Genomic DNA, 57,517 nt, shown 5'->3' with positions numbered 1-57,517 from the left:
TCCCGGCCCCGTTCGGTCCGATCAGGCCGTGGATCGCCCGTGGCTCCACGGTCAGGGAGACGTCGTTGACCGCGACCAGGCCGCCAAAGCGGCAGGTCAGGCCGGAAACCTGGAGCAGGCTCATGCCGCTCGCCGCCTGCGAAGGCGCCTGATGGCGCCGGTGATGCCGTCAGGCATGGTCAGCATCGAAACCACCAGGATCATCCCGAAAATCAGCATCTGATACTTCCCGGTCGCTCGGAATAATTCCGGAACGATCGTCAGGACGACGGCGCCCACGACGGGACCGGCCAAGGTGGAAAAGCCGCCGACCACGATGAAGATCAGGATGCTGACGGAATACTGGAAGTCGAAGATCAGCGGACTGATGTAGCCGACGTAGTTGGCATAGAAGCTGCCGGCAAGACCGGCGACGAAGGCCGAGATGATGAAGGCGACCAGCTTGTAGCCCGTGACATTGATGCCGACCGACGAAGCCAGCAGCTCGCTTTCCCGAATGCTCCACAGCACTTCGCCGAACCAGGACCGGCTGATGCGCCAGATCACCCAGCAGGTCAGCACCACCAATACCAGGCCCAGGTAATAGAACGGCACCTTGTCCAGCGGCGTGAACAGCCAGCGCGGCGATGGGGGCGGGATGTCGCGGATGCCGTACCAGCCGCCGAACGGTGTCTGGAAGTATGCGAAGATTCCGCGCACGACCTCCCCGAACGCAAGCGTCACCAGGAAGAAATAGACGCCGCGCACGCGCAGGCTGAGCCGTCCGACCGGGGCCGCGATCGCCGCAGGCAGCACGCCCGCGATCGGCAGCGCGATCCAGAAGGACACACCCAGGTCCTTGGTCAGCAGCGCCGAGGTCATCGCGCCGATGAACATGAAACCTGCCTGGCCGAAGGAGATCAGGTGCGTGATCCCCAGCAGCCACATGCTGGTGGCCAGCATGATGTTCAGGAAGATCAGGATCATCACATGCAGCAGGTAGCTGTCATGCACACCCAGCGGCACGAGGGCCAGGGCCACCAGCAGCGCCGCGATGCCCCAACGATCAGACGTCATAGCCGAACAGTCCACGCGGCCGGACGATCAGGAAGATCATCAGGATGGCGAAGTCGAAGATGAACGCCAGCTCTCCGCCGAAGACGGTGCCGGTCACGCTGTCGGACAGCCCGATCGCCAGGCCGGCGATCACCGTGCCCAGGATGCTGCCCATGCCGCCGATCTGCACGATGATGAAGGACTTCAGCAGCGGGTCGGCCCCCATTTCCGGATCGGCGCCGAACAGGGTCCCCAGCATCGCGCCGCCGACCGCCGCCAGCATCGCGCTGATGACGAAGACGGTGACATAGACGCTTTCCGGATTGATCCCCATCAGCAGCGCCGCCTCCCGATCCTGCTCCACCGCCCGCATCGCTCGGCCGGGCCGGGTGTAGCGCAGGAAGACGGCCAGCGCGATCGCCAGAACGCTGCACAGCACGGCGGCGAAGACGCGCTGCTTGGCGACATAGACGCCGTTCCAGACGAAAACACCAGGGAAGGTCGGCGGGATCGCCACAGGCTCCGGCCCCACCACGGCCCAAGTGGCGGAGCGGATGGCGAAGGACGCGCCGACACCCAGGATGAAGCAGGTCAGGATGTCATAGTTCAAAGGCTTGAACAGCAGCTTCTGGCACAGCACCGCGACGATCGCGCTGAACAGGATCGCCGCGGCCACGCCCACCAGGAACGGCATGCCCCACAGCACCGACACGTAATAAACCGCGAAGGCCGAGAGCATGCACAGTTCCCCGTGCACGAAGTTCACCACGCGCATGATGCCGAACAACAGCGTCACGCCCAGGGCGATCAGCATGTAGATCGATCCCGTCACCAATCCGGTGACGATGATCTGCAAAGCGAAGGTCATGGGCTTGCCGACAGGCCGGGATCACGCACCCAGGTCACACACCCACCGGCCAGTTCACCACATCCAGCGGTGCCGGCTTGCCGTTCTTGATCACCGACATCGGAATGTCGCGCGTCAGGGAGCAGTCCAAGCCGTAGACCGATTTCATACCGAAACGCTCCAGCCCGAACAGGCCATGGTACTGGACCTTCCGCAGCGAATCCGCGACCTTCGTGGTGTCGATGGAACCCGCGTCCTGGATCGCCTGGGCCAGCATGAACGGCCAGTCCCACATCAGATAGGCGAACGACGGCATCGGCGGTCCGTATTTCGCGATCCACCAGTCGTGCAGCTGCTTTTCCGAGTCGTTCTGGGGTTCCGCCAGCGTATCGAACAGGATCGTGCCCTCGGCGGCCTCGGGCGTGGCGATCTGCACGAAGGACTGCGCGTCGGAATAGCCGAGGAGGATCTTGCCTTTGTAGCCAAGCTCCCGCAGCGCCTTGACCGCCAGCCCCTGGTCGCGGCCGATGGTGCCGCCGAAATCGATCAGGTCGGGCTTGTCCTCGGCCAGGCGGGTCGCGACCGGATAGAAGTCCAGCGCGCCGCGCTTGAAGAACTCGTTGGCGCCGCTAGTGAAGCCGTACTTCTTCGCCAGCATGCGGCGGTCGGCCGTTTCGGTGAAACCGGCCTCATCGCTGGGACCGATATTGGCGATCCGCTTGACCTCGGGATACGTGGTCTTGATCCAGGGGTAAACGGCGTACGCGGTTTCGTTGCAAGGCTGCACCCGGAAGCTGAACGGGTATTTCGGATTGGTCAGATGGTCCTTGCCCGACGCGGCCGAAAGCTGGACGCATTTCAGTTCGGTGGTCTTCTCCACCACCGGCACGGAATTGCCGGAGCCCGAGGAAAACAGGTAGCGCACGCCGTCGGACAGCATCTTCTCGACGACGGTGACCGCCTCGGCGGGGACATATTTGTTGTCGTAGTGCTGCACGACCATCGTGTATTTCGTGCCGCCGATCATGATCCCCTTTTCGTTGATCACCTCCAGCGCGTGATTGATCGTCCGCTGCGTGGTGATGCCGGTCGGCGCCGCGGGGCCGGATAGCGGCAGGCTGCTGCCCAGGACGATCGTGTTGTCGGCGGCCCGAGCGGAACGGATGATGAAGGGGGCGGCGCTGACGGCGCCGGCGGCGGCAAGGAAGCCGCGACGCCGCATCGGACGGACGCGCACGTCTGCAGAAGGCGCCTCGGCGCCGATCATGTCTGGCATTGTTTCCGTTTCCCTAACCGTTAGCTTTATTTGATCGTGTTGCAGCGGAGCGTCTGTCACTCACGATCAGGAGTCAAGCGGGCGCCGCCGGCCGTTTTCGCACGGAGTCGGACGCTTCGCGTCCCGTCGGGGAAGACACGGAAACGACGGAGTCGTTGTTTTTCCGTCGCGGGCCACGAACGCCTGTTCGGGCTGGCGACCGATTGCTTTCATGCGCTTCGCGCTTGGTCAATGCACCCCCGTGCCCCTTGGAAACGAGGGTCCCTCAGGTCATGTCCTCAGGCCGACCGGCATTGACCACGACCTGTGATCGAATCCCCGCCATGGCCCAGCTTGGGTACAAACCGGGCCATGGCGGGAGAGAAGATCGGGATCAACGACTCCGTGGTTTCCTTGTTCCGGGTCAGGGGGCAGTCCACGCAAAGCGCTCAACGTCGGCATGAGACCCGGCGAGAGGCAGCCGCTCGAGACCCTGGAAAGATCAGGATGCGGCCGGAACGGCCGTCATCCTTCCTCCCGAGGCAGTCCCAGCAGCGTATGGAACACATACTCGTTGTGCGCCCCGACCGCCGGCCCGGTCCAGCGGACCACGTCCTCCGGCTTCTCTCCGTCCAACCGGATCGTCGGACCGGGATGCAGCGTCGGGCCGATCAGCGGGTCGTCGATCCGCTGCACCGCCTTGCGTGCCAGGAAATGCGGATCGGCCGCGCAATCGGCGATGTCGAACAGGCGGGAGCACGGGACTTCCGCCGCCTCCAGGATCGCTTCGGCGTCCTTCGCCGGCAGCGTCTTCGTCCAGGCGGCAATGACCGCGTCCAGCGCGTCGCGGTTCTGGCAGCGCAGCCCGTTGGTCGCGTAGCGCGGGTCGTCGGCCAGCGCCGGCTGGCCGATCGCCTTCATCATCCGGCCGAAGATCAGGTCCGAGTTCCCGGCGATGCACAGCCAGCGCCCATCGGCGCAGGCATAGGTATTGGTGGGCGAGGCCGTCGCGATGGCCGCACCGGCCGGCTGCCGCACCCGTCCATCCATCGCATATTCCGGCAGCATCCCCTCCATCAGGCTGAACACGCTGTCCACCAGGTTGACGTCGATGACCCGCCCCTTGCCGGTGCCCATGGCGTCCCGCTGCCAGACCGCCGACAGCAGTCCGATCGCCGCGTACAGCCCCGCGAGGTCGTCGCTGATCGAGATGCCGCAGCGCGGCGGCGGCAGTTCGGTCGCGCCGCCCGGATGCGCGGTCAGATGCCGCAAGCCGCCGATCGCCTCGCCGATCGCGCCGAACGCCGGCTTGTCGCGATACGGGCCATCCTGGCCGTAACCGGAAATACGGGCGATCACCAGCCTCGGGTTCACCTCATGCAGGACCTCGGGGCCGATCTTCAGGCGCTCCAACTGCCCGGCCCGCAGGTTCTCGACCAGGACGTCCGCGCGCTCCATCAGCTTCAGCAGCGTTGCGCGGTCCTTTTTCAGGTCCAACTCGACGCTGAGCTTGTTGCGTCCGTGGATGCTGAACCAGACGGAATGACCGTCCTTGGCCGCCCCCCAGCCGCGGAACGGATCGCCGCCGGGGGGTTCGATCTTGATCACCTCGGCGCCGAGATCGGCGAGGATGCGGGTGCAGAACGGCGCAGCGATGTAGTGGCCGATTTCCAGGACCTTCAACCCCTGAAGAGGCGACATCGGCATAAACTACCTCCAGTTGAAAAATATTCTGGCGACACACGAAAAAATCGGCACGAGCACGGCGTTGTTAACCTTTCATAAAGGTTTTTGCGTTACATACGTCTTCGGCGCCCCTGATTTGGGACGCTCTGTTTCCTCCCCCGATTGCCGCGCCAGATGCGCGGCCAACTCAGGCGGTACGACCACACATCCCCCCTTTCGGTCGTACCGCCTTTTTTTCTCCCCCGACAGTCCCTTTTCGGATCGGCAATCCCGCCGCAATATCGCGCCGCACAACAGAGCGGAGCGCATCGCATGGACCCGGTCGTGGTTGCCCTCGCCAAGGCGGCGGGGCTGGAGAAGGCACTCGCCGAGTTTCCCGATGACGTGGCGGTGGCCGCCGCGCAAGCCATGAACAATGCCGGCGTCGTGCACATGCCCTCCGATCCGGCAGCCGAACCCTGGCCGCCGATGCGGGCGGGGCTGGGGCTATGACCGAACCGCACTGGCTGACGGCGGGTGAGATCGCCCAGGCCTTCGCCGCCCGGACGCTCTCGCCGGTCGAGCTGACGAACGCCCTGCTGGCGCGCATCGAAGCGATCGATCCCAAGCTGAATGCTTTCATCCGCATCGACCCCGAAGGCGCCATGGCCGCCGCCATGGCCGCCGAGGCCGAAATGGCCGCCGGGCGCGTGCGCGGGCCGCTGCATGGCGTGCCGGTCGGCGTGAAGGACATCATCGATGTCAGCGGACTGCCGACCACGGCGCATTCCAAGGTGCTGGTCGACAACATCGCCAAATCCGACGCGGTGGTGACCCAGAAGCTGCGCCAGGCCGGCGCGGTGATCCTGGGCAAGCTGTCCACGCATGAGTTCGCGATTGGGGGACCAAGCTTCGACCTGCCGTTCCCGCCGGCGCGCAATCCGTGGAATCCGGACCATCATCCGGGCGGCTCGTCGTCGGGATCGGGCGCCGGCGTCGCCGCCGGGCTGTTCCCGCTGGCGCTGGGCACCGACACCGGCGGATCGGTGCGCAACCCGGCCAGCGCCTGCGGCATCGTCGGACTGAAGGCGACCTATGGCCTGGTGTCCCGCCGCGGCGTATTCCCGCTGTCCTTCACGCTGGACCATGTCGGCCCGCTGACCCGCACCGTCGCCGACAACGCGCTGCTGCTGGAAGCCATCGCCGGCTACGACCCCGAAGACCCCGGCTCCGCCGCCACGCCCGCGCGGCATTTCGGCCGCCTGCTCGACGCCGGCGTGCGGGACCTGCGCATCGGCTTCATCCGCCATTTCCACGAGCGTGACGTGCCCGCCCACCCGGAGGTGGCCGCGGCGCTGGAGGACGTCGCCCGCGTGCTGCAGGCCGAAGGCGCCCAGGTGCATTCCGTCACCCTGCCGACGCTCAATGAGTTCGCCGGGATCAACCGTGTCATCCTTTGCTCCGAGGCCTGGTCGATCCATGCCCCCTGGCTGCGCGAACGGCCTGGCGACTATGGCCAACTCGCCCGGCAGCGCCTGCTGCCTGGCGCGTTCATGACCGCCGGGGACTACGTCGGCGCGCAACGACGCCGCAAGGAGGTGATCGCCGCCGTCGAAGATCTGTTCCAGTCCTATGACGTACTGATGTGCGCGAGCTCCATGGACCCGGCCAGCCGGATCGAGGACGCGGTCGAGACCGGCCGCACCTATTCCCGCCAGGCTCGTACCCCGTTCAACGTCACCGGTCATCCGGCGCTCGCAATGATGTCCGGCCTCGCCAGCACCGGCTTGCCGACCTCGGTCCAGTTCGTCGGCCGGTATTTCGACGAGGCCACGGTGCTGCGCGTCGCCGCCGCCTATGAGCGCGCGACGGGCTGGCACAAGAAAAAGCCCCCGATCGGCTGAGCCATGACGGTCGACCTGCCGGATACCGGACCGACGTCTCGGGTGTTCTTTTCCCAACGGCTGCGGATGCACTACGTCGACTGGGGAAACCCGGAAGCGCCGCCGCTGATCCTGCTGCATGGCGGGCGGGACCACTGTCGCAACTGGGATTGGGTGGCAGCCGATCTGCGGCGGGATTGGCACGTGATCTGCCCCGACCTGCGGGGGCATGGCGATTCCGCCTGGTCGGCATCAGGCCATTACACGATGGCCAACTACATCTATGACCTGGCGCAACTGATCCACCAGCAGGACCTGGCGCCGGTGACGATCGTCGCCCATTCCCTGGGCGGCAACATCGCGCTGCGCTACGCCGGCATCTATCCGGAAAACGTTCGGCGCATCGTCGCCATCGAAGGGTTGGGGCCGGGCCCGCGCCAGAACGCACTGCCGGAAACGCTGACGATGCCGGATCGGATGCGGCGCTGGATCGACCAGACGCGTGCGCTGTCCGGCCGCATGCCGCGACGCTATCCCACGCTGGACGCCGCCTATGCCCGCATGCAGGACGCGAACAAGCATCTCAGCGCGGCGCAGGCACGGCATCTCACCCAGCACGGCGTGAACCAGAACGAGGACGGGACCTATAGCTGGAAGTTCGACCACTATGTCCGCCTCTGGCCGCCTTACGACAGGTCGCGCGAGGCGATCGCGGAACTCTGGGGCGCGATCGCCTGTCCGACGCTGCTGGTCTGGGGCCGCGAAAGCTGGGCGAGCAATCCCGAGACGGACGGACGCGCCGCCTATTTCCGCGACGCGCGGGTACTGGCCGTCGATCGTGCGGGGCACTGGGTGCATCACGACCAGCTTGAACTCTTCCTGCGGGAAACGCGTCGCTTTCTTGGCGTCCGGTAGCGGCCGGAGGGGAAATCTCGTAACGCTTGTATCAATCGACCGAGCGCTTCTGCGGAGGGATGACCCGGCTGCGGAACAGACCTGCAAGCCGATGCAAGATCCGACAAAGCCGTTGCCAACCCAACGGCGGCATGCGAAGTCTGCCGGATATTCCGCCAAGGCAGGCTTCATCGGCCAGTGAACGACACCGCCTCTGAACCAAGCGAGTCGAGTCGGCTGCACTCCTACAAGGGCAACGTACGCCAGCAGGCGGTTCAGATCACCCGGCAAATCATCGGAACAGCGATTTTCCTCGCCGCCTGCATGTGGGGGATCATCGCGTGGTCCCTGTGCTCGGAATACGACCGAGCGCGTGAGCAGGCGCGTACCGAGGAGTCCAACCTGGTCGCAGCGCTGGCAGGGGAATTGCGGCAGACCTTCGATTCGGCTCATCGCGCCTTCGTGGTCCTGCAGCAGGAAATCAATACGGTTCCGGCGCAATCCCCTATGTCCGACGCCCTGCGCACGTTCGGGGAGATGGAGCACAAGATCTTCGGCGCCGATCGTACCGTGGCCATCGCCGACGCCGACGGTCACATCGTCTACAACAGCGCGTCCGACGACCTGCTGGGCAACAATGTCGGCGACACCGCCCATTTCCTGAAGCACAGGACGGACCAGGGTCTCGGACTGCTGGTCAACGCGCTGGAGGCCCATGCCCACATCCTGGTCAGTGGCGCGCTGCATGGTCCGGACGGACAGTTCGTCGGGGAAGTGATGCAGGTCTTGCCGGTCACCAGCCTGCTGTCCCCACACCGGGAATTCGACCTCGGGGCACGTGGCGTCGTGGCGATCACCAATACGAAAGGCGTGATCCTGGCCGGCTTCGAGCATGGCGACAGCGACGGGACGACGGGACTGGGCGCGGACCTGAGCGGCGATAAGTTCCCGGACAACCTTCAGCCCGACGTCACGTCGTTCTACACGCGTGACGGCAAGGTCGATCAGGTGGAGCGGATGGTCGCGATCCGCCGGATCGATCAGTACGACCTGGACGTCCTCGTCGCCCTGGCGGTGGATGATGTGCTTCGGTCCACATACAGGCATATCTGGCTGATTTGTTTCCTGGGCGTCGGCGCCAGCGCCTTGATCGGCGGACTGACCACCCTGCTGGTGCGGGAGGTCTGGCACAGCACCCGCAAGGAGATCGAGCTCGCCGCCGACCGGGAACGTCTTCAGCAGGCGCAGGCACAGATCGAGATCGAGCGCAGCCGGCTGGCGGACATGAACCATGAACTGATCGCCAGCAAGGAGCGGGTGGAAGTCGCGAACCGCACCAAATCCCAGTTCCTCGCTCACATGAGCCATGAGCTGCGCACGCCGTTGCATGCCATCATCGGCTTCTCGGAACTGGTCCGCGACCAGGCGCCGAACGGTCCGCGCGACCCGCCGCTGGGCGAGTACGCCAGCGACATCCTGACCTCCGGCCGGCACCTGCTGGACCTGATCAACACGATCCTCGACATCACCAAGATCGAGTCCGGGACGGCGGTGCTGACCGAGAGCACGTTCCCGCTCGCCGACCTGGTCCGCAACGCCCTGGTAACGATACGCGCGCAGGCCGATCTGCGGCATATCTCGATCGACGTGCGCCTGCCGGAAACGCCGATCCGGCTGCACGCCGATCGCACCCGGATGCTGCAGGTGCTGATCAACCTGCTGTCGAACGCGGTGAAGTTCACGCAGGAGGACGGGCAGATCGTGGTGTCGGCGATCATGAACCCGGGCGGCGACGTGGTCCTGTCGGTGATCGACAGCGGCATCGGCATGACCGAGACCGAGATCCAGATCGCGCTGGAGCCGTTCGGCCAGGTCGACAGCGCGTTGTCGCGCTCCTATCAGGGCACCGGCCTGGGCCTGCCGCTGGCTGTGCGGCTGATGGAGCTGCATGGCGGGCGGTTGGAGATCACCAGCATCAAGGGCAAGGGGACGGCGGTGCGCGTCACGGTTCCGGCCAAGCGCGTGGCATTGCGGTCCGGATTGGCGGCATGATCACGGTTTTCGGTTCGATCAATCTCGACCTGATCTTCAATGTCCCGGCCATTCCCCGGCCCGGAGAAACGGTGCTGGGGCCCGCGACCCGCATCGAACCTGGAGGAAAGGGCGCCAACCAGGCCGTCGCCGCCGCGCGGGACGGCGCGAGCGTGGCGATGGCCGGGGCGATCGGACGGGACACGCTGGGCGAGCAGGCGGTCGGCCTGATGCGGGCCGGCGGCGTCGATCTGTCCCGCGTCGTCCGGACCGACGCCAGTACCGGCTGCGCGTCCATCGTCGTCGATGCATCCGGCGCCAATGCCATCGCCGTCGGTTCCGGCGCGAACCTGCTCGCTCGGGCTGGCCAGGTCGAAGATGCGCTGCTGTCGGGCACCCTGGTCCTGCAGATGGAAGTGCCGGCCCAGGAGACCGCATCGCTGATCCGCCGTGCCAGGGTGGTCCAGAGGGAGGCCGTCCAGAGAGGGGAGGCCAAAGGGCGCGTGGTGCTGAACTTGGCGCCGGCGGCGCCGCTGCCGGAAGATGCGCTGCGGGCCGTTGATATTTTGGTTGTCAACGAAACCGAAGGTGCGTGGCTTGCCGCGCATCTCGGCTGCGCCGCGGGTGCGGCGGGTTTGCGGGACCGTCTGGACGGCGTGGCGGTGGTGCTGACGCTGGGCGAGGCCGGCGCCGAGATCGCAATGCCGGGCGACGCATGGCATCAGCCCGCCGCGTCCGTGACGGCGGTGGACACCACGGCGGCGGGCGACTGTTTCGTGGGCGTGATAGCCAGCCGGTTGGACGCGGGCGCCGACCTGCGGACGGCGGTCGCCGTCGCGACCTTCGCGGCAGCTTTGTGCTGCACCCGGCGCGGCAGTCAAGGCAGCCTGCCGATCCGAACGGAAACCGACGCGTTCGTCGCGGGGGCTGGACCATGACGGAGGCGGCGTTTCCGCCCACTCCGATCCTGCTCTAGCCCTCGGAGAGGGTGGTCACCTGCGGCGTGAAGAAATAGCCGCCGTAGCGGACGGTCTTGATGAAGACCGGATCCTTCAGGTTCGTCTCGATCTTGCGCCGCAGCCGGCTGATCTGCACGTCGATGCTGCGGTCGAACACCGCCGCCGCCCGGCCGTGCAGCAGGTCCAGCAGGTCGTCGCGCGACAGCACTTTCCGCGGGTTCTGGCAGAAGATCGCCAGGATGTTGAACTCCCCGCTGGTCAGCGAACGCGGTTGTCCGGAAGGATCGAACAATTGCCGCCGCGCCATGTCCAGCTTCCAGCCTTCGAACGCCAGCGTCTTGGGAACGGGGGCCTGCGACGGGGCCTCGGCCGCGGCGGCGGTGCGGCGCATCACGGCGCGGACGCGGGCCACCAGCTCACGCGGGTTGAACGGCTTCGGCAGGTAGTCGTCCGCCCCCAGCTCCAGCCCTACGATCCGATCGGTCTCCGTCCCGCGGGCGGTGACCATGATGATGGGCACCGACGACTTGCTGCGCACCCGGCGGCAGATGCTGAGACCATCTTCGCCTGGCAGTCCGACATCAAGGATCACGCAATCGATCTTGCTGGTGGAGAGCACGCGATCGAGGTCACGGCCGTTGCGGGCTGGCGTGACCTCGAAGCCGTGTTCGGTCATGTAGCTGACCATCATGCGGCTGATATCTGGATCGTCTTCAACAACGGCAATACGCGAAACTGTGTCCATGGACCACCTTTCGTCGCAATCCATTGCACTTGGTGGCTTTCCCAAACAAGCGCAACATGTCAACGGACATAATTTGATGTCGTTGTATATAGCAAATGGAAATCTTTTGATGATCAATCCTGGAAAATGTCCAATTTTGGACAAAAAGCATGCTGCGCGGCCTTGGCTGCCTCTCCCGTCGAGCATCCCCCTTCCGGATCGCCCGTTGGGCGAGGGGTAGCCCAACAGCTACCGATCAGTATAATCCGCCTGCCCGCGATTGTCGCGCCATCCCGCGCGGCCGCCGCCGGCGTTGATTCGGAACCGTTTCGGGGGAACGACAGATGAGTTTGAGAGGTGCGGCCTATATCGTCGGCGCGTGGGAACATCCCACCCGAAAGGCGCCGGACAAGTCCATCGCTCAGCTCCACGCTGAGTGCGCCAAGGGCGCGCTGGAGGACGCGGGCCTGACCAAGGATGACGTCGACGGGTATTTCTGCGCCGGCGATGCGCCGGGCACGCTGGGCCCGCTGTCGATGCTGGATTACATGAACCTGAAATGCCGCCGGGTGGACAGCACCGATGTCGGCGGCTCCTCTTATCAGGTCGCGGTCGGCCATGCGATGGAGGCGATCGCCTCGGGGCGCTGCAACGTTGCGCTGATCACCCTGGCCGGCCGCCCGCGCAGCGAGGGCCAAGCCACCGGCACCGCGCCGCGCCCCGGCAACCCGGCGGTGCCGGAGATGCAGTTCGAGTTCCCCTATGGTCCCGCGACGGCCAACCTGTACGCCATGTGCGCCCAGCGCCACATGTACGAGTACGGGACCACGAGCGAGCAGCTTGCCTGGATCAAGGTCGCCGCGTCGCACCACGCGCAGCACAACCCGAACGCGATGCTGCGCGACGTGGTGACGGTCGAAGACGTGGTGAACTCGCCCATGGTCTCCACCCCGTTGCACCGGCTGGACTGCTGCGTCATCTCCGACGGCGGCGGCGCGCTGGTGCTGACGAAGCCGGAGATCGCGCGCAGCCTGAAGCGCCCGAAGGTGAAGGTGATCGGCGTCGGCGAAAGCCCCAAGCACCAGATGGCCGGCGACGTCGACTTGACCTATACCGCCGCGCGCTGGTCCGGCCCGCCGGCGTGGGAGATGGCGGGCATCAAGCCGTCCGACATCAAATACGCCTCGATCTACGACAGCTTCACCATCACCGTGCTGATGCAGTTGGAAGACCTGGGGTTCTGCAAGAAGGGCGAGGGCGGGAAGTTCGTCGCCGACGGCAACCTGATCGCCGGCGTCGGCAAGCTGCCGTTCAACACCGATGGCGGGGGGCTGTGCTCCAACCACCCGGCCAACCGCGGCGGCATCACCAAGATCATCGAGGCGGTGCGCCAGTTGCGCGGAGAGGCGCATCCGGCGCTGCAGGTGAAGAACTGCGACCTGGCGATCGCCCACGGCACCGGCGGCGCGCTGGGCACGCGGCACTGCGGCAGCACCGTCATCCTGGAACGGGAGTAATCGAGATGGCTTATGTGGCAAGGAAGGTCCCGTTCGTCGGCACGCCGGAGACCAATCCGGAGACGAAACCGTTCTTCGAAGGCGCCAGCGCCGGCAAGCTGATGCTGCGCCGCTGCACGTCCTGCAAAAAGGCACATCACTATCCGCGCGCGCTCTGCCCCTTCTGCTTCGGTGAGTGCGAATGGACCGAGGCGTCGGGCAAGGGCACGATCTACACGTTCAGCGTGATGGAGCGCGCCAATCCGCCCTATGCGATCGGCTATGTCGCGCTGGAGGAAGGACCCAAAGTGCTGACCAACTTCGTCGACTGTGACTTAAAGTCGCTGAAGATCGGCCAGCCGGTGAAAGTCACGTTCGTTCCGAGTGAAACAGAAGGCGTCTCGCTGCCGATGTTCACTCCGGCCTGACCGGAACCACGCGTCATGGCCTGGCGCCGTCCGGGTCATGACGCGATAAGGTTTCAATCAAAATGAATCGGCCAAGAAGGGCCGATCGAGGGAGAAACGACCAATGAATGCAACCCGACGTACCATCCTGGGCGCCGGCGCCGCGGGGCTGATCCTGCCCCGCTATGCCCGAGCGCAAAAGCCAACGATCAAGATTGGGGTGATGAACGATCAGTCCGGGCCGTATCGGGATGACGGCGGTCCGGTCGGCGTCGTGTGCGCCAAGCAGGCACTGATCGATTTCGGTATCTCCGGCAAGGACTGGAACGTCGAGGTCATCTCGGCCGACCATCAGAACAAGCCGGATGTCGGCGTCTCCATCGCGCGGCAATGGCTGGACCAGGAGGGCGTCGATGCGATCGTCGACGTGCCGACTTCCTCGGTCGGGCTGGCGGTGAACACGGTGTGCCGGGAGAAGAACAAGGTCTACCTCAATTCCGGTACCGGCTCCTCGGACCTGACCGGCAAGCAGTGCAGCCCGAACACGGTGCACTGGACCTATGACACTTATATGCTGGGCCGGTCCACCGGCGGGGCGACGGTGGCGGCGGGGGGCGATTCCTGGTTCTTCATCACCGCCGACTATGTCTTCGGCCAGACCCTGCAGCGTGATACCGCCGGCATCATCCAGAAGATGGGCGGCAAGGTACTGGGGTCGGTGGCCTATCCGTTCCCGGAAACAACCGATTTCTCCACCCATCTGCTGCGTGCCCAAGCCTCGGGCGCCAAGGTGCTCGGCCTGGCGATGGCCGGCGCGGACACCGAGAACTGCATCAAGCAGGCGCATGAGTTCGGCCTGAACAAGACCATGACGATCTGCGCGCTGCTGATCCAGGTGCGCGGCGTGCGGGCCCTGGGCCTGGATATCGCCCAAGGCCTGCGCTGGAGCGAATCCTATTACTGGGACCTGAACGATCGTACCCGCGCCTGGAACGACCGGGTGAAAGGCAAGACGCCGAACGGGGTGTGGCCGAACATGACCCAGGCCGGCGACTATGCGGTCACGCTGCACTACCTGAAGGCCGTGCAGGATATGGGCGTGGCCGCCGCCAAGGCGGACGGGCGGGCGGTGGTCGATCGCATGAAGGCCATGCCGACCGACGACGATTGTTTCGGTCCGGGCAAGATCCGCGTCGACGGGCGCGCGCTGCATCCGGTCTATCTGCTGGAGGCGAAGAAGCCGTCGGAAAGCAAGCAGTCCTGGGATGTGGGGAAGGTGGTGGCGGTCACCCCGGCGGACCAGGCCTGGCGTCCGCTGGATGAAGGCGGCTGTCCGCTGGTGAAGTCCTGAGCCGACAGGCGGCCGGTGCGTGAACTGCACCGGCCGCCTGCGATCAGTGTGCGAGCAGCCGCTGCCCGCGCTGCTCCGGGCTGAACCGGATGGCGATGACGATGGCGACTGCGACGCAGCCGGCGACAAGGGCCAGCGCGTAGCCATAGTTCCCGCCATGCGCCAGGGCGATCTTCGCCTGGAACGGTCCGTTATAGGACGCGAGGAAGTTGCCCGCCTGGTATACGAAAGCCGGGATCGTTGCGCGCGCGGCCGGAGGCGAGACCTCGTTCAGATGCGCCGGGATGATGCCCCACGCGCCCTGTACCGCGATCTGCATCACGAAGGCGCCGACTGCCAGCAGGACCGGCGTCGAGGCATAGGCCCAGAGCGGCAGCGCCGGCAGGGCGATCAGCGAGGCGATGGTGATGCCGTTCACCCGCCCGATCTTCTCGGACAGGATCCCGAAGCCCAGGCCGCCCACGATCGCGCCGATATTCGCGATGATGGCGATCCAGCTTACGGTGGCGGGGTCGAAGCCGTGCTGCTTCTGCAGGAAGGTCGGATACAGGTCCTGCGTGCCATGGCTGAACAGATTGAAGCACATCATCAGCACGACCATGTACAGCACGAGGCCTTTATGTTCGGCGATGGTCGCCAGCAGGCTGGGCTTGTCGTGGGTTCGGGCTTCCTCGAAGGCCGGGGATTCGGGCACCGCCTTGCGGATGAACAGCACGACGAAGGCAGGAAGGATGCTCAGCAGGAACAATGCGCGCCAGCCGATGGTGACATCGCCGAAACTGCGGCCATAGAGCAGGCCGTAGACGATCGCCGCCAGCAGGAAGCCAGTGGGATAGCCGCATTGCAGGATGCCCGAGACCAGGCCGCGGGATTGCGGCGGGATCGATTCCATCGCCAGCGAGCTGCCCAGGCCCCACTCCCCGCCCATGGCAATGCCGAACAGGGCGCGCAGGACCAGGAAGACCGTCAGGCTGGGGGCGAACGCGGCCAGTGCGCCGATCACCGAATAGCACAGGATGTCCAGCATCAGGGCCGGCTTGCGTCCCCAGCGATCGCCGATGCGGCCGAAGATGAATGCCCCTACAAACCGCATGGCAAGTGTCAGGAACAATGCATAGGCGACGTCCGGCACGTTGACGCCGAAGTCTTTGGCGATATCCCCAAGCACGAAGGTCAAAAGGAAGAAATCGAACGCATCGAGCATCCAACCGAGATACGTCGCGAGCACGATTCTCTTTTGTACGCCTGTCAACTCCATCTATCGCTCCTGCCGTCGGTTCAAGTGACGACACTAGCAGTATTTTCGAGGATGACAGAGGCGGATCGATCTACGCCGACTGCCGGAACGGGCTGAACGGATTGGGTCCGCCCTTCCGCCATGGGCGGCGTGGCCCGGCCGGCCGCACCGATGGGATCGGAGGAACGAAGGGCGTGAAGACCAGCCTGGTTGCCGTGCGGGCGGCAGGCCGAGGCCGCTGGACCGGCGCGCGAGGTGCGGGTTGAACGACCGTCAGGGGAACGCCTTCCCGATCGCGGCGCAGCGTCACCCATTTGCGGCCGATGGCGACAAGATAGTCCGGGTCCATGTCCAACTGATCCGCGATGGCCGCGCGCGCATGGCGCCAATCGCCGCCTCCGATGAAGAACGCTTCGGCGTGCTGGTAGTCGAGGGAGTCGAAAGCCGCGTTCTCCAGGTCATCTTTCGCCTGCAGGACCACGGCGGCCCACAAGGCGCGGGATGGCGATTGCTTTGCGTTCATGAGCGACCTCCGTATCGGCTGAGGGAGTGATAGCAGATACAACCTGGAGGTGCATAACAAAATCCTCATCGACTACCGAAAGATGTAGTGCAGAGCTTAAACTTTCTCGAATCCGCAATATTCATCCTGGGAATATGATAGCGATATCTACATGAATATCAGGATAAGTCGCACGATATAGATACTTTATCGGATCGGTCATCGTCTGTTCCGGCGGATGGTCCCAATCATCCGCGAAAATTCTATCGCTGGCTTATTTTTCTCCGGCGACCCGGGCGTCTCCATCCGCAGGCTTGTCTTGCCCCGACGACCCAGCCGCGCTTCTATGCCCTCAACGGATCAAACAGTGGGGGGTGACGAGATGCTGGCGTGGCTGAAAGATCTGAATCCGACGGAGCGGCGGACCATGGTCGCGTGTTTTGGCGGCTGGTCGCTCGACGCGCTGGACGTGCAGATCTTCAGCTTCGTCATCCCCTCGCTGCTGAGTCTCTGGGGCATCACCACGGCCGAGGCCGGTGTATTGGCGACTGTCACCCTCGTCGTCTCCTCCTTCGGCGGTTGGCTCGCCGGTGCGATCTCCGATCGGCTCGGGCGGGTGCGGGTGTTGCAGATCACAATCCTCTGGTATGCGCTTTTCACCTTCCTGTGCGGGTTCGCCCAGGACTTCAACCAGCTCTTTGTCCTGAAGGCCCTGCAGGGCCTGGGCTTTGGTGGCGAATGGGCCGCCGGCGCGGTGCTGATGGGTGAGGTGATCCGCGACAAGTATCGCGGCCGCGCCGTTGGCTTCGTGCAAACCGGCTGGTCCGTCGGCTGGGGCGCTGCGGCGCTGCTCTATACGCTGCTGTCGGCCAGCCTGCCGGAGGCGTTGACCTGGAAGGTCATGTTCTGGATCGGCCTGGCGCCCGCCGCGCTGGTGTTCTGGATCCGCCGGTTCGTCGACGAGCCAATGGTCAAGCCGCGCGAGGCCGGGGCTGGCGGGGTATCGCACGTGTTCTCGGTACTGCGGAGCCCTTATTGGTCAACGACATGGCGGGTGTCGATGATGGTGATGGGGGCTCAAGGGTCCAGCTACGCGATCACCACGTTCCTGCCGACCTATCTGAAGACGACCCGCCATCTGACATCGGTCGGCACCGGCAGCTATCTGCTGGTGCTGATCCTGGGCGCGTTCTTCGGGTTCCTCTCGGGTGCCTATCTGTCCGACGCGATCGGACGGAAGTCGACGTTCATGATCTCGGCGATCGGTTCGGTGGTGCTGATGCTGGTGTACCTGTTCGCCCCGCTCAGCAACGACTGGATCCTGCCGGTCGGGTTCCTGCTGGGCTACATCAACCTGATGATGTTCTCCCCGATGGGGCCGTTCATGACGGAGCTGTACCCCACGTCCGTGCGCGGCGTGGGGCAGGGCTTCTGCTACAATGCCGGGCGGGGGATCGGCGCGGTGTTCCCGGCGCTGGTCGGGTTCCTGGCGGCACAATGGGGGCTGGCGGCGGCGATCGCGATCTTCAGCTTCGCCGGCCTGTCGCTGATGATCCTGGCCCTGCTGATGCTGCCGGAAACGAAAGGCCGGTCGCTGGAGAGCCTGGAGCAGCGGCCGGGCGCCGGCGTCAGTTCGGCACGCTCCCCTGCAGCATGACGCGATAGAGGTACCGCGTCTGCGCATGGTCGTAGTCGCCGTTTGCCTTGTGTAACAAGCACCGGTTGTCCCACAGCGTCAGGTCGCCCGGCTTCCACTGGTGGCGATACTGGAACCGCGGCTGCGTCGCGTGTTCCAGCAGATCGTCCAGCAGCGGCAGCGCCTCCTTGTGGTCCATCCCCAGGATGCCCTCGATCCGGATCGGGTTGATGTAGATCGCCTTGCGCCCTGTTTCGGGATGGGTGCGCGTGATCGGGTGCAGCACGGCATTCGGCACCCGTTCCTTGTTCGCCTCCGACAACCCCATGAGTTTCCGAGCGGAATGGGTGCTCTGGTAGACGTGGATGGCGATCAGGGGGGCGATGCGTTCCCGGATTCTCTCGGGCAGCGCATCATACGCTGCCTGCATGTTGGCGAACTGCGTGTCGCCGCCACGATCGGGGAGTTGCACGGCGTGCAGGACGGTGGCCTTCGGGGGCCTGGTGTCGTTGGAATGATCGGTGTGCCAGCCCTCGCCGGGGATGTAGCGGCGACCGTCGGGGAAGAAGTCCTGGTTGGAAATGTAATGGATCTGCGGGCACTCCGGCAGCGCGAACTTCGTGTTGTGCTGATGGAACACCGCACCGAAGAGTTCGACGGCCGCCAGCACCTGCGGCGGTGACAGGTGCTGGTCGCGGATCACCAGGACGCTGTGGTCGGAGAATGCCGTGTTCAGCGCGGCCACGGTTTCTTGCGTCGGCGGCTCCCGCAGGTCGAGGCCGGTGACCTCTACCCCCGTGTGACCGGATAGCGTGCGCATCTGCATGGGCGTTCTCCCGTTTCCTTGCCCGCAGGCTATGCCTGACCGGCCTCCGCGTCACGCTTGGAGGTCCGGCCGCTGCGCCAGCCGGGTGCACGGCTCACCGGCTCGTGGTCGATTCAACGAGCGATGCGTCCCCGTAAGGATCAGGCAACGGCAGCGCGATGCCGCCTTCAGGCATGGCAATGGTTACGATATCGGACAGGATATGGCCGGCTCACCGATCCGCTCGGACATGATGGCTTGCGGATGGTTCCGGGACAGCATGACAGAGCGCTGGATGGACGGCGTGTCGCGATATTCGATGCTTCTCCCGACACCTATCCCTCTGCCCGCATCATCGCCAGGTCGCAGCCTTCGTCCGCCTGCAATACCTGTTCCTGCAACAGCCGGTCCCAACCGCGCTTCGCCTTCGCGGGCGGTTTCCAGGCGGCGCGCCGCTTTTCCAGCGCCGCTGCCGGGACCAGCAGGTCCAGCGAGCGGTCCTTCACCGACAGCCGCACCCGGTCGCCGCTTTCGATCAGCCCCAGCGGGCCGCCGGCGGCGGCTTCCGGGGTGATGTGCAGCACGATCGTGCCGAAGGCGGTGCCGGACATGCGGCAGTCGCTCATGCGCACCATGTCTTTCACGCCGGCGCGCGCGAGCTTCGACGGGATCGGCAGGTATCCCGCCTCCGGCATCCCGGCCGGCGTCAGGGAACCGGCGTTCTTCAGCACCAGGATGTCGTCCTCGTTCACGTCCAGGTCAGGCAGGTCGATCCGGTTCGCCAGGTCTTCCAGCCCGTCGAACACGACGACACGGGCTTCCTTCTCGAACAGGGACGCCGTCGCGGCGCTGCGCTTCAGGATCGCGCCGCGTGGCGCCAGGGACCCGAACAGCGCCACGATCCCGCCCACCGGCGACACCGGTTCGCTCCGTGCCCGGACATACCGCCGATCGACAAAGGCGGGTTCCTTCAGGCGCTCGCCCAGCGACACGCCGGTCACGTCGATCGTGTCCAGGTGCAGCAGGTCCCGCAGTTCCCACAGCAAAGCGGGCATGCCGCCGGCGGCATGGAAATCTTCCATATAGCCTTCGCCGGTCGGCTTCAGGTCCACCAGCACGGGGGTTTCGTCGGACAGCGCGTTCAGCCGGTGCAGGTCGATCTTCACGCCGATCCGCCCGGCCACCGCCGTCAGGTGGATCAGCGCGTTGGTCGATCCGCCCAGCGCCAACAGCACGCGCAGCGCGTTCTCCACCGATTTGGCGGTGATGATCTCGGTCGGCCGGATCGGGTTCTGGATCAGCTTCACCGCCAGGGCGCCGGCTTCCTCGGCGGCGCGCAGCCGGTCGGCATGCACCGCCGGGATCGAGCCGTGACCCAGCGGCACCATGCCGAGCGCCTCGGCGAGGCAGGCCATGGTGGAGGCGGTGCCCATCACGCCGCAGGTGCCGGCGGTGGTGGCCAGCCGACCCTCGATCTCATGGATGCGTTCGTCGGACACGCGGCCGGCGCGGTAAGCGGCCCAGTAGCGGCGGCAATCGGTGCAGGCGGATAGGCGCTCGCCCTGGTACGGGGTGGCCAGCATCGGGCCGGTGACAAGCTGCACCGCCGGCACGTCGGCGGACGCCGCGCCCATCAACTGCGCCGGCACCGTCTTGTCGCATCCGCCGACCAGCACCGCGGCATCCATCGGCTGCGCCTTCAGCATCGCCTCGGTGTCCAGCGCGGCGAGGTTGCGGTAGTGCATGGAGGTCGGGAACAGCGACGGCTCGCACAGCGACACGGTGGGGAAGGGCATCGGCAGGCCGCCGGCGCCCAGGACGCCGCGCTTCACCGCCTCGATCAGCTCCGGCACGGTGCGGTGGCAGTTGTTGTACGCGGAACCGGTGTCGACGATGCCGACGACGGGGCGGTCCAGCATGGCCTGGGAATAGCCCATGGACTTGGCGAAGGACCGGCGCAGATACAGCGCGAAGTCCCGGTCCCCGTAATTGGCGGTGTTGCGGGCGAGGCCCCGTTTCGGTGTTTCCTGTGTCATGGCAGGGATGTTAGAGCGCTTGAAAAATCGCGTCGATGGGTGGTTGCCTCCGTGTTTTTGCCACGACGGAACCGCCCCTTTGGAACATCGCAGTCGACGAGTTCCTGACGCTCGATTGGCCCGGCTGAGCGTAGTCCGTGACAAGACCCCGTTGCTTCCGCTACCACACGCCCGCCATGGCGAAATGTGATCCTGCGTTGACCCGTTCCCTTCTGGTCGCGGCGCTGCTTCTGGCGCCGCTCGCGGCCTGCGGCCCGTCCTACTCGCCCAACACCTACAGCACGAATGCCGTGCAGCAGGCGAACAAGGCGGAGCAAGGCGTCATCATCGGCGTTCGCCCGGTGCGCATCAGCGCGTCGGGCACCGTCGGTGCCGTCACCGGCGCCGCGGCCGGCGGGATTGCGGGCGCGCAGAACGGAGCCGGCGTGGTCAGCGCCTTTTCCGCGTTGGGCGGGTCGCTGGTCGGCGGGCTGGCGGGGACGGCGGTCGAGCATGCGACCTCCGACACCGACGCCTATGAATACATCGTTCAGAAGAAGGGCAGCGGCGACCTCGTCAGCGTGACCCAGAAGGACAAGATCCCCCTCGCCCTCGGCGAGAAAGTCCTGGTCATCGCAGGCAACCAGGCTCGGGTCGTCCCCGATTACACCGATACGGCGTTGGAGCAGGCGCCGAAGCCGCCCCCGGCCAAGGCAGCCACCCCGTCCGGGGGACCGGGCGGCGCACAACCCGACAAGGCCGATGGCGCGGCCGCGTTGGCGGCCAGCACCGCGATCACCGCGCAGGAGCAATCCGCCGCCGGCCAGGCAGCCAATCCAACCGCGACCGCCCCGGCCGACGCGACCGCTGTGGGCAAGGCGCTGTCCAGCGGAGCCTCGTCCGCGAACACCCCGTTCAACCCGATCCCGTCTGGCGTCATCCCGTCTGGCGTCATCCCGTCCGGCGTCATCCCGTCCGATGCGGCATCGTCGACCGGCACGGCGGCCGCGGGTACCCCCGCCAGCAACTGAGATCCGTCGGAAGGCGGTCCCGACCGTCGTTGGTCCGGCTCGACCGGGCCATTTCTTCCCTCGAGGCACGGGATGGTCCGGTCGAGCCCGGACCATGACGAAACGGGCTAGGCGATCCGCTCGTCACGGAACCGGTCCTGGCGGTCCCTTCAGTTCGAGCACGTTGCCCTCGGGGTCGGAGACGTAGATCGACGGTCCCTGGCCTTCCGCCCCGTACCGGGACGCCACGGGCGCCGGGTCGAAGCCGAACGTGCGCAGATGCGCGATGATCGAGTCGGCGTCGAACGGTTCCACCTGCAGGCAGAAATGGTCCATGTTCCGCCCCTCCGGCCCCGGCGCCGCGCCGCCCTTCTGTCCCAGTGGCCCGTCGACCGGCACCAGGTCGATCAGCGACCCGCCGGCGCGAAGCTGGTATAAACCCAGGTTTTCCTGGATTTTTTCCACCGGGCAGCCAATCACCTCGGTATAGAAGCGCAGCATCGCCGCCAGGTCGGTCACGCGCAGGACCACATGATCCAATTGCTTGATCGTCAGCATCGCATTGCGCCTTCCCTTCCCCCGGCCCAACCCGCATCATAGGACCATGTCGCGTCGTTCGGTGGAAGTGACCGCGGAACTGGTCTTGCGCGCCTACCGCCACGGGCTGTTCCCGATGGCGGAGGGCCGGATGACCGACAAGCTGTTCTGGCTCGACCCGATCAAGCGCGGCGTCCTGCCGCTGGACAGGTTCCATCTGTCGCGTCGCCTGCTGCGCACGGTGCTGTCGCCGCTCTACCAGGTCCGCGTCGACACCAACTTCGCCGGCACCATCGCCGGCTGCGCCACGCCGCTGCCCGGCCGCACCGACACCTGGATCAACCCGCAGATCGAGCGGCTGTTTACCGAACTGCACCGCATGGGCTACGCCCATTCCGTCGAGACCTGGCACGGCGACCAACTGGTCGGCGGCCTTTATGGCGTGGCGATGGGCGGCGTGTTCTTCGGCGAGAGCATGTTCAGCTTTGCCCGCGACGCATCGAAGGTCGCGCTGGTCCACCTGGTTGCCCGCCTGCGTCTCGGCGGCTTCACCCTGCTGGACACGCAGTTCGTCACCGACCACCTGCAGCAGTTCGGCGCCGAGGAAATCCCCCGTGACGACTACCGCGCCCAACTCGTCAAGGCGCTGGAGGCTGACGCGTTCTGGCTGCCGGAGTGTGGGCAGGAGATGCTGGAGGCGGAGTTCCGCAACCTGGCGGGCCGGCCGGCGCGGGACTGAGGGCGCGCCGCCCGGTTGAAGCGCGCGGTAGCAGCGGCTATATCCGGCCCCCTCACGGTCCGCTGATCCGAACCGGGCCGCATATCAACGAAAGGCTGTCCCAACCCATGTCGCTCGATGGCGCGACCATCCGCCGCATTGCCGCGTTGGCTCGTATCCGCGTGGAAGACCACGAGGTCGAAGGCCTGCAAGCCGAACTGAACGGCATCCTGGGCTGGATCGAGCAGTTGAACGAAGTCGACGTCTCCGGCATCGAACCCCTGGCCGGCGCCAGCCACATGGCGGCGGCGATGCGTGACGACGTGGTGACCGACGGGGGTTATCCCGACAAGGTGCTGGCGAACGCGCCGGACCGGGCGGGCAATTTCTACGCGGTGCCGAAGGTCGTCGAATGAGCCTGACAGACCTGACCATCGCCGAGGCCCGAGACGGCCTGCGCGCGAAGACATTCTCGGCCGAGGCGCTGACGCTTGCGCATCTGCAGGCGATCGAGGCGCTGAATCCCCGCCTCAACGCCTTCGTCACCGTCAACCACGCCCGCGCGGTCGACCAGGCTCGGGCCGCCGACAAGGTGCTGGCGGCGGGCGATGCGCGGAAGCTGACCGGCATCCCGCTGGCGATCAAGGACCTGTTCTGCACCGAGGGCGTGCGCACCACCGCGGGCAGCGCCATCCTGGGCCCGTTCGTGCCGCCGTACGAAAGCACCGTGACCGCCAACCTGCTGCGCGATGGCGCGATCTTCCTGGGCAAGGCGAACATGGACGAGTTCGCCATGGGGTCATCGAACATGACCTCGGCCTATGGACCGGTCGAGAACCCCTGGAAGCGGCGGCAGGACAGCACCGCGGTCCTGGTTCCCGGCGGTTCCTCCGGCGGGTCCGCCTCGGCCGTCGCGGCGCGGCTGGCGATGGGGGCGACCGGAACAGACACCGGCGGATCGATCCGGCAGCCGGCATCGTTTTGCGGACTGGTAGGGATCAAGCCGACCTATGGCCGCTGCTCCCGCTGGGGCGTGGTGGCGTTTGCGTCGTCCCTGGACCACCCTGGCCCGTTCGCCCGCACCGTCCGCGACAGCGCGATCCTGCTGGGCTCCATGGCGGGCTACGATCCCAAGGACTCGACCAGCGCTAACGTGCCGGTGCCGGATTTCGAGGCGGCGTGCGCGCGCGGCGTGAAGGGCCTGCGCATCGGCGTGCCGAAGGAATACCGCGTCGACGGCATGCCGTCGGAAATCGAGGCGCTCTGGCAACAAGGCCTCGACTGGCTGCGCGCCGGGGGGGCGGAGATCGTCGACGTCTCCCTGCCGCACACGCGGTATGGACTGGCGACCTACTACATCATCGCGCCGGCCGAGGCGTCGTCGAACCTTGCGCGCTACGACGGCGTTCGGTTCGGCATGAGAACGGACGGGCACGACCTGCGCGATCTGTACGAACGCACCCGCGCCGATGGCTTCGGCAAGGAGGTGCGGCGCCGCGTGCTGATCGGCACCTATGTCCTTTCGGCCGGTTATTACGATGCATACTATCTGCGGGCGCAGAAAATCCGAGCGCTGATCTTGAAGGACTTCACGGACGCGTTTGGGAAGGTGGATGCGTTGCTGACCCCGACGGCGCCCTCCGCCGCGTTCGCTCAGGGGGACAACATGGACGATCCGATCACCATGTACCTGAACGACGTGTTCACCGTGCCGTCGAACCTGTCCGGCGTGCCCGCGTCCTCGGTGCCCGCCGGGCTGGACACGAACGGGTTGCCGCTGGGGCTGCAGGTGATCGGCAAGCCGTTCGACGAGGAAACGGTCATTGCCGTTTCGGCGGAAATCGAGAGGGCGGCAGGATTCACGGCGCTGCCGGCGCTGCGGGCCGGCGCGGAGGCGTAGCGGCGGGTTGCGCAACGAACGGCCAGGGGCCGGTCGAGATCATTCCGCCGCCTTGGGCATCGGCGCCTGATAGGCCCTGGTGGGCGCGGGAATGCCGCAGCCGGTCCCGTCCGTGACCTTCACCGTATCCTCCCAGGGCAGGCGATAGGTTCCGGCCGCCAGGTCGTGCATGTAGGTGTAAGGACAATCCCGCGCGCCGCCTTTCACGGCGGCGTATCCGCGATGTCCGAACTGGTAGATGTTGTTCTCCACGCCCCAGTTGGCTCGCGCCTCGCGAATCAGGTCAGGTCGGACTTCGGCCGTAATGATTTCGTCCGCTCGGCCGGACTGGCCGTGGGCGATGATCGTTCCGTCAAAGTTGCAGACCATCGCCTCGCCCATGGAATCGAACGTACCGTCGGATCCGCACATGCAGACGCTGGCCGTGGCCATGAGGTTGCAGAACGCGTTGGACTGGTTGGTGAAGCGCCATGCTTCCCGCACCGGGGGCGTATAGCCCGCGGTGCGCAACATGATTTCCGCGCCTTTGTACGCAGCTTCCCGCGCCATTTCCGGGAACATGCCGTCATGGCAGATGATCAGGGCGATCCTGGCCCCGTTCGGACCGGTGATCACCGGGATGCCGAGATTCCCGGGCTCCCACGGTTCGACCGGCACCCAAGGATGGAGCTTGCGATAGTAGAGCGCCAGTCCACCTCGATCATCGATGATGATCCCGGAATTGTACGGCATGCCGCCGGGGTTCCGCTCCATGATGGAGAAGCATCCCCAAATCTTGTTTTCGATACAGGCGGTCTTGAAGGCGGCGACTTCCGGTCCGTCAAGGTCGCAGAGGATGTCCTCTCGCGTGTCCATCGACAAGCCATGCAGCGCGTATTCGGGAAATACGACCAGATCCATGGTCGGCATGCCGCGCTTCGCCTTGCCGACCATGGCGACGATCTTGCGGGTCTGGGTGGCGATATCCGCCCGTGTTTCGATCACGGGCAGTTGCAGCTGCACCAGTCCGATCACCACGCCGTTCGGCGATTTGTTGAGGCCGCCAAGTCCGTTCATTCCCGCCCCCATGGTCTGCGACGCCGCACGATACCGTGCAAGATCGCGGCCAGAGAAGACGCTCAGGGCGTCAGCCAGGTTACGCCGGCTGCTGCCAGGCTGGTCTCAAGCGGTATGACATAGGTAGCATGGACGCCGTCCGTGGATACGGCGGCGGCGAAGACCATCCCGATCGCCGATCCGTCGGACCGCCGCCACACCATCGCGCCGCTGTCGCCGGGCCGGCTGCATGGTTCGCTGCCGGCCGAGATCTCGATGACGCCATCGAATATGGCCGTCGTTCTGTTGCCCGCATCGACCCTCAGGTTGCGCATGTCCACGGCGGTGACGACGGCTTCGCGATAGCCGCTGGCGGCGCCAAGGAACGCGACATCGTCGCCCGGTCGCACCGCCTCGGGGGATGGTTTCAGATACATTCCGGCGCCTGGACAGCCGTCCGGCACGACGTTGCCGCTTATGTCATCCGGATCGATCAGAACGGCGACGGCATAATCGCAACCGGACGGGTTGCCTTTCCGAGAACTTGGAAACAGCGTGAGTTCGGCAATCCGACTGAGGCCGGTCAGCACGCTCTGATCGCGTTGCCCGGGCTGGTGGATCAGGTCGCCTCGGCCGGCGCCGCTCGGCGCCAGTACGGCGCTGGTCGACAGGATGCCACGCCGGCCATCGGGCAATACAACGAAACCAGCCAGTGTGCCGGTCGCGCCGCTGGGGTGTCCGACGGAGAGGCCAATCCGCAGGGGTCGGACCCGTTGCCGGAGGTCCTCGACCAAGCCCGACGTGCCAGGCCAGCTACTCAAGCGTGACCGGATTACGCTGTTCGATCTTGACCGGCACGCCGCCGATCTTCGCCGGCAACTTGGCGCGCGCTTGGGTCGCCGCGCGCTCCGACGTGGTCAGGACGCTCAGGGACGGTGTGCGGGTCAGGCGATCAAGGCCCGCACCGTAACCCGAGATGCCGCGCAACGCCGCTCCGAACAGTTCCACCAAGTGGGTCCGAAGCTCCTCCTTCGCGGCTCGGAGATTCGGGGTGCTCTCGGACATGGAAAGCCTTTCGCTGGCGGCTGAACCTCTAAGCATGCCACTCGATGCCTAATATAGTCCTAATTCGCGCCCAAGGAACCACATAACTGACACGCGACCCATCCTGGTTTCCGACAGCACAAAAGTGAAGCCCAACCGGGCGGAGGCCATCTTCGGTCAGGATCATGGCGCCGGAATCGCCGCCCGCGGTGAAGGGGGCTTCATCTTTGTCCCAAAGCAGTTCGTAGACGCCATTGAACAGGTAAATGGGGCCGTCCGGGCCGAATTGCGCCGCCAGGTTGTCAAAATCGAGCGAATTGATCACGGCGCCGGCGGTGAAGCCGGTGGACCGGCCGATCTTCACCACGCGTTGGTCCAGGATTCCTTCATCGTCCTCCAGCGGCAGGCCCAGGGGTTGTCCACGAAGAGGCTGCGGTATGCAGTCGTGATCGGGCAGGCGATTGCCCATATGCGCCTGTCCATCGGCGACACGGGCCACAGCCGCATCGAGATTGTCGCGCTGCCGGCTGATCAGCGGCGCGAAAGCCCTGGTCAGGAACGCGACCTCATTGGCGGGGACACGCGGATCGGGGGGCCCGGGTTGGAGGATCGCGTCCCCCGGCTTCACCTTGCCGCCTGGCCGCCGGGCAAGGACGTGGCTGCACGACAGGATCGAGACGGTCCCGTCCGGCAGCTTGACGAACCCGCCGATCGAGCCGGCGCCGTCATTCATGCCATGGGCAACGGATGCACCGATGTGCAGCGGCCGCCGCTTGCCCGGAATCTTGATGTTCGCGGTCGCTGAAGCGCTGAGCAGCGGAATGATCGGCGGGGGCTGTACGATCAGCCGTGTCTCGACGTCGGCGCGGCGAGCGCGGGCGGCAAGGGATTCGGCCTTGATCCGATTGGGGCCGCCGGCGGCGGTGACCCGCAGTTCCAGCCGGGGACGCCCGGTGCCGGTCAGCGAGTGCCCGATCGCCAGCCCGGATTTCGGACGGCGGGAGATTGCCGCCTGGAACGAGGCGGCATTGGAGCCGGGCTCCGGCGCCGGCTGTCCCCGCGTGTCCCAGGCCTGCAACAACTCGGCCTTGAGGTCGGCGATGCCGGGCGGTGCCGCCATTACGGTTGCGGCCGGACAGCGGGAACGAACATGGGGGCCAGGAGGCCAAAGATGACCGCGAAGAAGCCCCAGATGCAGCCCGGCGACATGGTCGCGGGCAGGCCGACAAAGACCGAACGGCCGATGATAGGGCCATTGTCGCTGACCGCGTGTGCCCACAGGAAAAAGGCAATCGCGGAGACAATGACGAGCCGGACGTTGACGCCGCGCAAGCCGGACGCTCCTGCCGGCTTGCTGGCTTGTCCGCGCAGCAGGATGCAGGTCAGCAGGCAGACGTAGAAGACGACCGCCTTCCAGGAATAGCCCCCGATGGTATCGATGGGCAGGCCGGATCCGGTGATATAGGGCGCGACGACTTCCCCCGGAATGAGCAGCAGGACACTGTTGAAATTGTATTTTCCGTCCGCCTGGTCGCCTTTCGCCGCCGCCGTTCCCGCGCTGCCAGCGGTGTCCAACTGGAATTGCGCGACGCGCGCCGGCCGGGCAGGCGGACCCGAGTAGAGAGTGAGCTGCTTACCGAACAAGGCCATGGCTGTCCCCGCGGGATCGGCGACGCGATCCTGTATCTCGTTTCTTCATCGAGTACGAAAACGGTTCGACGGTTTATCCGGAAAGAATCGATACAACCCAGTAAAGAGGCTGGCAAGCCTTACGGATCTTCGGCGAATGGATTCTTCGTGCCGCGCAACTGCAGCCGGATCGGCGTGCCGGGCAGCTTGAACGTCTCCCGCAGCCCGTTCACCAAGTAGCGCTGATAGTCCTCGGGCACCTGTTCCGCCCGCGTGCCGAACACCACGAAGGTCGGCGGCCGCGCCTTGGCCTGCGTGATATAGCGCAGCTTCAGCCGCCGCCCCTGGACCAGCGGCGGCTGGTGGCCGCTCAGGGCGTATTCGAACCAGCGGTTCAGTTCGCCCGTCGGCACGCGCCGGTTCCAGACCTCGTGCGCCTGCCGCACCACCGGCAGCAGCCGGTCCGTCCCGGCGCCGGTCATCGCCGACAGCGTAACGACCGGGATGCCCTTCATCTGCGCCAGGCTGTCCTCCAGCCGTTCCATGATCGCCTTGCGCGTCGCGTTGCGATCCGCCACCGCGTCCCATTTGTTGAGCACGACGACGCAGGCGCGACCCTCGCGCTCGATGAGCCGAGCGATCTGGAGGTCCTGGTCGTGGATGCCGTCGACGGCGTCGATGACCAGGACGACGACCTCGGCCATCTTCAGCGCCTCGATCGTCGCGCTGGTGGACATCTTCTCCAACGCCGCTTCGATCCGGGCGCGACGGCGCAGGCCGGCGGTGTCGACAAGTTCGATCGGACGGCCGTCGCGGTCGGCCAGGATGACGGCGATGGCGTCGCGGGTCAGGCCGGGTTCGGGACCGGTCAGCATCCGATCCTCACCGATCAGCCGGTTGATCAGGGTGGACTTCCCGGCATTGGGCCGGCCGACAATGGCCAGTTTCAGCGGCCTGCCCGGATCGTCGGGGTCGGCTTCGGCCGCATCGTCCGATTCCGGTTCGGGGGGCAGGCGATCGGCAATCTCCGCCATCAGGTCGGAGATGCCCTCCCCGTGTTCGGCCGACACGCCGACGGGATCGCCCAGGCCCAGCGCATAGGCGTCCAGCAGCGCGGTACCGGCGACCCGTCCCTCTGCCTTGTTGGCGACCAGCAGCACGGGCTTGCCCTGCCGGCGCAGCCACTGGGCGAAATGCGCATCCGCCGGGGTCACCCCCGCTCGGGCATCGACCACGAACAGGACCAGGTCGGCCAGCGCCACCGCCGAGGCGGAGACCGCGCGCATCCGCCCGGCCAGCGTCTCCGGCGCGGCTTCCTCCAGCCCAGCGGTGTCGATCAGGGTGACGCGGCGGCCGCGCAGAAGGGCCTCGGCTTCCTTGCGGTCGCGGGTCACGCCCGGGGTATCGGCCACCAAAGCGATGCGTCGGCCTGCCAGCCGGTTGAACAACGTCGACTTGCCGACATTGGGGCGCCCGGCGATGACGACGACGGGCAACATGGGCTCTACCTCAAGGCAATGAGGCGCGCGTCGTTGCTGAGCAGCAGCACGGTGCCGTCGGCGACGATCGGCGCGAAGGGGGCAGCCTGGGAGGACAGGTCCAGGCGGCCGAGGATCGCCCCGGTATAAGGGCTGATGGACAGTGTCTGCCGGCTGGTGCCGGTCACGATCAGGCGATCGCTGACCAGCAGCGGCCCGTACCAGGTATAGGTGTCCTTGCGGCTTTCGGGGTCTTCGAAGCGGGGCAGGGGGGTGACCCAGGCGACGACGCCATCGGACTGGCGCAGCGCCGCGAGCTGCTGGTCCGCAGAGATGACGAACAGCCAGTCGCCCGCGGCATAGATCGCGTCCTCTCCGGCGACCTGGCGGTCCCACAGGCGGCGGCCGGTGGGAACGTCGTCGCAGACGAGCAGGCCGCCCATGCTGATGGCAAAGACCTGGCCGTTGACGATGGCCGGCGCGCCGCGAATCGACAGGAAATCGTCCGTGCCGCCGTTCACGCTGGCCTGGCCCAGCCCGTCGGTCCACACCACGCTGCCGGATTCGGCGCGCAGGCAGGCCAGTTCCCCCGACCCGAAGCCGACGATGACGAGCCCCTGGTAATAGGCCGGCGGCGCCTGGCCCAGCATCGCGGTCACCGGGTTGTCGGCCTGGTGTGTCCAAAGTTGGTGGCCGTCCGCGGCATTGAAGGCGAGCAGTCGGTCCTCGATCGTCGTCAGGAAGACCCGGCCGTCGGCAATGGTCGGCGCGGAACGGCCCGGCGTGCCGATGCCGACCCGCCATTTCACCGAACCGGTCGCGATGTCCAACGCCACCAGCTGCGACAGGCCGTTCACCGCGTACAGCGTGGTGCCGTCGGCGCCGAGGCCGCCGCCGACGTTGGTGCTGTCCGCGTCTTCGGGCTTGGTGTCGAAGCGCCACAGCCGCTTGCCGTCGGGCAAGGAGAAGGCCGTGACGACAGCCGCGGAGTCCATGGTGAAGACCGTGTTGTTCAGCACCACCGGCTGCGCCATCAGGATCGCCCGATACCCGCCGCCCGCGCCGATATCGCGGCTCCAGGCTTCCTGCAGGTCCGCACGCGCGGCGAGGTGGCCCATCAGGTGGGCCGGGTTGCCGGCGGCCTGGGGCCAAGCCGCATTGCGCACCGGCGGGGGCAGCACGATTTTCGGCGGGTTGGCGCCCAGCGCAAGCCCCTGCTGGCCCGAGAAGATCGACTCGCGCTTACCGGGCAGCGGCACTTTCTTGGCGCCGAACCAGTCGTCGAACAGCGAACAGCCGGTCAACGCCAACGGCGCGAGCAGCGCGGCGCGACGGGACAAGGCAACGGAGCGTCGGTCGGTCATTTCAGCTTAACCCAGGCCCTGCAACAGGGCGTTGGCGCGGGCGCGCACGCCCGCGGGGGCCAGCACGTCGGCGGCCAGCCCCTTCAATTTCGTGCGGGCATCGTCGATCTTGCCCTGGCGGAGATCGAGCATCGCCAGTTGCTCCTGCGCCAGGGGCGCCCACGGATTCCCCGGCTGCGCCAGGGGCTGGAGCCGAGGAGCGAGGACGTTCGGATCACCGGTATCGAGCTGCCAGCCGGACATCAGCAGCAGCGCCAGGTCGCGCAGCAACTGATCGGCATGGGTATCGGTCGCGATGTCGTAGTACATCGCCGCCGCGCCCTGCACGTCACCCGAGTCCGCCATCAGGCCCGCGGCGCGCAGGCGGGCAAGGGTCTTGTAGCCCTCGGGCGCGTTGGCGGCGAGTTCCTTCAGCGGGCCGATCTGCGCGGTCCGGGCGTCCTTGGACAGGGCGGGAGCCTGGTTGATGGCGTTCATGATGCTGATGTAGCGGGACGCGGCAGCCTGGTCCTGCTCCGCTTGCCGGTGCCGGTTGTATTCCCAGCCCCCCGCACCGGCCGCCACCAGGACGACCGCGAGCACGGCGATCCAGCCATATTTACTCGCGAGCCGTTGGGCACGCTCTGCGCGGAGGTCCTCCCGGACCTCGTCGAAAATATCAACCACGCGGTGTCTCTTCGTCGCTTCCTGACCGGCCGATGGGGTTTGGCGGCAAACCGCCGGTTCGGCAAGGGTTCATTTACCTTTGAGGTTCAGGATAGAGGGATGCGATGGCTGCTGATACTGGCGATCCTCGGCCTGGGCGGGTGCGGGGTATCCGATAACCTGGGCGCCTTCATCGGCTCCGCCTTCACGATCGGGAGCGTGACGACGATCGGGCGGTCGCCGCCCGACGCGGTGTATTCGCTGATCACCGGCCGCGATTGCAGCGTCGTCCGGCTGGACCAGGGCAAGTCGTATTGCCGGCCGGTCGAGCCGCCACCGCAGGCGCCGGAATTCTGCACCCGCAGCCTGGGGACGGTGGATTGCTGGCGGCGAACGCAAGCGCTGGACGGGCGGTATCAGGGGGTGGCGGCCGGTCCCGAGACGCTGACGCCCGAACAGGAGGCGAACCGCACCCGGCGCTGGCCCTGAAACTGCGTGATTGAGCTTTGCGGGGAAGCCGGGTATAGGGGCGGTGCGCTCGGTGCCGAGCGTCTGGACCCGTAGCTCAGTTGGATAGAGCGTCGCCCTCCGAAGGCGAAGGTCGTGCGTTCGAGTCGCGCCGGGTCCGCCAGTTCCCCCTACCTTTGCCGCTGCGTATCGGGCCAGGGTTCCGCCGCCCCGAACCCATGTTCGTTCAAATTGACAGCGGTAGGCGCGTCAACCAATGTTGATGCCCCATGGCGAGCCTGAACGATGTTCTGTCGCCTATCGTAACCGAGGACGCATTCGCCGCGGTCGCCATGTCGCGTGACGAGCGGCACCGTCCGGCGCGGGACGCTGCGACGCGAACGACCCCGGAGCAGATGGTTGGTTAGAAGCGGATCCAAGCCATTGCCACCATCGCCGAGCCTATCTGAAGAACTCGCGCGCACGTTCGACACCCTCTCCCAGATCATTTGCGTTGCGGCCGTTGACGGCTCGATGGTGTACCGGAACAGGGCGTGGCGGGACCAACTTCTGGACACCGGCACGCTTCAGGACACGTTGCGATCCTGGCTTCATCCCGCCGATGCGCAGGATGTGATGGATCGCTGGGCATCGACCCTCCAGCCTTTCGACGTCGACTGCCGCATCCGTTACGCGGCCGGCGACTATCGCTGGTTCCTGCTGCGCGCGCAGCCGTTTCCGGACAGGGCCAACATTACCAGCGGTTGGATCTGCTTCTTCACCGACATTCATGACCGCAAGCTTCGCGAACTCGGCCTCGCGCAGAACCTGAAGACCCGGTCCGACATGCTGGGCGCCAGCGTCGATTGCATCAAGGTCATCACCCCGGATGGCGTACTGTCGCATATGAACCGTGCGGGCTGCCGTGCGCTTGGCGTGGCGGAGGATTCGGCATTCGGAATGGACTGGCTCGAATTGCTGCCCGAAGACGTGCGGGCGCCCGGCCGAGAGGCACTGGCACGGGCGAAGCGAGGAAGCAGTGCCCGTTTCCCCGGGTGCAGTCAGCTCGAGGGAGCGTCGCCGCAGTATTGGGACAACATATTGACCCCGTTGAGGGGGGATGCCGATGAGACGACGGCAATCCTGTGCGTATCCCGCGAGGTGACGGCACAGCAAGAGGTCGAGGAACGTCTGCGGCTCGCCATCCAGGCAACCAATGACGCGATCTGGGATTGGGACCTCCGCCGCGATCGTATGTCGTGGAACGAGGCGTTGGAACGATGCTATGGATACGATACCGAACAGGTCGATCCCAGCCCGCGATGGTGGTTCGATCGCATCCATCCAGATGATCGTGCGCGCGTCGAGTCCACCCTGCGGCGGGTGATAGCGGGATCGCGCTGCGACTACGTACTGGAATATCGCTTTGTCCGTGCCGACGGGCGCTTCGTCGAGGTCCGCGATCGGGGAACCTTGAGCAGGGACAGGCAGGGACTCGCTATCCGTGCCGTGGGGGCCATGCTCGACCAAACGGACCGGAAGGCGATCGAGCGCAACTTGCAGACGCTGAACCAGGCGCTCGAAACCAGCGTCAGTGAGCGAACGGCGGAACTGAACCGGCTTTGGATCACGTCGCCGGACCTACTGGTCGTGATTGGCTTCGATGGCATCATCCGACGCGTAAATCCCGCCTTGAAAGAGATACTGGGCTACGAGGCAGAGGATTTCATCGGCCATCACATCCGCGATTTCGTGATGCCGGTCGACTCGGCACTGGCAGACGACGTGCTTGTTGCTGCGTCGGAAAGACCTCTGCAGACCGTCGAGGTCCGTCACCGGCACAGGGATGGATCATGCCGCTGGATCGCTTGGGTATCGGCACCCACTCATGCCGAAATCTATGCGACCGGCGGTCATATCACCGCGTCCAAGCAGGCGGAGGCCGCCCTGCGGAAAACCGAGGAGGCGCTGCACCAGGCCCAGAAGCTTGAGGCGGTCGGTCAACTCACCGGCAGCGTGGCGCATGATTTCAACAATTTCCTGACGGTCATCGGCGGGTCCGTGGAACTACTTCGCCGCCCGAACGTCGATGAGCAGCGGCGGAAGCGCTATATCGATGCGATCGCCGAGACCACGGAGCGTGCGGTCAAGCTGACAAGCCAGCTCCTGGCGTTTGGCAGGCGCTCTTCATTGATTCCCGTGACGTTCGACGTGGGCGCAAACATCCGCGCCCTGCGAGAGATGATCGTGACGCTGGTCGGGCCGAGCATCAAGCTGGAGATCGTCGAGGCGGAAGCCGGCTGCTGCGTGCACGCGGATTCCAATCAGTTCGATACCGCAATCGTCAATATTGCGGTGAATGCTCGCGACGCGATGAACCGGCAAGGGCATCTGACGATCACCGTGGGCACGGCGTCCGAAATCCAGCCTCATGGAGCGATGCCGGCCGCCATGGGCAGGTTTGTAACAGTGTCGATCGCGGATACCGGGACGGGAATCCCCGAGGACAAGATCGACAGCATCTTCGAACCATTCTTCACGACGAAACCGCCGGGGAAAGGCACGGGCCTTGGTCTGTCGCAGGTATTCGGCTTCACCAGGCAATCGGGTGGCGACATCACGGTGGAAAGCCGGATCGGTGAGGGAACGACATTCACGCTTTACTTGCCGCAGGTCGGGACTTCAGCCGCTGACAGACGGGCCGCGTCGCCAGTCGTATCTTCGCTTATGCCCGGCACCATGCGCGTCTTGCTGGTCGAAGACGACCGCGCGGTCGGTGAGCACGCATGCGACGTCCTGATCGAGCTGGGGCATTTCCCCTTATTGACGGCGAATGCCGAGGAAGCGCTTTCGATACTCACAAACAAGGCCGGTTCTTTCGATGCTGTCGTAACGGACGCCATGCTGCCAGGCATGAGCGGCATTGAGCTGGGCAACGAGGTACGGCGCCTCTACCCGAATTTGCCGGTCCTTCTGGTCAGCGGATATAGTGACGTCCTGGCGCGGCAGGGACCGCGCGGCTTTAACCTGTTGCGCAAGCCATACGCCGCCGACGAATTGTCCCAGGCGCTGGCATCGCTGATGACCGGTCCTCGACGACCGCCGTAGCGGCCCCGGGGCAGGTCGTTGCGGTGCGGGCTAGAGAAACGGCGGCCAAAGAAGAATAATACGAAGGGGAAATGTCCGAGATGGGATACAAGCGATGGCTGGTCATCGTCCTGCTGCTACTCGCCAACACGGTCAACTTCATCGATCGGGTGAACATCTCCGTCGCAGGCCGGGAGATCGCGGCCACGTTCGGCCTTGGGCCTGAAGCGCTCGGCGTCATCTTCTCCTGCTTCTTCTACTCCTATATCCCCCTGATCCTGCCGATGGGCCTGCTGTGCGACCGGTTCGGTGCGCGTGCCATCATGGGGTCCGGAATGGTCATCTGGGCCATCGGATCAGCGGTCACCGGCTTGGCGACCGGGTTCGGCACACTGGTCGGCGCACGCCTGCTGCTTGGCGTCGGCGAGTCGTCCAGCTATCCCGCATCGCAGCGCATCCTGCGCGAATGGGCGCCGCGCGGCGAACGGGCGCTGATGATCACGACGTTCCACGCCGGAAGCTCCTTCGGCCCGGCGCTGGGCATCGCATTGACCTCCTTCCTGATCTCGATGTTCGACTGGCGGATCTCCTTCATCATCGTCGGCGTCGGCACAGCGGTCCTGGCGGCCATCTGGTTCACGCTCTATCGCGCGCCGGAGACAGCGCCCTGGCTGGATGAGACCGAACGCAACTATATCGTCCAGCAGCGCGAGCCGCCCAGGCAGGACGCCGTCCATGCCATGTCCCTGCGCGCCCTGCTGCGCCAGCCGGTGATGTGGGGGCTGATGGTGACGCAAGGCTGCCAGACCTTCTCGCTGTATCTCTTCCTGACCTGGCTGCCGTCGTATTTGCGCACGGTGCGGCACCTGGACCTGTTCAGCGCCGGATGGCTCGCCAGCCTGCCTTACGTGGTGACGGCGTTCGGGCTGGTGCTGTCCGGGCTCGTCAGCGACCGCCTGGTGCGCAATGTCGACCTGTCGACCGGCGCGCGCCGTTACCTGATGATCCTGATGATGGCCGTTGCCTGTTGCGTGCTGTTCGTGCCCTATGCCGAGAGCCTGACGGTGATGGAGGTGCTGATCATCCTCTCGATCCTCTGCGCCAATGTCTCGAACGGCTTGAACTTCGCCGTCGCGGCCGACCTGATCCATGACCGCGAATCCGCCGGCGCCGTCTTTGGCCTTGTTGTCCTCGGCGGCAACAGCGTCGGTTTCATGGCGCCGATCCTGACGGGCTTCATCATCGCCTATACGCAACACTATACGCTCAGCTTCGTGCTGGCCGCGACGTTGCTGGCAATCGGCATGGCCACGTCGTGGCTGGTGGTGCGCCGGCCGCTGCAGCCCGTCACCGCGACGATCGCCGCCACGGCCTGAGACAGTTCTCAGCTATCCCGGAACCCCCCTGGGCCAACGCCCCCGCCTCCGATACAACGCCCATCATGCACGTCGCCACGTCCTCCGCCTTCAAGCAGAACGCCTCACGGGCGCTGTCCGATGCCGGGCTGCAAAAGGCCCTCGCCCGCAGCGGGCCGTCCTTCGTCGCGCGCAGGGCCGCCGCGGCTGCCGCGCTGCCGGAGTTCGAACCGCTTCGCGACACCGCCCGCGACATCAAGAACCACGCGCTGGCCAACCTCGATTTCTACCTGGAAGCCTATGAGGCCAAGGTGCTGGAAGCCGGCGGCACGGTGCATTGGTGCGCCGACGCGGACGAAGCCCGGACGGCGGTGCTGAACATCTGCAAGGCGGCGGGGGCCAGGACGGTCACCAAGGGAAAGTCGATGATCGGCGAGGAGATCGCCATCAACGACCACCTTGAGAAGAACGGGATCACGCCGGTCGAGACCGATCTGGGCGAATACATCATCCAGCTCCGTCACGAGATCCCCAGCCACATCATCGCCCCCGCCTTTCACCTGAACATGGAGGACTGGGAGGACGCGTTCCGCAAATCCCACACCGACCTGCCGCCCGACCGCGTTTTCCACGAACGCCGCGACATCCTGACGGAAGCGCGCGCCAAGCTGCGGTCGAAGTTCCTCGCCGCCGATGTCGGCATCACCGGCGCCAACTTCCTGATCGCCGAGACCGGCAGCAGCGTGATCGTGACCAACGAGGGCAACGGCGACCTGACCCAGACCCTGCCGCGCGTCCATATCGTGCTTGCCAGCATCGAGAAGTGCGTCCCCACGATCGAGGACTGCACCTCGCTGCTGCGCGTGCTGGCGCGCTCCGCCACCGGCCAGGATTTCTCGGTCTATACGACGTTCTCCACCGGCGCGCGCCGTCCCGGCGACCTGGACGGGCCGGAGGAGTACCACGTCATCCTGCTGGACAACGGCCGCTCCAACATGCTGGGCACCGAGTTCCAGCCGATGCTGCGCTGCATCCGCTGCGCCGCCTGCCTGAACCATTGCCCGGTCTATGGCGCGGTCGGCGGGCACGCCTATGGCTGGGTCTATCCCGGTCCGATGGGCGCCGTCCTGACGCCCAGCCTGATCGGCGTGCAGGAGGCCGGGAACCTGCCCAACGCCTCCACCTTCTGCGGCAAGTGCGAATCCGTCTGTCCTGTCCGGATTCCCCTCCCGGGCATGATGCGCCACTGGCGCGAGCGGGAGTTCGAGCGACACCTGTCGCCCTCGGCCGCGCGCACCAACCTCGCGCTGTGGGCCTTCTTCGCCCGCCGCCCGTCGCTGTACCGGCTGGCGACCCGAGCGGCGGCGCTGGGGCTGGGACTGCTGGGGGGACGGAAGGGACGGTTCCGCAGCCTGCCGATGGCCGGCGGTTGGACCAAGGGCCGCGACCTACCGGCGCCGGAGGGCGACACGTTCTTCGCCCGCTACGCCCGCCAGCAGCGCGGAGCCGGCAACGTATGAGCAAGGCCGCCATGCTCGCCGCCATTCGCCGCGGCCTGAAGCGCGGGCCGCTCCCGGCCGACCAGGCCGCCATGCTGCAAGGCCGGCTGGCGGCCCATCCGCGGCACCTGATCCCCGCCCGCTCCCGCCTGCCGCGCGTGGAGCAGGTGGACCTGTTCGTGCGCAACCTGGAGAAGGAGTTCGGCACCGTCGCCCGCGTCCCCGACCTGGATGCGGTGCCCGAGGCCGTCGCCGACTACCTCGCGGGCCAGAACCTGCCTGGCGCCCTGGTCATGGCCCCGCATCCGGAGCTGCGGGCCGTCCCCTGGTCCACGCGCCCCATGCTGACGATCCGGGAGGGCAGGGCGGAGGCCACCGACACGGTCAGCGTCCAGCACGCCTTCGCCGGCATCGCCGAGACGGGCACGATGATGCTGCCCAGCGCCCCGGAACGACCGGTGACGCTGAACCTGCTGGCGGATACCGAGATCGCGGTCTTGCACGCCTCCCGCATCGTCGGCGCCTATGAGGAGGCCTGGGACCTGCTGCGGGCGGAGCGTGGCGCGATGCCGCGCAACGTGATGCTGGTGACCGGCCCGTCGCGGTCGGCGGATATCGAGCAGACCTTGGAACTCGGCGCGCATGGCCCCAGGCGGGTGCATGTCGTGCTGGTGGACGACCTCAGCGCCGGTTCGGCAGCAGAAGCAGCAGCGCGCTGACCAGGGCGCAGGCGGCGCCGATCGTGTAGCTGGTGCCGTAGCCGCCCCAGGCGGCGACGGACATGCCGAACACCGCCGGGACCGCCATGCCGCCGAAGAACATGATCGCGGTGCCCAGCCCGGCGGCCTCTGTCCGGCGGACGCCGCCCAGTGCGGCGTATTCGGCATAGGCGACGCCGGTGTAGCCGCCCGACGTCGTCCCTGCCACCAGTGCGTTGATCATCAGCACCCAGATCGGCCAGTGCGGCCCGTACATGCCGGTGACCAGCGACGTGGCTGCCATGCCGAGGCCCAGCATCGCCAGCGTCTGCGCGGGCGTGATGTAGCGGTCCGCGACCCAGCCCCAGATCGGGCGGGTGATCGAGCTGGCCAGCTGGTATGCCGCCAGCATCTGCCCCGCCTCCACAAGATTGAGGCCGACCACCGTCGTCAGTTGCACGGTGGTGAAGGCGATCACGCTGAGTGAGATTCCGGAATAGACGAAAGCGGCGATCGAGAGCCGCTGGAACCGCGGTTCGGCCAGCAGCGTGAACGGCTGGATCAGGCCCTTGCCCAGCACGCGCCGGTCGGGTTCCCGGTCGTAGTCCCAGCGCTTGCGCGGAAACTCCATCGCGATGATCAGTAGCAGGATGGGGACCAGTTCCGCCGCCAGCGCCCAGCGCCACCCGGCGGCGACCACGATCGGCGGCAGGATCAGCGCGGCCAGCACGCCACCCAGCGGCACGCCGATCTGGCGGAACGACATCACCAGGTTGAAGACGGGGCGGGGTGTCTGTGGCACCAGCAGGTGGGTGCTGGCCGGCGCCGCCGCGCCATAGCCCAGGCCGAGCACGAACGCCGCCAGCCCGATGCCCGCCACGCCGCGACCCACGGCCGCCAGGACCAGCATGCCAGCGGCGGCTGCCAGCACCGCCTGGGTGGCCCGCACGCCGCCGTATTTGCGCACCAGCCCCGGCGCGAACAGGGCCGAGACGATCCCGATGCCATACGCCAGCGCAACGAAATAACCCACCAGTGCGCCGCTGACGTTCAGGTCGAGGGCGATCTCCGGCGCCACGGTCGGCACCGAGAACATCGCCATGGTCGCCAGGGTCTGCACCGCCAGCGTCGCCAGCAGGGGCCAGACCGGCATCGAGCGCAGCAGATGCCAGGTGCCGGCTTGTGCCTCGGTTGGTTCGCTGGCGCTCACGCTGCGTCTCGGGTCGTCATGGGCGGAGTCTGGCATCGGTCGCGTCCGACGCCAAATTTCCGGGGCACCTTGCCTGACGGGTCGGGCCGAGAGTTAGGCCGGCTCCGTCGCCATCTGCAGCCGTTGGGCGTCGACGAAGCTGCCTTCGGTCAGGCGTTCGCGCAGCGGCTGCCAGCTTTCGGCGTCGGCTTCGATCTCGGACAGCAGGTCCTTGGGGACGGTGATCACGTCCTTCAGGACTTCCTCCCCCGGCGCATAGGTGCCGAAGACGAGATTGCCGTCGTCACCTATGCCAAGCAGGCGCATCTCGACGTCGTAAGCCGCTTCCAGGCCCTCCGCCCAGCGCAGCATCGCGATCTTGGCAAGCTCCAGGGTCACGTCGTCGATGCCGGCGGCGGCGGAAACGATTTTTTCCCGCAATGCCGCCCAGCCGAACACCGTGCGCCGGGTCAGTTCGCGACCGATCTGCTGCGCGGCTTCCGATGTGTTGGGTCCATAGAAGCTCAGGTAGGAGTCGTCCCCGCGCTTCTCCATGGCCACCCAGTCGTCGATCCTGGACACCGGCCACACCGTCAGGAACTGCTTTCCCGCCATGTGTACGTAGGTGAACTGGGGCTCGATCCGGAAATTCTCGCCGCAGGACTCGCAGGTGAGCACCTGGAACGAGCTATCCAGGATCGCATCCCGCAGGTCGGGGCGGCGGTCCGCGTTCACGCTGTGGACCATTTCATAAGACAGGGCGACCTTGCAGGCCGGGCATTGCGTGGCGACGTCCTGGAACAGCGACATGGCGCGATCCTTCGATGACAGCGGTCGATTACAGTGACAGGGAGCTCAGCCAGCGACGCGCCGGATGATTGGGCTTGAGCTTGCCGAGGTGATAGGAGGCGTACAGCTCGCAGAACCATTCGCCGGGTGCGCGAAACTGGTAGCCGGTGATCCCCTTGGTGCGCTCGCTCAGCGGATAGCTGACCCAGGTGCCGGGATAGGCTTCCTGGTAAACCCGGCCGTCGTTCATGGCGATCTTGACCGAATTGCCCTGGTCCCACCACGGCGAGCATTTTGTCGCGATATCGAACCATTCCTTGATATCTTCGCAGGCCGTGTTGACGGCTGGCTGCTCCTTGGGGCCGACCGCGGGCGGATCGACCTTGGCGCCGATCATCATATCGGATACGTATTGCTCCAGGATGTCGGCGTGGTCGCCGCCATATTTCGCCGCGACCTGCTTGGCGATCTTCGCGATGTCGCTGCCATGCGTGATCCATCCGCCGAAAGCGGCCTGTTCCTCGCGTGCCTTCATGAATCCCATGCGGTCGTCGACCGCGTGGCCGGTTTCGTGGACGTTTGCGAAATCGAAGTAGTCGACGTCGTTCTCGTTGGCGGGCGCGTATTCCGGCGAAGCCATGGCCGGCAGCATCTCGACCTCGATCATGTCGCCGCTGCCGTCCAGGACGAAGCTCCCGTCGCGATTTTTCTGATAGCCTTTCAGCTTGCTGCCGAACTTCTGCGGCGTGTCGCCCGGCCGGCCGCTGACGCTCGTCAGGTTCTCGGAACCTTGATAGTAACCGCCGCTGGCAAAGTTGTAAGATACACCGCCGCCGGAGCCCAGTTTGATGTTCTCCAGCACGTTCTCCCGCATGACTTTCTTGAGACTCGGATTGTCCTTCGATTGCTCCGGAGTCAGCGCCAGCATCTCGTAGATTTTCTTGGCGGATTGTATCCGCTTGCTCTCATCCTTCAAATTCTGTGGTTCGATCGCCCCTGCGGATGCATCCTTGTCGTCGACGATCGTGCCCCCCTGCCATGACAGGGCCGACAGCGAGAGTTTGATATTGAACCGCTTCTTGGCGATCGCGATGATGACCTTTGGATGCACCGTATCGGGAAGGTTCTTGACCAGTTCGTCCAGCAGGTCCGGTCCGTTCGGGATGGTCCTTTTGCCGCTGGGGTTGTCTGTGGACTTCGCGTAGTTTTCCTCGCCGCCGACCGCGTCCATCATTTTCTGCAATTGCGTTTCCAGATCGTTGTCCACCTGGCCGGCGATCGCCTTCTTCCTGACCTTGTCGCCCGCAAGCCGCGCCGTGGCATTGGCGAGGAAGCGTGTGGCGTGGACGAAGTCGAACGCCTTTGCGCTTTCTTTCGCCTTGTCGATCATCTTGGTGACTTCGCTTTTCAGCGGATCGGTCAGGCTGTCGCGGTCGCTTTCCGCGAGCGCGGCGTCGGTATCGAACGTCTTGCGCCGTTCCTTGGCTTCTTCCGCCTCGGCGATGATCCCGAGAGCCGCGCGCAGGCTGTCGTTGGCCGCCTGCCACTCGAACGCATCGGCCTTTTCCTGTGCTGTCTTCAGCAGCTTGGCACTTTCGTCGGTCTTCGGCTTCAGCGTCTCAGCCGGGGGTTGGGTCGAGTCGGTCAGCGCCTTCTGCCGGCCGTCGGCCAGGTCCTTCTGCGTGGCGAAATGTTCGTATTGGCTTTGGATGGTCTGCGCCCCCAGCAGCAGGCTGGCGGCGGACTGGATCAACTCCTGCGCGGTTGCCATGCGGCCTTGCGTTTGGGCGTTCCGGACGGCCTCGTCCAAGGTGCCGCCGAGTTTCGTCAGCAGGTCGTTGGCCTTGTCGCCGAATCGCTTCCCTTTCACCGTCTGCGCCTGGCTACGCATGTCGGCGGCGAGTTTCTCGATCTTCTGCTGCGAATCCGCGGCGCCCGCACGTCCGGCGATTTCCGTCGAGTCCTTCATGGTATCGGCGAGCTTGGTCGCGCCCTCGATCGCCTTCAGCGCCTCGTCGATCGTCGCGCGCGCCTGGCCCCAGTTCACCTGGGCCATGCGCCGATCCTCCATGTCGGGGCCCGTCGTCACGACTTTCTTCAGGTCCATGACGCCGGTGGCCTTCTGGGCCTCCGCCATGAGTTTCTCGATATAGGGTATCTGGTCTTCCAGCATGCCGGCCCGCGCCGCCGGCCGCTTCTGCAAGTATTCCAGGCCGTCTTCGGCTTTCAGCCGAGCCTCGGCATAGGCCTTGGTGTCGACGTAGACCTTGCCGAGGACGGTGACGGTGTTGCTGACCTCTTGCAGGGCGGCGATGCCGTCTTCGAAGCGCATGGCCTTTCTGTCGGCCAGTTCATCGGCTTTTTCGACCAGCTTGTTCATCGAGAACATCTGGCCCATCAGCTCCTTCATGTCTTTCAGCTTGCTGATGTCGCCGACGGTCGTTTCCCGCTGCTTGTCGTACTCGATGCGGCGGTTGGCAAGTTTCGTCGCCGCGACGATCTCCTCCGGCAACTCCTGGGTCGCCGCGAGCATCGCCACCGGCCATTTGCCCGCGTTGACGGCGTCGGAAATCTTGGCTCGGATTCCGCCGATTTTCTGCAGGTTGGCGTCGACGATCGTTTTCCCGTCCTTGCTCTTGGACTGCAAGGTTGCCTGCTTCAACTGCAGGTCCGCCAGGCCGTCGGGGTCGCTCGTGACCCACCAGTTGGTCATGTCGGCCTTCATTTCGTCGATTGCGACCTGCAGATCGTTCTTCGCGGCGTTGTAATCGCGTGTCGGTGTCTGGGCTTTCGCGGACGCCACGTCGATGTCGTTGGACAAGTTGGTCCAGTCGTTCTCGTCCCCGTATTGGCCCTTCATCGAACCCAGCATGCGGGCGGCGCTCGCCTTCACCACCATGACGGCGGCGTATTCCGTGGCGCAGCGCTTGCCTTCCGTCAGGGCCGGATTGGCCGTCCCCAGCTTTCCGCGCGCTTCGTTGAACTTTCCCTCGCCGGCCAGTTTCCGCGCGGCCAGCAAGTCTTTCTCGGCGGAATCGATTTCCGGCTTCACATGCGCGCGCTGGGGATCCTCCTTCAGCGCCTTCAATGCCTTCTCGGCCGTGTCCAGGTCGCCGTAGAAGGTCTTGTTGTCGATGACCTGCTTGGCCATCGCCTTCAGGTCTTCGACCTTCTTGGCCTCTGCGTCGATGGCGTCCTTGCCGCCGTCCCGCCGCGCGTTCTTGACGCTTTTCTGGACGTCGCTCATGGCGCGTTCGATGTTCAGGACGAACGGCTCCGCACCCGGAATTTTCCGCAGTTCCTCCACCTGCTTCAGCACGCCGTCCTCATGCTGCAGGTAGTTGTCGACGGAACCTTCCAGCCGGCTGTCCCGAAACTTGTCGACGACATCGAAAAAGCCGCGGTTCGGCGTGACGCCCAGGTTGTCGACCAGAAAATTCCGTTGCAAGGCCGTAAGCGCCATGACGTGCCCCCGACGATATTATGAAGAAACGAAACGCGAAATCAGAGGGATTCGGACAGGACCTTCAAGGTCTGGTCCACCGTCGGCCTGATCCTGGTCCGCGTGAAACCATTGTTGTCCACGGCCGCGACCATCGGGTCGCTCGCCACGAATGTCCGGTACTCCTCGATCAGCCCCTTCGCGGCCTGCTGGTGCTTCGAACGTTCCGGACCTTCGGCGTTCAGCGCCTTGTCCAGCGTATCGATCAGGCGCTGGTCCAGCCCGTCCAGGATCGTGTACAGCTTCTTCGTGCCGGCGCTGACGTCCTTGGGGTCGAACGTCTCCTCAGCCTTCTGGTCCTGGTTGTTCGCCTCGACGGCTTGGACGATGGTCGCCTCAAGCTCCTGCAGTTGCGATTGCAGCGACTTGCGCAGCGCGTCCCAGGCAAGGCGGCTTTTCTGCATGCCGGCATAGGTGATGGGGCGGCCGGTCGGCATGGGCGGCGGCGGGGGCGGCATGCCGGGAAAGCCCACCCGCAGATTCTTGTTCACCCAGGAAATCTTGGCCGCTGCCGGTTTACCCGATACTTGTCGTGGCTGTCCGCTTTCGAGCGTTTGCGACACGTCGACCTCCCCCTCGGACGAAGTGCGCGGGAACCTAGGTCATTCGATCGGCCCGGGTCAATCATTATAGATGATCCAAAACAATCGGCTGGCCCGGACGCGGCGGCCGGACCCGGACCGCGGACGGCGCGGTCGGGCCGTTTGGTCAGCCCACCCTGGTATTATCGACCACGATGCGCGGGAACGTCCCCAGCTCCGCTTCGATCGCCTGGGCCAATTGTTGCGCCGGCAACGGCTTGCGCAGCAGCCGCAGCCCGGTTGCCTCGGCGGCCCCGGCTTCGTTGTAGCCGGACACCAGGATGATCGGCAGGGAGGGCAGGCGCCGCCGCACCTCCTGCGCCAACTGCACGCCGTCCATCCCGTCCGGCATCACCACGTCGGTGATCAGCAGGTGGAACGCCGATTGGGCGCCGATCAGGATCTCCAGCGCCTTGCGCGCCCGGTCGACATGCACGACCTCATAGCCGAGGGTACGGATGATGTCGGCGGTGATCGCCGCGACCTCCTGGTTGTCCTCGACGAACAGGATGCGGCGCGCGCCGGCCTCGTCCGGGCGGTTGCTGTCCGGCACGACCAGGTTCGGGCGAGGGCCCGGCACCCGCAGCGCGCGCGGCAGCAGCAGCGTGACGGCAGTGCCGCCTTCGGGTGCCGGCCCGATCATCGCCGCCCCGCCGGCCTGGCGCGCGAAACCATACACCTGGCTGAGTCCCAGGCCGGTGCCGCGGCCGACATCCTTGGTGGTGAAGAACGGCTCAAAGGCCCGAGCGGCGATGTCCGGGGGGATTCCGGAACCGGTATCGCGGAGCGTCAGGCGGACAAAGGCGCCCGACAGCTCCGGCGCGGCCGGCACCTCGCCGCGCGACAGGCGTACGTTGCGTGCGGTCACCGACAGCCGCCCCCCGTTCGGCATGGCGTCGCGCGCGTTCACGGCGATGTTCAGCAGCGCGATCTCCCATTCGCCCGGATCCAGCTCCAACGGCCAGACATCGTCGTCGATCGTGACGTCCACCTGGATGTTGCCGCGCAGCGAGGGCCTCAGCATCGCGATGACGCGGGGCAGTTCGACGCGCGGATCAATCGGGCGCGGCGCCAGGGCCTGCCCGCGGGAGAAGGACAGCAATTGCCGCGTCAGCGTCGCGCCGCGCTGGGCAGCATGGACGATGTTGTCCAGCATCCGCGCGGCCTTGTCCGGATTGCGGCTCTTGGCGAGCTCCGCGTTGCCCTGGATCACGGCCAGCAGGTTGTTGAAGTCATGCGCGACGCCGCCTGTCAGCTTGCCCAGCGCCTCCATCTTCTGGCTTTGCCGCACGGCCTCTTCCGCCTGCTCCCGCCGCTCCCGCTCCGCCGCGGCGTGCTGCTCCGCGACGATCGAGGCTTCGGTCCGCCGCAGCGCGACGCCGGACAGCGCCAGCAGCGACAGGGCGGAGGCCACGCACAGCACCGCGTAGGGGATCATCGAGCGCAGCCAGGCATGCATCACGCCGTCGAGCGAGATCGAGGTCCAGGCGACCATCCCCAGCGACGGCAGGCGCGCCCACGCGACGATCCGGTTCCCACCCAGGACGTTGGAGATCTGGTAGCCGGTGACCGCCTGGGTGCGGTCGGTGATGAACACCGCCGACAGCCTTTCGGCATGCTCCTGCTGCTGGGTGAGATCGCCGGACCGGACCAGGAGCTGCCCGTCATTGCGCCGCAGCGCGATCGATCGGCCTTCCGTGTCGGAATACATCGACAGCAGTTGCTGGAAATACTGCTTGATGTAGTTCGGGTTCAGCGAGCAGGCGATGATGCCGTTGAAGCTGCCGTCAAGGCTCGGCCTCGCGATCGCCATCGGAATGAACGGTTCCCCGTTCACGTAGCGTTCGGCGCGTTCGCCGATGAAACGCCCGCCATGACCGTCTCGGAAATAACGAAAGTAATCCCGCTCGATCAGGGGCGTCTTGGGCGCCGGATAGCGGGAGGCGGTGACGAGCGGGACCCCGTTCCTGTCGACGACGAACAGGTCGCGCAGGAACGGCAGGTAGTGGCGCGTGAAGGACAGATTGTCATGCAGCCGTTCTTCGTTGGCGCGCACGTCGGCGTCGGTCGCGTCGCGCAGCAGCAGCTTGGTCTGCTCCAGCGCCAGAAGCTGGGAGTCGAACAGCTTGGCGGAGCTGTCGGTCACCAGTTGCAGCAGGTGGGTCGTCTCATCGAACGCCTCTTGGCGTTTCTGCTCCCACGCGATCCAGCCGCCGCAGGCCAGGACCAGCACCGGCACGGCGATCGAGGCCGCCGCCAGAAGGCGAAGGATCCCGATCGTCGCCCGGTTCCGGGCAGCGTCTGGATAGACCAGGCCAAGAGGGCTAGACATCGCTGGAATGCATCACGGTTCCCAGCATTCAGGGTATTATCGGCGCCGAAAGGGGGCGGCATCTGACAACTCCGTGAGGAATGTGCGGATGACGCAACTGTTGTCCGGGATCGCGACCAGGCCCGCCCGGCGAACTTTCCGCCACGCCTTGCCTTCGAATGCGCTTATGGCAGGGTGCGGCGGGATCATCCTGGCCGGACGCGGGACCGGTCATCACAAAGGAGAGCGTCACATGCAGATCGGCGTCGTTGGACTGGGCCGGATGGGTGCGAACATTTCCAGGCGCCTGATGCGGGCCGGGCATTCATCCGTGGTGTGGGACGCCAATCCCAAGGCGATCGAGGCGGTGGGCCACGACGGCGCCACCATGGCGACCGGGCTGCCGGACCTGGTGGCGAAGCTGGGCGGCTCGCCCAAGGCGGTGTGGGTCATGCTGCCGCACGGCAAGATCACCGAGGACACGATCAACGCGCTGGCCGGGCTGATGTCCAAGGGCGACATCGTCATCGACGGCGGCAACACTTACTACAAGGACGACATCCGCCGCGCGAAGGCCCTGGCGGCCAAGGGGCTGCGCTATGTGGACGTCGGCACCTCGGGCGGCGTCTGGGGGTTGGAGCGAGGCTACTGCATGATGATCGGCGGCGAGACCGAGGCGGTGAAACACCTGGACCCGATCTTCGCCGCCCTGGCGCCGGGAATGGGCGACATCCCCCGCACGCCGGGCCGCGAGGGCCGCGATCCGCGTGCCGAGCAGGGCTATATCCACGCCGGCCCTCCCGGCGCCGGCCATTTCGTCAAGATGGTGCACAACGGCATCGAATACGGCATGATGCAGGCCTTTGCCGAAGGGTTCGACATCCTGCGCAACAAGGCCTCCACGCAACTGCCCGAAGACCACCGCTTCAATCTCAACATGGGCGACATCGCCGAGGTCTGGCGGCGCGGCAGCGTCGTCTCCTCCTGGCTGCTCGACCTGACCGCCGACGCACTGGCGAAGGACGAAAACCTCGACGCGTTCTCGGGCGAGGTCGAGGACTCGGGCGAGGGGCGCTGGACGATCGAGGCGGCGATCGAGGAAGCCGTGCCGGCCGAGGTGCTGTCCGCGTCGCTGTTCACCCGCTTCCGCTCGCGGCAGGATCATACGTTCGCCGAGAAGATCCTGTCGGCGATGCGCTTCGGCTTCGGCGGGCACGTGGAGCCGGCAAAGAAATGACCATGACGGTCGTGATGGGCGTCTCGGGTTGCGGCAAGACCACCATCGCGGCCGGAATAGCCCGCGCGACCGGCTGGGAACTGCTGGAGGGCGACGCATTCCACCCGACGGCCAATATCGCGAAGATGAAGGCCGGCGTCCCGCTGACGGACGAGGACCGTTGGCCCTGGCTGCGCGCCATCGCCGCCAGGGCCGGGGAATTGCGCGTGCAGGGGCGGTCCTGTGTCGTCGCCTGTTCGGCGCTGAAAAAATCCTATCGCGACGTTCTGCTGGGTGACCGAGCGGACACGAACCTGGTCTATCTGCGCGGCAGCCACGCGCTGATCGCCGAACGCCTGGCCCGCCGCCGCAACCACTTCATGCCGCCCGGCCTGCTGGAATCCCAGTTCGCGACGCTGGAGGAGCCCGGCCCGGAAGAAGACCCGATCATCGCCGACATCGACGCCACGCCCGAGGCGATCACCGCTTCGGTCATGGCCTCGCTGGGCGGGCGCAAGAAGGACAGCAGGGAGATCCCGCCATGACCGACACGTTCGCCCGGTATCCCAGCCTGCGGGACCGGGTCGTCCTGATCACCGGCGGCGCCAGCGGCATCGGTGCCGAACACGTCACCCAGTTCGCGCGCCAGGGCGCTCGGGTCGCCTTCCTTGACATCGCCGACGCCGCTGGCGAGGCGCTGGTGGAGACCCTGGCTGGCGAAGGCCTGTCCGCGCCGCTGTTCCTGCGCTGCGACCTGACGGACATCATCGCTCTCCGCGCCGCCATCGCCGAGGTGTCCGCCCGGTTGGGCACGATCGCCGTGCTGATCAACAACGCGGCCAACGACCAGCGCCACGGGTGGGAAGAGGTGACGCCCGCCTATTGGGACGAGCGGATGGCGACCAACCTGCGGCATCAATTCTTTGCCATACAGGCCGTTGCGCCCGGCATGCAGGCTGCCGGCGGCGGGTCGATCGTGAATTTCGGCTCGATCTCCTGGCACATGCTGCAGGGCGGCATGCCGGCCTATACGACCGCCAAGGCTGCGGTGGAGGGGCTGACCAAGGGCATGGCGCGCGACCTGGGCCCGTCCGGCATCCGGGTCAATTGCATCATCCCCGGCTGGATCATGACCCGCCGGCAGATCGAGCTGTGGCTGACCCCGGACGCGGAAGCCAACCTGCTGCGCAATCAATGCCTGAAGAGGAAGCTGGTCCCGGCCGACGTGTCGCGCATGGCGCTGTGGCTGGCGGCGGACGACAGCGCGATGTGCACCGGCCAGCTTTGGGTGGTCGACGCCGGCCGGATGTAGGCCGCGTCCGAGTCACCCGTTCGGCGGCTGGACCGGATGCCGGGGACCGACCCGAATCCCCGGCTGGCGGTCGAAGTCGCCGATGAACGTCGCGATGCCGGAACGCGATGCCCGCCGGCGGCGGCCGGCCGGGTTCCCGCGTGACCCGTCAGGCGTGGCTGCGCCGACAATGCGTTGACGCGCGGCGCGTCGTCCGGGCATTGTCCGGTGGCGTGCGCCTGTAGCTCAATTGGTTAGAGCTGGCGGCTCATAACCGCTCGGTTGCAGGTTCGAGTCCTGCCGGGCGCACCAGGCTTCAGGATGGAGCCCCGCGCGCCGCTAAGTAAAAACCCCCCTTAGCGTCCCATGACGCCCGATGCTACATAGGCGTCCGGTCCCCCGACAGGCTCGACCAGCCGGGGCCTTCCAAGGGACGAGATAAAGGGAAACAGGTCCATGGCCGATAACGCGCCCTCCGCCGAACACGTCATTCCGGTGAATCCCGCCTTCGCCGCCACCTCACGGGTGACCGCTGAAGGGTATCGCGCCCTGTACGCGAAAGCCGCTTCCGACCCAGATGCCTTTTGGGCCGAGGAAGCCAAGCGCATCGCCTGGACCAAGTTTCCGACCAAGATCAAGAACACGTCCTTCGTCGGCGACGTGCAGATCAAATGGTTCGAGGACGGGGTGCTGAACGCCTCGGTCTCCTGCCTCGATCGGCATTTGGCGACGCATGGCAACGCCACGGCGATCATCTGGGAAGGCGACGACCCGAAGGACAGCCGCCACGTCACTTATGGGGAACTGCACGAGCAGGTCTGCAAGCTGGCCAACGTGCTGCGCGCCAAAGGCGTGAAGAAGGGCGACCGGGTCACGATCTACCTCCCCATGGTCCCCGAGGCCGCCGTGGCGATGCTTGCCTGCGCCCGCGTCGGGGCGATCCATTCGGTGGTGTTCGGCGGGTTCTCCCCCGACAGCCTGGCGAACCGCATCCAGGATTGCGGTTCGGCGATGGTGATCACCGCCGACCAGGGCCGCCGTGGCGGACGCACGGTGGCGCTGAAGGCCAACGTCGACGCAGCGCTGGCCGAGTGCCCGTCGGTCACCGACGTCATCGTCGTCAAGGTCACGGGCGCCCAGGTGCCGATGACCGCGGGCCGCGACCACGACTACGGGGCGCTGATGGCGGCCGCCTCGGCCGACTGCCCGCCGGAGCCGATGAACGCGGAGGACCCGCTGTTCATCCTGTATACCTCCGGCAGCACCGGCAAGCCCAAGGGCGTGCTGCACACGACGGGCGGCTACATGGTCTGGGCCAGCTACACGCACGAGAACGTCTTCGACTACCGGCCGGGCGAGGTCTACTGGTGCACCGCCGATGTCGGCTGGATCACCGGTCACACCTACATTCTGTACGGCCCGCTGGCGAACGGCGCCACCACGCTGATGTTCGAGGGCATCCCCAACTATCCCAGCAGCAGCCGGTTCTGGGAGGTGATCGACAAGCATAAGGTCTCGATCTTCTACACCGCGCCGACCGCGATCCGTTCCCTGATGCGCGAGGGCGAGGGACCGGTGAAGAAGACGTCGCGCCAGTCCCTGCGCCTGCTGGGCAGCGTGGGCGAGCCGATCAACCCCGAGGCCTGGCTGTGGTACTACAACGTCGTCGGCGACCGGCGCTGCCCGATCGTCGATACGTGGTGGCAGACCGAGACCGGGGGAATCCTGATCAGCCCGTTGCCTGGCGCCACGGACCTGAAGCCCGGCTCCGCGACCCTGCCGCTGCCCGGCGTGCAGCCGCTGCTGGTCGACGGCGACGGCAAGGAACTGGCCGGCGCGACCGAGGGCAACCTCTGCCTGCGCGATTCCTGGCCGGGCCAGATGCGTACCGTCTTCGGCGACCATGTGCGCTTCGTGCAGACGTATTTCTCGACCTTCAAAGGCCTCTATTTCACCGGCGACGGTGCGCGCCGGGATGAGGATGGGTATTACTGGATCACCGGCCGCGTCGACGACGTGATCAACGTCTCGGGCCACCGCATGGGCACCGCCGAGATCGAAAGCGCCCTGGTCGCACATCCGAAAGTGTCCGAGGCGGCGGTGGTCGGCTACCCGCACGACCTGAAAGGGCAAGGCATCTACGCCTATGTGACGTTGAACGCCGACGAGGAACCCAGCGAGCCGTTGCGCAAGGAACTGGTGGCCTGGGTGCGGAAGGAGATCGGACCCATCGCGACGCCCGACGTGATCCAATGGGCGCCGGGCCTGCCGAAGACACGCAGCGGCAAGATCATGCGGCGCATCCTGCGCAAGATCGCGGCGAACGAGGTCGACAGCCTGGGCGACACCTCGACCCTGGCCGACCCGCAGGTGGTGACCGACCTCGTCGACAACCGGACGGGCTGACCAACTGATCAGAGAGGTCCGCTCGAACGTGCGGTCAGCCAATGTCTTCCCGAAACCAGCGCGACCAGCAGGAGCAGGAACACCCCGATCGCCGTCAGTGCGATGTTGCGCCCGAACCAGGCATGGCTGAACGCTCCCAGCACGACGCCCATGGCGAAGGCGCACCACGACAGCGCGTGAACGCCGGCCTGAAGGGGCTGGCCGCGCCCCAATAGGGCCTTCGCAAGCGCGGCGCCGACCCCGAACAGGGTCCCGGTGATGAAGCTCTTTCCCGTATCAGCCCCGACGACGACTTGGTGGATCGCGTTTTGCAGCCCCATCGCGACGACCACCGGCAAGACGGCAGCGCGCCCAATGCCCGCCAGGGAAAGAGCCAGCGCCACAATGACACTGAAAATCTCGCAACTCAGCGTTGCCAGTATCTTCGTTCGGGGGAAAAGCTCGACAATGAGCGCCCCAAGGAAAGAACCCATCACGAAAAGCGCGATGACCGAGCCGCCCCATGTCACCACGGACATGTCGCCGGCGGCGAGCGCCATCCCGAACTGTGTCGAGTTGCCGCTCATGAACGACACGTAGAGATGCCCAAGCTGAACATAGCCGATCGCATCGACGTAACCCGCGGTCATCGTCAAGGCGAGGCCCAGGAGTAATTCCGACTCCCAGGCGGGCTTCCCCGGTGCGGCGAGGGCGGGTGCGGTCTCGTTCAGTCGCTGGCCTGCCAAGTTGCTCCACCGCCGTTGCGCGCCGGACCGTGGCCGCGCCGGACGCGGCGCCCTGTGATGACGCGACAATCGGCCGGATCCGGCCGGCGTCTCGGCCGGTTGTCGCGTGGGTCTATCTGAACGTATAGACGTCCAGCGCGTTGTCCCGCAGCAACATGCGTTTTTCCTGTTCGGTCATCTGGAACTTGAAGGCCAGGTACGGATCGTCGAAGTCCCAATGCGGATAGTCGCTTGAATAGACCATGCGGTCCCAGCCGATCCATTCGAAGACCTGCCGCAGGTCGTCGGGATGTTCGGGTTCCTCCACCGGCTGCGTGGCGAACCAGAGATTGGTCTTGAAGTATTCGGACGGTTTGCGCTTCAGGTGCGGCAGTTCGTCCCGCATCTTGGCCCAATGGGCATCGAGCCGCCACGCAAGCGACGGCGCCCAGGCGAAGCCGCCTTCGATCAGCACGATCCTCAGGTTGGGGAAGGCGTCGAAAACACCTTCCAGCACAAGGCTGGCGGCCTGGTTCTGCATCGAATGGACGAGGACATGGTGATCCTCGATATAGAACTGGGGCCAGCCGCTGGCGGAGGGCGCGCTGCTCTGCGTTCCCCCGATATGCAACCCGATGGACAGGTTATTGGCCTGGGCGGCCGCGAAGATCGGCCAGTAGCGGCGGCGGCCGACAGGTTCGGATGTCTTGGACCCAAGCTGTATCTGGGCGAAGCGCCAATCTCCGGCGCGTTTTTCGATCTCTTTCACCGACGCGTCCGCATCGTCCTGCGGCACCAGGATGGACGCGCGCAGCCGCGGCTCCTGGTCGACGAAGTCATAGGCCTGCCAATCGTTCATCGCCGAACAGAGAGCGGCCGCTTCGTCGAGGTTGCGGGACGTGTTGCCGCCCAGCAGCGGCTCCAGCACTCCGTATGCGATGTTATAAGGATCGAGAAGCTGCGACCGGATGAAATCAACGTCCGAACCGGGCGGGCCGCCGTTGGGCGGCCAGGAATCGCGCCGCGACGTGTTGGGCGAGAACCGGGGATACGTCCCGCGGTCGGCGTACGGCCCGCAATTGAACTTGCCGTACTGGAACACATGCTGCCGCCAGCGTTCCGGCAAGTACTGATTGAGCGCGCCGGCCTTGGGATAAGGATGAACGTCGCAATCGATGATGCCGAGCCGGGCATCGGCATCCGCGGGACGTGTCAGGGCGTCGACCGGTGCGTTCATTGCACAGTCTCCTTCAGGCGGGGATAGGTAGCCAGCGGATTGTCGAGACGGACCTTTCGCTGCAGGGCCTCCGACAGCCCGGGCGGCGTGATCGCGTCACCCTCGAACTGCCAATGCGGATAGTCGGACGCGAACAGCAGCATGTGGTCGGCATCGATCTGCTGGACGATGCGTTCGACGGCATCGCGGTCGGGCGCGTCGAACGGCTGGATGGTCAGACGGAAATTGTCCCGCACGATATCAGCCGGGGAGCGGCTGACCCATGGCACTTCCGCCCGCACGCCGCGCCAGGTCTTGATGGCGCGCCAGATGAAGCCGGGCAGCCAGGTGACGCCGGACTCGATCAGCACGAATTTCAGGTCGGGCCACCTGTTGAAGATGCCGTTCGAAATCAAACTCAGGACCTGGTCCTCGAACGTTTGGGAATGGGCGACATAATCGTGCAGGTAATGTGACGGCCACCCGGTCGACGTCGGTGCGTAACGATACATGCTGCCGGCGTGGATCCCGATCGGCAGGCCGTGCCGCGCCGCTGTCTCATAGATCGGCCAGTAATAGGAGCGACCGAGCATCATTTCACATGCAACGGGAAGGAGGACCTGGACGAAGCGGTGGTCGGATGCGCAACGTTCGATTTCCTCCGCCGCCAGCAGCGGCGCCTGGGCGGGGACGACGATGGAGGCGCGCAGGCGTGGCTCCTTGTCCAGCCATTCTTCCTTGATCCAGTCGTTGACGGCGGAGCAGATGGCCGCGCCCATCGTTTCGCTGACGGCAACCTGGCCGCCGGTCAGCGGATTGCAGATGGCGGTGCCGATGCCGAACGTCTCCAGCGCTTGGGTGCGCATCGCGTCCAGGCTGGCGCCGGGGCGTTGGCCCTTGACCGTCCAGTCCGAGCGGCAGGTGATCGGCGCGTTCAGCGGGTAGGACATCATGTCGAAACCGTCGATGCCGCGGGCCACAAAGGACTCCTGCCAGAACTCGTCCATGTATGGCAGCAACGCCTTGATGTCCGGGACGCCTGGATGGATGTCACAGTCGATGGTGTCGACGGTCATGGCTTTCTCCCGGATTCGACTATGGGAGCAGGGCGGGAAGGGTGTCAAACGCCGGCTTCGGAGGGATGGCCGGTGCGCCCGCCGCCTCTCGCGGGTGGAGATTCGCGCCGCATCCTCGGCCTTGCGGCCGGGTGCCGAATGGCTTTGCGCGACAAATCCGGTGATTCCTGGGATCGGCTGTTTGGCGCCGATATGGCCAGCGACGCCAAACAGCCTTCGTTCATGCCGGATCAGCCGGACACCAGCGGCAGTCCTTCGGCAGCTCTCACTTCATTGATGATCTGCAACACCCGCTGCCGGAACGGCCGGTACTGCACGCCGAATTCCTGTACCAGCCTTGTATTGTCGATCAGATAGTTGCCGGAGATATCCCGTCCTCCGGTTTCGTTCTTGAAGGTGATACGGGCATCCGGCAGGAACTCCTTCACCATCTCCGCCAGGCTGCCGAGGCTGATCGCGGTGCCCCCCGTGTTGTAGACATCGTGCTTGGGCGCATCAGCCAGCACCACGCGAGCGAAGACCTCCGCCACATCGTCGACATGGACAGGACAACGCATCGCGTCCTGGTACGGAAAGCTGATCGCGTTTCCGCGCGCCGGCTGGGTGATGCAGTTCACGTGGTCGACAGAACCACGGACCTTGTCGGGACCCGTCACATTGGCCGGACGCACGGCCGTGATGGACATGCCGAACTTCGCCCGATAATCCTTGGCCTGTTCTTCGTTGAAGATCTTATGCACCGCGTACTGATTGTCGCCATGGCGGAAGTCATCCTCGGTCACCGCTCGGTCGCCGAAAAACTTCTGCTGGCCGTTGACCGCCAGGGAACTCGCGAAAACCACCCGTTTCGCGCCAGCCAGGCGCGCGGCCTCGAAGCAATTGTCCATGCCCAGGATGTTGAGCTTGAAGGCCGTGCGCGGTGCATGCTCGCTGCCCAGGAAGTAAGAGAGGTTCAGGACACGATCCGGTTTCTCACGAAACATGATGTCCACCAGGTCGTCGAACTGCGTGACGTCCCCGCGGACCGCCTTCATGCCCGTCTCGCCGTCGACCCGAGGTGGGTTGATATCCATGCAGATGACGGGCTCGCCTCGCGCCTGAAGCAGGCGCATCACGCGGGAGCCGATGAAACCGGTGCCGCCGATAATGAGAGTGGACATGGACGTTCTCCCTTGGAGTTATTACCAACCCGCGCTGATGGCGACCTTCCCGTCCCCCGTCATGGCCCGCAATCAAGGATCACGATCAACGCCGTTCGGTATGAGAAGCATTCTGCTTTTCAGGAAAAACGCAAATGGCGACAGGAACAGAACGAGTACCAGCCGCGATCCGCGAAGGCGCCGTGCCGGCGCCTTCGCGACGATATCCGTCAATTGGGGATGTTTGACTCGACGGATATCTTCCGCGCGACGTCCTGCTTGCTCTTTTCCAGGTTCGCCTGGTGAAGCTCGCGAGCGATATCCGCGTTATGCGGTGCAAGACGCGTGGCCGCGGTGAAATCCTGGATCGCGGCATCGTACTGGCCGCGGCTCATGTAAGCCTTCCCCCGACCGACCAGCGTGCTGACCCGATCCGGCGCCAGACGGAACGCCTGCGAGTAATCCTGGATGGCCTGATCGAACTGGCCGATCTGGTTATATAATTGCGCACGATGCTCATATGCGGCAGCCAGCCGAGGCTCGATCGCGATAGCCCGGCTGTAGTCCTGTAATGCCAGATCGTTTTGATTCTCCCGCATATGGGCGTTGCCGCGCGCATCGAACGCCGTGGCAAAGCGCCGGTTGATCTGCAGCGCCCGGTCGAAATCGGCGATCGCGTCCGAATAGTCCTGCTGGTCGAAATGAATCAGGCCGCGTTGATACAACGCCTCGCTATTCTTGGGCTCGTAGCGAAGGGCGCTGTCGTAGTCCTGCAATGCCAGGTCCTTGTGCCCCTGCGCGAGATAAAGGCGGCCGCGTGCCAGATAGGTCGCGGCGAGGGGCTTTATGCCAATGGCGGCGGTGAAATCCGCAATGGCCGGTTCGGCTTGCCCCGTCATCGCATAAGCG

51 protein-coding genes and 2 tRNA genes (1 of these 53 cut by a window edge) are annotated in these 57,517 nt (G+C 65.7%); 24 read left to right on the top strand and 29 right to left on the bottom strand.

The window, feature by feature from the left end; genetic code table 11:
- The 5 genes from VHB27_RS03800 to VHB27_RS03780 form a co-directional block, all read right to left on the bottom strand.
- Nucleotides 1-124, bottom strand: partial view of an ABC transporter ATP-binding protein gene (locus tag VHB27_RS03800; RefSeq protein WP_325597597.1) — the 5' end (the start) only. Its footprint begins 650 nt before the window's first position; the window shows 124 of its 774 coding nt (coding positions 1-124); it begins with the start codon at nt 122-124; the stop codon falls past the left edge of the window.
- Entirely contained in the window at nt 121-1,056 is a 936-nt protein-coding gene (locus tag VHB27_RS03795; RefSeq protein ID WP_325597596.1) for a branched-chain amino acid ABC transporter permease, read from the bottom strand. The genes VHB27_RS03800 and VHB27_RS03795 overlap by 4 nt, the downstream gene beginning before the upstream one ends.
- Complete coding sequence (locus VHB27_RS03790; RefSeq protein ID WP_325597595.1) at nt 1,046-1,903, bottom strand: branched-chain amino acid ABC transporter permease; 858 nt, start codon at nt 1,901-1,903, stop codon at nt 1,046-1,048. The genes VHB27_RS03795 and VHB27_RS03790 overlap by 11 nt, the downstream gene beginning before the upstream one ends.
- 34 nt (nt 1,904-1,937) lie before the next feature.
- Nucleotides 1,938-3,158, bottom strand: a complete 1,221-nt coding sequence (locus tag VHB27_RS03785) for an ABC transporter substrate-binding protein (protein ID WP_325597594.1) — start codon at nt 3,156-3,158, stop codon at nt 1,938-1,940.
- Between the two features lie 504 nt (nt 3,159-3,662).
- Nucleotides 3,663-4,844, bottom strand: a complete 1,182-nt coding sequence (locus VHB27_RS03780; protein ID WP_325597593.1) for a CaiB/BaiF CoA transferase family protein — start codon at nt 4,842-4,844, stop codon at nt 3,663-3,665.
- Nucleotides 4,845-5,135: 291 nt separating this feature from the next.
- On the opposite strand from VHB27_RS03780, the gene VHB27_RS03775 reads away from it, so the two are divergent.
- The 5 genes from VHB27_RS03775 to VHB27_RS03755 all read left to right on the top strand — a co-directional run bounded on the left by VHB27_RS03775 (nt 5,136) and on the right by VHB27_RS03755 (nt 10,548).
- A complete protein-coding gene (locus VHB27_RS03775; protein WP_325597592.1) occupies nt 5,136-5,315 on the top strand; it encodes a hypothetical protein in 180 nt (59 codons plus the stop codon).
- Nucleotides 5,312-6,706, top strand: coding sequence for an amidase (locus VHB27_RS03770; RefSeq protein ID WP_325597591.1), 1,395 nt, complete (start codon nt 5,312-5,314; stop codon nt 6,704-6,706). The genes VHB27_RS03775 and VHB27_RS03770 overlap by 4 nt, the downstream gene beginning before the upstream one ends.
- Nucleotides 6,707-6,709: 3 nt before the next feature.
- Nucleotides 6,710-7,600, top strand: coding sequence for an alpha/beta fold hydrolase (locus tag VHB27_RS03765; protein ID WP_325597590.1), 891 nt, complete (start codon nt 6,710-6,712; stop codon nt 7,598-7,600).
- A 177-nt stretch (nt 7,601-7,777) separates the two neighbouring features.
- Nucleotides 7,778-9,631 carry an ATP-binding protein gene (locus VHB27_RS03760; protein ID WP_325597589.1) on the top strand — a complete coding sequence of 618 codons (1,854 nt, stop codon included), beginning with the start codon at nt 7,778-7,780 and terminating at the stop codon, nt 9,629-9,631.
- On the top strand, nt 9,628-10,548 hold the full coding sequence (locus tag VHB27_RS03755; protein ID WP_325597588.1) for a ribokinase: 921 nt from the start codon (nt 9,628-9,630) through the stop codon (nt 10,546-10,548). The genes VHB27_RS03760 and VHB27_RS03755 overlap by 4 nt, the downstream gene beginning before the upstream one ends.
- A gap of 34 nt (nt 10,549-10,582) precedes the next feature.
- On the opposite strand, the gene VHB27_RS03750 is transcribed toward VHB27_RS03755, so the two are convergent.
- The gene (locus VHB27_RS03750) at nt 10,583-11,314 is read right to left on the bottom strand and encodes a response regulator (protein ID WP_325597587.1); all 732 of its coding nucleotides are present in this window, start codon (nt 11,312-11,314) and stop codon (nt 10,583-10,585) included.
- 323 nt (nt 11,315-11,637) lie between these two features.
- Here VHB27_RS03750 and VHB27_RS03745 point away from each other — a divergent pair, with 323 nt between their 5' ends.
- From VHB27_RS03745 to VHB27_RS03735, 3 genes are all read left to right on the top strand, one after another.
- Nucleotides 11,638-12,810, top strand: coding sequence for a thiolase domain-containing protein (locus tag VHB27_RS03745; protein ID WP_325597586.1), 1,173 nt, complete (start codon nt 11,638-11,640; stop codon nt 12,808-12,810).
- Nucleotides 12,811-12,815: 5 nt separating this feature from the next.
- Nucleotides 12,816-13,217, top strand: a complete 402-nt coding sequence (locus VHB27_RS03740; RefSeq protein WP_325597585.1) for a Zn-ribbon domain-containing OB-fold protein — start codon at nt 12,816-12,818, stop codon at nt 13,215-13,217.
- Nucleotides 13,218-13,320: 103 nt separating this feature from the next.
- On the top strand, nt 13,321-14,547 hold the full coding sequence (locus VHB27_RS03735) for an ABC transporter substrate-binding protein (protein WP_325597584.1): 1,227 nt from the start codon (nt 13,321-13,323) through the stop codon (nt 14,545-14,547).
- Nucleotides 14,548-14,590: 43 nt separating this feature from the next.
- Here the strand turns inward: VHB27_RS03735 and VHB27_RS03730 are convergent, their stop codons facing one another.
- Entirely contained in the window at nt 14,591-15,805 is a 1,215-nt protein-coding gene (locus VHB27_RS03730) for an MFS transporter (protein WP_325597583.1), read from the bottom strand.
- A 70-nt stretch (nt 15,806-15,875) separates the two neighbouring features.
- Nucleotides 15,876-16,307: a hypothetical protein gene (locus tag VHB27_RS03725; RefSeq protein WP_325597582.1), complete on the bottom strand. Its 432-nt coding sequence runs from the start codon at nt 16,305-16,307 to the stop codon at nt 15,876-15,878.
- A 406-nt stretch (nt 16,308-16,713) separates the two neighbouring features.
- Between VHB27_RS03725 and VHB27_RS03720 the strand changes: the two genes are divergently transcribed.
- On the top strand, nt 16,714-17,943 hold the full coding sequence (locus VHB27_RS03720) for an MFS transporter (RefSeq protein ID WP_325597581.1): 1,230 nt from the start codon (nt 16,714-16,716) through the stop codon (nt 17,941-17,943).
- Here VHB27_RS03720 and VHB27_RS03715 read toward each other — a convergent pair.
- Both VHB27_RS03715 and VHB27_RS03710 read right to left on the bottom strand, forming a co-directional pair.
- On the bottom strand, nt 17,915-18,748 hold the full coding sequence (locus tag VHB27_RS03715; RefSeq protein WP_325597580.1) for a TauD/TfdA dioxygenase family protein: 834 nt from the start codon (nt 18,746-18,748) through the stop codon (nt 17,915-17,917). The two genes, VHB27_RS03720 and VHB27_RS03715, sit on opposite strands and share 29 nt — an antisense overlap.
- A 314-nt stretch (nt 18,749-19,062) precedes the next feature.
- Nucleotides 19,063-20,763, bottom strand: a complete 1,701-nt coding sequence (locus tag VHB27_RS03710; RefSeq protein WP_325597579.1) for a dihydroxy-acid dehydratase — start codon at nt 20,761-20,763, stop codon at nt 19,063-19,065.
- 197 nt (nt 20,764-20,960) lie between these two features.
- On the opposite strand from VHB27_RS03710, the gene VHB27_RS03705 reads away from it, so the two are divergent.
- Entirely contained in the window at nt 20,961-21,773 is an 813-nt protein-coding gene (locus tag VHB27_RS03705; RefSeq protein WP_325597578.1) for a hypothetical protein, read from the top strand.
- 123 nt (nt 21,774-21,896) lie between these two features.
- Here VHB27_RS03705 and VHB27_RS03700 read toward each other — a convergent pair whose 3' ends face one another.
- Nucleotides 21,897-22,310 (bottom strand): VOC family protein, encoded by a 414-nt coding sequence (locus VHB27_RS03700; protein WP_325597577.1) that lies wholly within the window; start codon nt 22,308-22,310, stop codon nt 21,897-21,899.
- Nucleotides 22,311-22,356: 46 nt separating this feature from the next.
- On the opposite strand from VHB27_RS03700, the gene aat reads away from it, so the two are divergent.
- From aat to gatA, 3 genes are all read left to right on the top strand, one after another.
- Nucleotides 22,357-23,028, top strand: a complete 672-nt coding sequence (aat, locus tag VHB27_RS03695) for a leucyl/phenylalanyl-tRNA--protein transferase (protein ID WP_325597576.1) — start codon at nt 22,357-22,359, stop codon at nt 23,026-23,028.
- 107 nt (nt 23,029-23,135) lie between these two features.
- Nucleotides 23,136-23,423, top strand: coding sequence for an Asp-tRNA(Asn)/Glu-tRNA(Gln) amidotransferase subunit GatC (gene gatC, locus VHB27_RS03690; RefSeq protein WP_325597575.1), 288 nt, complete (start codon nt 23,136-23,138; stop codon nt 23,421-23,423).
- Nucleotides 23,420-24,907 carry an Asp-tRNA(Asn)/Glu-tRNA(Gln) amidotransferase subunit GatA gene (gene gatA, locus VHB27_RS03685; protein ID WP_325597574.1) on the top strand — a complete coding sequence of 496 codons (1,488 nt, stop codon included), beginning with the start codon at nt 23,420-23,422 and terminating at the stop codon, nt 24,905-24,907. The genes gatC and gatA overlap by 4 nt, the downstream gene beginning before the upstream one ends.
- A gap of 39 nt (nt 24,908-24,946) precedes the next feature.
- Here the strand turns inward: gatA and VHB27_RS03680 are convergent, their stop codons facing one another.
- The 8 genes from VHB27_RS03680 to VHB27_RS03645 form a co-directional block, all read right to left on the bottom strand.
- Complete coding sequence (locus VHB27_RS03680; RefSeq protein WP_325597573.1) at nt 24,947-25,963, bottom strand: formamidase; 1,017 nt, start codon at nt 25,961-25,963, stop codon at nt 24,947-24,949.
- A gap of 62 nt (nt 25,964-26,025) precedes the next feature.
- A complete protein-coding gene (locus VHB27_RS03675; protein ID WP_325597572.1) occupies nt 26,026-26,637 on the bottom strand; it encodes a hypothetical protein in 612 nt (203 codons plus the stop codon).
- Nucleotides 26,638-26,755: 118 nt separating this feature from the next.
- A complete protein-coding gene (locus VHB27_RS03670; RefSeq protein ID WP_325597571.1) occupies nt 26,756-26,953 on the bottom strand; it encodes a hypothetical protein in 198 nt (65 codons plus the stop codon).
- Between the two features lie 82 nt (nt 26,954-27,035).
- Nucleotides 27,036-28,106: a hypothetical protein gene (locus VHB27_RS03665; protein WP_325597570.1), complete on the bottom strand. Its 1,071-nt coding sequence runs from the start codon at nt 28,104-28,106 to the stop codon at nt 27,036-27,038.
- On the bottom strand, nt 28,106-28,636 hold the full coding sequence (locus VHB27_RS03660; protein ID WP_325597569.1) for a hypothetical protein: 531 nt from the start codon (nt 28,634-28,636) through the stop codon (nt 28,106-28,108). The genes VHB27_RS03665 and VHB27_RS03660 overlap by 1 nt, the downstream gene beginning before the upstream one ends.
- Nucleotides 28,637-28,755: 119 nt before the next feature.
- Entirely contained in the window at nt 28,756-30,114 is a 1,359-nt protein-coding gene (gene der, locus VHB27_RS03655; protein ID WP_325597568.1) for a ribosome biogenesis GTPase Der, read from the bottom strand.
- Between the two features lie 5 nt (nt 30,115-30,119).
- Nucleotides 30,120-31,457: a PQQ-binding-like beta-propeller repeat protein gene (locus VHB27_RS03650; protein ID WP_325597567.1), complete on the bottom strand. Its 1,338-nt coding sequence runs from the start codon at nt 31,455-31,457 to the stop codon at nt 30,120-30,122.
- A gap of 6 nt (nt 31,458-31,463) precedes the next feature.
- Nucleotides 31,464-32,123: a tetratricopeptide repeat protein gene (locus VHB27_RS03645; RefSeq protein WP_325597566.1), complete on the bottom strand. Its 660-nt coding sequence runs from the start codon at nt 32,121-32,123 to the stop codon at nt 31,464-31,466.
- A 99-nt stretch (nt 32,124-32,222) separates the two neighbouring features.
- Between VHB27_RS03645 and VHB27_RS03640 the strand changes: the two genes are divergently transcribed.
- The 6 genes from VHB27_RS03640 to VHB27_RS03615 all read left to right on the top strand — a co-directional run bounded on the left by VHB27_RS03640 (nt 32,223) and on the right by VHB27_RS03615 (nt 39,209).
- On the top strand, nt 32,223-32,591 hold the full coding sequence (locus VHB27_RS03640) for a hypothetical protein (protein ID WP_325597565.1): 369 nt from the start codon (nt 32,223-32,225) through the stop codon (nt 32,589-32,591).
- Between the two features lie 65 nt (nt 32,592-32,656).
- Nucleotides 32,657-32,733 (top strand) — tRNA-Arg (locus VHB27_RS03635).
- A 260-nt stretch (nt 32,734-32,993) separates the two neighbouring features.
- Entirely contained in the window at nt 32,994-35,657 is a 2,664-nt protein-coding gene (locus VHB27_RS03630) for a hybrid sensor histidine kinase/response regulator (RefSeq protein ID WP_325597564.1), read from the top strand.
- Between the two features lie 80 nt (nt 35,658-35,737).
- Nucleotides 35,738-37,012, top strand: a complete 1,275-nt coding sequence (locus tag VHB27_RS03625) for an MFS transporter (protein ID WP_325597563.1) — start codon at nt 35,738-35,740, stop codon at nt 37,010-37,012.
- Between the two features lie 65 nt (nt 37,013-37,077).
- Nucleotides 37,078-38,511, top strand: a complete 1,434-nt coding sequence (locus VHB27_RS03620) for a lactate utilization protein B (RefSeq protein WP_325597562.1) — start codon at nt 37,078-37,080, stop codon at nt 38,509-38,511.
- The gene (locus VHB27_RS03615; RefSeq protein ID WP_325597561.1) at nt 38,508-39,209 is read left to right on the top strand and encodes a LutC/YkgG family protein; all 702 of its coding nucleotides are present in this window, start codon (nt 38,508-38,510) and stop codon (nt 39,207-39,209) included. The genes VHB27_RS03620 and VHB27_RS03615 overlap by 4 nt, the downstream gene beginning before the upstream one ends.
- Here VHB27_RS03615 and VHB27_RS03610 read toward each other — a convergent pair.
- The 5 genes from VHB27_RS03610 to VHB27_RS03590 form a co-directional block, all read right to left on the bottom strand.
- Nucleotides 39,172-40,434, bottom strand: coding sequence for an MFS transporter (locus tag VHB27_RS03610; RefSeq protein ID WP_325597560.1), 1,263 nt, complete (start codon nt 40,432-40,434; stop codon nt 39,172-39,174). The two genes, VHB27_RS03615 and VHB27_RS03610, sit on opposite strands and share 38 nt — an antisense overlap.
- A 57-nt stretch (nt 40,435-40,491) precedes the next feature.
- On the bottom strand, nt 40,492-41,187 hold the full coding sequence (locus VHB27_RS03605) for a CpXC domain-containing protein (RefSeq protein ID WP_325597559.1): 696 nt from the start codon (nt 41,185-41,187) through the stop codon (nt 40,492-40,494).
- A 28-nt stretch (nt 41,188-41,215) separates the two neighbouring features.
- Nucleotides 41,216-44,629 carry a hypothetical protein gene (locus tag VHB27_RS03600; protein ID WP_325597558.1) on the bottom strand — a complete coding sequence of 1,138 codons (3,414 nt, stop codon included), beginning with the start codon at nt 44,627-44,629 and terminating at the stop codon, nt 41,216-41,218.
- Nucleotides 44,630-44,670: 41 nt separating this feature from the next.
- Nucleotides 44,671-45,159 carry a hypothetical protein gene (locus tag VHB27_RS03595; protein WP_325597557.1) on the bottom strand — a complete coding sequence of 163 codons (489 nt, stop codon included), beginning with the start codon at nt 45,157-45,159 and terminating at the stop codon, nt 44,671-44,673.
- A 217-nt stretch (nt 45,160-45,376) separates the two neighbouring features.
- On the bottom strand, nt 45,377-47,581 hold the full coding sequence (locus tag VHB27_RS03590) for a hybrid sensor histidine kinase/response regulator (RefSeq protein WP_325597556.1): 2,205 nt from the start codon (nt 47,579-47,581) through the stop codon (nt 45,377-45,379).
- 232 nt (nt 47,582-47,813) lie between these two features.
- Between VHB27_RS03590 and gnd the strand changes: the two genes are divergently transcribed.
- The 5 genes from gnd (at nt 47,814) to acs (ending at nt 52,473) form a co-directional block, all read left to right on the top strand.
- Nucleotides 47,814-48,797 carry a phosphogluconate dehydrogenase (NAD(+)-dependent, decarboxylating) gene (gnd, locus tag VHB27_RS03585; RefSeq protein WP_325597555.1) on the top strand — a complete coding sequence of 328 codons (984 nt, stop codon included), beginning with the start codon at nt 47,814-47,816 and terminating at the stop codon, nt 48,795-48,797.
- Nucleotides 48,794-49,321 carry a gluconokinase gene (locus VHB27_RS03580; RefSeq protein ID WP_325597554.1) on the top strand — a complete coding sequence of 176 codons (528 nt, stop codon included), beginning with the start codon at nt 48,794-48,796 and terminating at the stop codon, nt 49,319-49,321. Before gnd ends, VHB27_RS03580 begins: the two co-directional genes overlap by 4 nt.
- Entirely contained in the window at nt 49,318-50,088 is a 771-nt protein-coding gene (locus VHB27_RS03575; RefSeq protein ID WP_325597553.1) for an SDR family NAD(P)-dependent oxidoreductase, read from the top strand. Before VHB27_RS03580 ends, VHB27_RS03575 begins: the two co-directional genes overlap by 4 nt.
- Before the next feature lie 214 nt (nt 50,089-50,302).
- Nucleotides 50,303-50,379, top strand: a tRNA-Ile gene (locus VHB27_RS03570).
- 144 nt (nt 50,380-50,523) lie between these two features.
- Nucleotides 50,524-52,473 (top strand): acetate--CoA ligase, encoded by a 1,950-nt coding sequence (gene acs, locus VHB27_RS03565; protein WP_325597552.1) that lies wholly within the window; start codon nt 50,524-50,526, stop codon nt 52,471-52,473.
- Nucleotides 52,474-52,481: 8 nt separating this feature from the next.
- On the opposite strand, the gene VHB27_RS03560 is transcribed toward acs, so the two are convergent.
- The 5 genes from VHB27_RS03560 to VHB27_RS03540 all read right to left on the bottom strand — a co-directional run.
- Complete coding sequence (locus VHB27_RS03560; RefSeq protein WP_325597551.1) at nt 52,482-53,198, bottom strand: YoaK family protein; 717 nt, start codon at nt 53,196-53,198, stop codon at nt 52,482-52,484.
- A gap of 112 nt (nt 53,199-53,310) precedes the next feature.
- Complete coding sequence (locus VHB27_RS03555) at nt 53,311-54,414, bottom strand: amidohydrolase family protein (RefSeq protein WP_325597550.1); 1,104 nt, start codon at nt 54,412-54,414, stop codon at nt 53,311-53,313.
- On the bottom strand, nt 54,411-55,469 hold the full coding sequence (locus tag VHB27_RS03550) for an amidohydrolase family protein (RefSeq protein WP_325597549.1): 1,059 nt from the start codon (nt 55,467-55,469) through the stop codon (nt 54,411-54,413). The genes VHB27_RS03555 and VHB27_RS03550 overlap by 4 nt, the downstream gene beginning before the upstream one ends.
- A gap of 230 nt (nt 55,470-55,699) precedes the next feature.
- Entirely contained in the window at nt 55,700-56,629 is a 930-nt protein-coding gene (locus VHB27_RS03545) for an NAD-dependent epimerase/dehydratase family protein (RefSeq protein WP_325597548.1), read from the bottom strand.
- A gap of 209 nt (nt 56,630-56,838) precedes the next feature.
- The coding region (locus tag VHB27_RS03540) for a tetratricopeptide repeat protein (RefSeq protein ID WP_325597547.1) at nt 56,839-57,517 on the bottom strand (679 nt) is incomplete at its 5' end.

The sequence above is a fragment of the Rhodopila sp. genome, assembly GCF_035548235.1.
GTDB lineage: Bacteria > Pseudomonadota > Alphaproteobacteria > Acetobacterales > Acetobacteraceae > Rhodopila.
This window is presented reverse-complemented; position numbering and strand designations above follow the sequence as displayed.

Excerpts from the sequence above, each read along its gene's own strand:
- VHB27_RS03605 (WP_325597559.1), bottom strand. The coding sequence starts at position 41,187 with ATGTCGCTGTTCCAGGACGTCGCCACGCAATGCCCGGCCTGCAAGGTC.
- der (WP_325597568.1), bottom strand. The coding sequence starts at position 30,114 with ATGTTGCCCGTCGTCGTCATCGCCGGGCGCCCCAATGTCGGCAAGTCG.
- gatA (WP_325597574.1), top strand. The coding sequence starts at position 23,420 with ATGAGCCTGACAGACCTGACCATCGCCGAGGCCCGAGACGGCCTGCGC.
- VHB27_RS03590 (WP_325597556.1), bottom strand. The coding sequence starts at position 47,581 with ATGTCTAGCCCTCTTGGCCTGGTCTATCCAGACGCTGCCCGGAACCGG.
- VHB27_RS03615 (WP_325597561.1), top strand. The coding sequence starts at position 38,508 with ATGAGCAAGGCCGCCATGCTCGCCGCCATTCGCCGCGGCCTGAAGCGC.
- VHB27_RS03755 (WP_325597588.1), top strand. The coding sequence starts at position 9,628 with ATGATCACGGTTTTCGGTTCGATCAATCTCGACCTGATCTTCAATGTC.
- VHB27_RS03730 (WP_325597583.1), bottom strand. The coding sequence starts at position 15,805 with ATGGAGTTGACAGGCGTACAAAAGAGAATCGTGCTCGCGACGTATCTC.
- VHB27_RS03795 (WP_325597596.1), bottom strand. The coding sequence starts at position 1,056 with ATGACGTCTGATCGTTGGGGCATCGCGGCGCTGCTGGTGGCCCTGGCC.
- VHB27_RS03575 (WP_325597553.1), top strand. The coding sequence starts at position 49,318 with ATGACCGACACGTTCGCCCGGTATCCCAGCCTGCGGGACCGGGTCGTC.
- VHB27_RS03545 (WP_325597548.1), bottom strand. The coding sequence starts at position 56,629 with ATGTCCACTCTCATTATCGGCGGCACCGGTTTCATCGGCTCCCGCGTG.
- VHB27_RS03665 (WP_325597570.1), bottom strand. The coding sequence starts at position 28,106 with ATGGCGGCACCGCCCGGCATCGCCGACCTCAAGGCCGAGTTGTTGCAG.
- VHB27_RS03765 (WP_325597590.1), top strand. The coding sequence starts at position 6,710 with ATGACGGTCGACCTGCCGGATACCGGACCGACGTCTCGGGTGTTCTTT.
- VHB27_RS03640 (WP_325597565.1), top strand. The coding sequence starts at position 32,223 with ATGCGATGGCTGCTGATACTGGCGATCCTCGGCCTGGGCGGGTGCGGG.
- VHB27_RS03660 (WP_325597569.1), bottom strand. The coding sequence starts at position 28,636 with ATGGCCTTGTTCGGTAAGCAGCTCACTCTCTACTCGGGTCCGCCTGCC.
- VHB27_RS03715 (WP_325597580.1), bottom strand. The coding sequence starts at position 18,748 with ATGCAGATGCGCACGCTATCCGGTCACACGGGGGTAGAGGTCACCGGC.
- VHB27_RS03780 (WP_325597593.1), bottom strand. The coding sequence starts at position 4,844 with ATGCCGATGTCGCCTCTTCAGGGGTTGAAGGTCCTGGAAATCGGCCAC.
- acs (WP_325597552.1), top strand. The coding sequence starts at position 50,524 with ATGGCCGATAACGCGCCCTCCGCCGAACACGTCATTCCGGTGAATCCC.
- VHB27_RS03600 (WP_325597558.1), bottom strand. The coding sequence starts at position 44,629 with ATGGCGCTTACGGCCTTGCAACGGAATTTTCTGGTCGACAACCTGGGC.
- VHB27_RS03620 (WP_325597562.1), top strand. The coding sequence starts at position 37,078 with ATGCACGTCGCCACGTCCTCCGCCTTCAAGCAGAACGCCTCACGGGCG.
- VHB27_RS03700 (WP_325597577.1), bottom strand. The coding sequence starts at position 22,310 with ATGCTGACGATCAAGCAATTGGATCATGTGGTCCTGCGCGTGACCGAC.
- VHB27_RS03790 (WP_325597595.1), bottom strand. The coding sequence starts at position 1,903 with ATGACCTTCGCTTTGCAGATCATCGTCACCGGATTGGTGACGGGATCG.
- VHB27_RS03735 (WP_325597584.1), top strand. The coding sequence starts at position 13,321 with ATGAATGCAACCCGACGTACCATCCTGGGCGCCGGCGCCGCGGGGCTG.
- VHB27_RS03550 (WP_325597549.1), bottom strand. The coding sequence starts at position 55,469 with ATGACCGTCGACACCATCGACTGTGACATCCATCCAGGCGTCCCGGAC.
- VHB27_RS03720 (WP_325597581.1), top strand. The coding sequence starts at position 16,714 with ATGGTCGCGTGTTTTGGCGGCTGGTCGCTCGACGCGCTGGACGTGCAG.
- VHB27_RS03725 (WP_325597582.1), bottom strand. The coding sequence starts at position 16,307 with ATGAACGCAAAGCAATCGCCATCCCGCGCCTTGTGGGCCGCCGTGGTC.
- VHB27_RS03555 (WP_325597550.1), bottom strand. The coding sequence starts at position 54,414 with ATGAACGCACCGGTCGACGCCCTGACACGTCCCGCGGATGCCGATGCC.
- VHB27_RS03745 (WP_325597586.1), top strand. The coding sequence starts at position 11,638 with ATGAGTTTGAGAGGTGCGGCCTATATCGTCGGCGCGTGGGAACATCCC.
- VHB27_RS03785 (WP_325597594.1), bottom strand. The coding sequence starts at position 3,158 with ATGCCAGACATGATCGGCGCCGAGGCGCCTTCTGCAGACGTGCGCGTC.
- VHB27_RS03750 (WP_325597587.1), bottom strand. The coding sequence starts at position 11,314 with ATGGACACAGTTTCGCGTATTGCCGTTGTTGAAGACGATCCAGATATC.
- VHB27_RS03740 (WP_325597585.1), top strand. The coding sequence starts at position 12,816 with ATGGCTTATGTGGCAAGGAAGGTCCCGTTCGTCGGCACGCCGGAGACC.
- gnd (WP_325597555.1), top strand. The coding sequence starts at position 47,814 with ATGCAGATCGGCGTCGTTGGACTGGGCCGGATGGGTGCGAACATTTCC.
- VHB27_RS03680 (WP_325597573.1), bottom strand. The coding sequence starts at position 25,963 with ATGAACGGACTTGGCGGCCTCAACAAATCGCCGAACGGCGTGGTGATC.
- VHB27_RS03610 (WP_325597560.1), bottom strand. The coding sequence starts at position 40,434 with ATGCCAGACTCCGCCCATGACGACCCGAGACGCAGCGTGAGCGCCAGC.
- VHB27_RS03770 (WP_325597591.1), top strand. The coding sequence starts at position 5,312 with ATGACCGAACCGCACTGGCTGACGGCGGGTGAGATCGCCCAGGCCTTC.
- gatC (WP_325597575.1), top strand. The coding sequence starts at position 23,136 with ATGTCGCTCGATGGCGCGACCATCCGCCGCATTGCCGCGTTGGCTCGT.
- VHB27_RS03580 (WP_325597554.1), top strand. The coding sequence starts at position 48,794 with ATGACCATGACGGTCGTGATGGGCGTCTCGGGTTGCGGCAAGACCACC.
- VHB27_RS03650 (WP_325597567.1), bottom strand. The coding sequence starts at position 31,457 with ATGACCGACCGACGCTCCGTTGCCTTGTCCCGTCGCGCCGCGCTGCTC.
- VHB27_RS03625 (WP_325597563.1), top strand. The coding sequence starts at position 35,738 with ATGGGATACAAGCGATGGCTGGTCATCGTCCTGCTGCTACTCGCCAAC.
- aat (WP_325597576.1), top strand. The coding sequence starts at position 22,357 with ATGTCGCGTCGTTCGGTGGAAGTGACCGCGGAACTGGTCTTGCGCGCC.
- VHB27_RS03710 (WP_325597579.1), bottom strand. The coding sequence starts at position 20,763 with ATGACACAGGAAACACCGAAACGGGGCCTCGCCCGCAACACCGCCAAT.
- VHB27_RS03775 (WP_325597592.1), top strand. The coding sequence starts at position 5,136 with ATGGACCCGGTCGTGGTTGCCCTCGCCAAGGCGGCGGGGCTGGAGAAG.